Annotated in this window: 45 protein-coding genes (1 of these 45 running past the window's edge); 21 read left to right on the top strand and 24 right to left on the bottom strand. The window is 72.4% G+C overall.

The window, feature by feature from the left end:
• A protein-coding gene (locus tag ACFYM2_RS27555; RefSeq protein WP_350232222.1) for a cobalamin B12-binding domain-containing protein crosses the window boundary here: on the bottom strand, nt 1–16 show its beginning. It extends 389 nt beyond the left edge of the window; the window shows 16 of its 405 coding nt (coding positions 1–16); it begins with the start codon at nt 14–16; its stop codon lies beyond the left edge, outside the window.
• 346 nt (nt 17–362) lie between these two features.
• Between ACFYM2_RS27555 and ACFYM2_RS27550 the strand changes: the two genes are divergently transcribed.
• Nucleotides 363–1,241, top strand: coding sequence for an esterase/lipase family protein (locus ACFYM2_RS27550; protein ID WP_388839931.1), 879 nt, complete (start codon nt 363–365; stop codon nt 1,239–1,241).
• A 295-nt stretch (nt 1,242–1,536) separates the two neighbouring features.
• Nucleotides 1,537–3,123 carry a M23 family metallopeptidase gene (locus tag ACFYM2_RS27545; protein WP_388839928.1) on the top strand — a complete coding sequence of 529 codons (1,587 nt, stop codon included), beginning with the start codon at nt 1,537–1,539 and terminating at the stop codon, nt 3,121–3,123.
• A gap of 13 nt (nt 3,124–3,136) precedes the next feature.
• Here the strand turns inward: ACFYM2_RS27545 and pcrA are convergent, their stop codons facing one another.
• Entirely contained in the window at nt 3,137–5,608 is a 2,472-nt protein-coding gene (pcrA, locus tag ACFYM2_RS27540; protein WP_359002277.1) for a DNA helicase PcrA, read from the bottom strand.
• Between the two features lie 201 nt (nt 5,609–5,809).
• Between pcrA and ACFYM2_RS27535 the strand changes: the two genes are divergently transcribed.
• On the top strand, nt 5,810–6,631 hold the full coding sequence (locus tag ACFYM2_RS27535) for a C40 family peptidase (RefSeq protein WP_388839925.1): 822 nt from the start codon (nt 5,810–5,812) through the stop codon (nt 6,629–6,631).
• A gap of 96 nt (nt 6,632–6,727) precedes the next feature.
• Here the strand turns inward: ACFYM2_RS27535 and ACFYM2_RS27530 are convergent, their stop codons facing one another.
• Nucleotides 6,728–7,081 carry a hypothetical protein gene (locus ACFYM2_RS27530; protein WP_388839922.1) on the bottom strand — a complete coding sequence of 118 codons (354 nt, stop codon included), beginning with the start codon at nt 7,079–7,081 and terminating at the stop codon, nt 6,728–6,730.
• 368 nt (nt 7,082–7,449) lie between these two features.
• Here ACFYM2_RS27530 and ACFYM2_RS27525 point away from each other — a divergent pair, with 368 nt between their 5' ends.
• A complete protein-coding gene (locus tag ACFYM2_RS27525; protein ID WP_359002281.1) occupies nt 7,450–8,505 on the top strand; it encodes an NlpC/P60 family protein in 1,056 nt (351 codons plus the stop codon).
• A gap of 30 nt (nt 8,506–8,535) precedes the next feature.
• On the opposite strand, the gene ACFYM2_RS27520 is transcribed toward ACFYM2_RS27525, so the two are convergent.
• The 4 genes from ACFYM2_RS27520 to ACFYM2_RS27505 form a co-directional block, all read right to left on the bottom strand.
• Nucleotides 8,536–9,672, bottom strand: a complete 1,137-nt coding sequence (locus ACFYM2_RS27520) for an alpha/beta hydrolase-fold protein (protein WP_359002283.1) — start codon at nt 9,670–9,672, stop codon at nt 8,536–8,538.
• Nucleotides 9,673–9,753: 81 nt separating this feature from the next.
• Nucleotides 9,754–10,965 carry an alpha/beta hydrolase gene (locus ACFYM2_RS27515; protein ID WP_388840075.1) on the bottom strand — a complete coding sequence of 404 codons (1,212 nt, stop codon included), beginning with the start codon at nt 10,963–10,965 and terminating at the stop codon, nt 9,754–9,756.
• Between the two features lie 80 nt (nt 10,966–11,045).
• Nucleotides 11,046–11,726, bottom strand: coding sequence for a response regulator transcription factor (locus ACFYM2_RS27510; protein WP_350232213.1), 681 nt, complete (start codon nt 11,724–11,726; stop codon nt 11,046–11,048).
• Entirely contained in the window at nt 11,723–13,000 is a 1,278-nt protein-coding gene (locus ACFYM2_RS27505) for a PspC domain-containing protein (protein ID WP_359002287.1), read from the bottom strand. Before ACFYM2_RS27505 ends, ACFYM2_RS27510 begins: the two co-directional genes overlap by 4 nt.
• Before the next feature lie 134 nt (nt 13,001–13,134).
• Between ACFYM2_RS27505 and ACFYM2_RS27500 the strand changes: the two genes are divergently transcribed.
• A complete protein-coding gene (locus tag ACFYM2_RS27500; protein ID WP_388839919.1) occupies nt 13,135–14,424 on the top strand; it encodes a PspC domain-containing protein in 1,290 nt (429 codons plus the stop codon).
• On the top strand, nt 14,411–14,677 hold the full coding sequence (locus ACFYM2_RS27495; protein ID WP_359002291.1) for a hypothetical protein: 267 nt from the start codon (nt 14,411–14,413) through the stop codon (nt 14,675–14,677). Before ACFYM2_RS27500 ends, ACFYM2_RS27495 begins: the two co-directional genes overlap by 14 nt.
• Here ACFYM2_RS27495 and ACFYM2_RS27490 read toward each other — a convergent pair.
• On the bottom strand, nt 14,581–15,099 hold the full coding sequence (locus tag ACFYM2_RS27490) for a DoxX family protein (protein ID WP_388840072.1): 519 nt from the start codon (nt 15,097–15,099) through the stop codon (nt 14,581–14,583). The two genes, ACFYM2_RS27495 and ACFYM2_RS27490, sit on opposite strands and share 97 nt — an antisense overlap.
• A 255-nt stretch (nt 15,100–15,354) precedes the next feature.
• Here ACFYM2_RS27490 and ACFYM2_RS27485 point away from each other — a divergent pair, with 255 nt between their 5' ends.
• Nucleotides 15,355–15,963: a TerD family protein gene (locus tag ACFYM2_RS27485; RefSeq protein ID WP_359002293.1), complete on the top strand. Its 609-nt coding sequence runs from the start codon at nt 15,355–15,357 to the stop codon at nt 15,961–15,963.
• Between the two features lie 132 nt (nt 15,964–16,095).
• A complete protein-coding gene (locus ACFYM2_RS27480; RefSeq protein ID WP_388839916.1) occupies nt 16,096–16,443 on the top strand; it encodes a hypothetical protein in 348 nt (115 codons plus the stop codon).
• Nucleotides 16,444–16,533: 90 nt separating this feature from the next.
• Here ACFYM2_RS27480 and guaA read toward each other — a convergent pair whose 3' ends face one another.
• On the bottom strand, nt 16,534–18,123 hold the full coding sequence (guaA, locus tag ACFYM2_RS27475) for a glutamine-hydrolyzing GMP synthase (protein ID WP_359002297.1): 1,590 nt from the start codon (nt 18,121–18,123) through the stop codon (nt 16,534–16,536).
• A gap of 321 nt (nt 18,124–18,444) precedes the next feature.
• Here guaA and ACFYM2_RS27470 point away from each other — a divergent pair, with 321 nt between their 5' ends.
• Nucleotides 18,445–18,759 carry a chorismate mutase gene (locus tag ACFYM2_RS27470; RefSeq protein WP_359002299.1) on the top strand — a complete coding sequence of 105 codons (315 nt, stop codon included), beginning with the start codon at nt 18,445–18,447 and terminating at the stop codon, nt 18,757–18,759.
• 334 nt (nt 18,760–19,093) lie between these two features.
• Here ACFYM2_RS27470 and ACFYM2_RS27465 read toward each other — a convergent pair whose 3' ends face one another.
• The 8 genes from ACFYM2_RS27465 to ACFYM2_RS27430 form a co-directional block, all read right to left on the bottom strand.
• Complete coding sequence (locus ACFYM2_RS27465; protein ID WP_388839913.1) at nt 19,094–20,281, bottom strand: hypothetical protein; 1,188 nt, start codon at nt 20,279–20,281, stop codon at nt 19,094–19,096.
• A 280-nt stretch (nt 20,282–20,561) separates the two neighbouring features.
• Complete coding sequence (locus ACFYM2_RS27460; RefSeq protein ID WP_388839910.1) at nt 20,562–22,397, bottom strand: GMC oxidoreductase; 1,836 nt, start codon at nt 22,395–22,397, stop codon at nt 20,562–20,564.
• A gap of 90 nt (nt 22,398–22,487) precedes the next feature.
• Nucleotides 22,488–24,116, bottom strand: coding sequence for a succinic semialdehyde dehydrogenase (locus tag ACFYM2_RS27455; RefSeq protein ID WP_359002305.1), 1,629 nt, complete (start codon nt 24,114–24,116; stop codon nt 22,488–22,490).
• Nucleotides 24,117–24,263: 147 nt separating this feature from the next.
• The gene (locus tag ACFYM2_RS27450; RefSeq protein ID WP_388839907.1) at nt 24,264–25,919 is read right to left on the bottom strand and encodes a serine/threonine-protein kinase; all 1,656 of its coding nucleotides are present in this window, start codon (nt 25,917–25,919) and stop codon (nt 24,264–24,266) included.
• An 87-nt stretch (nt 25,920–26,006) separates the two neighbouring features.
• Nucleotides 26,007–27,842 (bottom strand): protein kinase, encoded by a 1,836-nt coding sequence (locus ACFYM2_RS27445; protein WP_388839904.1) that lies wholly within the window; start codon nt 27,840–27,842, stop codon nt 26,007–26,009.
• Nucleotides 27,843–27,939: 97 nt separating this feature from the next.
• On the bottom strand, nt 27,940–29,637 hold the full coding sequence (locus tag ACFYM2_RS27440; protein WP_388840069.1) for a serine/threonine-protein kinase: 1,698 nt from the start codon (nt 29,635–29,637) through the stop codon (nt 27,940–27,942).
• Between the two features lie 254 nt (nt 29,638–29,891).
• Entirely contained in the window at nt 29,892–32,705 is a 2,814-nt protein-coding gene (locus tag ACFYM2_RS27435; RefSeq protein WP_388839901.1) for a protein kinase, read from the bottom strand.
• 192 nt (nt 32,706–32,897) lie between these two features.
• Nucleotides 32,898–35,834 carry a protein kinase gene (locus ACFYM2_RS27430; protein WP_388839897.1) on the bottom strand — a complete coding sequence of 979 codons (2,937 nt, stop codon included), beginning with the start codon at nt 35,832–35,834 and terminating at the stop codon, nt 32,898–32,900.
• Nucleotides 35,835–36,100: 266 nt separating this feature from the next.
• Here ACFYM2_RS27430 and ACFYM2_RS27425 point away from each other — a divergent pair, with 266 nt between their 5' ends.
• Complete coding sequence (locus tag ACFYM2_RS27425) at nt 36,101–37,153, top strand: serine hydrolase domain-containing protein (protein WP_388839894.1); 1,053 nt, start codon at nt 36,101–36,103, stop codon at nt 37,151–37,153.
• 160 nt (nt 37,154–37,313) lie between these two features.
• Here the strand turns inward: ACFYM2_RS27425 and ACFYM2_RS27420 are convergent, their stop codons facing one another.
• Nucleotides 37,314–39,020, bottom strand: a complete 1,707-nt coding sequence (locus ACFYM2_RS27420; RefSeq protein WP_359002315.1) for a glycerol-3-phosphate dehydrogenase/oxidase — start codon at nt 39,018–39,020, stop codon at nt 37,314–37,316.
• A 235-nt stretch (nt 39,021–39,255) separates the two neighbouring features.
• Between ACFYM2_RS27420 and ACFYM2_RS27415 the strand changes: the two genes are divergently transcribed.
• Nucleotides 39,256–40,500: a nucleotide sugar dehydrogenase gene (locus tag ACFYM2_RS27415; RefSeq protein WP_359002317.1), complete on the top strand. Its 1,245-nt coding sequence runs from the start codon at nt 39,256–39,258 to the stop codon at nt 40,498–40,500.
• 114 nt (nt 40,501–40,614) lie between these two features.
• The gene (locus tag ACFYM2_RS27410) at nt 40,615–41,130 is read left to right on the top strand and encodes a hypothetical protein (RefSeq protein WP_388460032.1); all 516 of its coding nucleotides are present in this window, start codon (nt 40,615–40,617) and stop codon (nt 41,128–41,130) included.
• A 93-nt stretch (nt 41,131–41,223) separates the two neighbouring features.
• On the opposite strand, the gene ACFYM2_RS27405 is transcribed toward ACFYM2_RS27410, so the two are convergent.
• From ACFYM2_RS27405 to ACFYM2_RS27390, 4 genes are all read right to left on the bottom strand, one after another.
• The gene (locus ACFYM2_RS27405) at nt 41,224–42,348 is read right to left on the bottom strand and encodes a GuaB3 family IMP dehydrogenase-related protein (RefSeq protein WP_359002321.1); all 1,125 of its coding nucleotides are present in this window, start codon (nt 42,346–42,348) and stop codon (nt 41,224–41,226) included.
• A gap of 107 nt (nt 42,349–42,455) precedes the next feature.
• A complete protein-coding gene (gene guaB / locus ACFYM2_RS27400) occupies nt 42,456–43,961 on the bottom strand; it encodes an IMP dehydrogenase (protein WP_350232192.1) in 1,506 nt (501 codons plus the stop codon).
• A 186-nt stretch (nt 43,962–44,147) separates the two neighbouring features.
• Nucleotides 44,148–44,732 (bottom strand): sigma-70 family RNA polymerase sigma factor, encoded by a 585-nt coding sequence (locus tag ACFYM2_RS27395; RefSeq protein WP_359002323.1) that lies wholly within the window; start codon nt 44,730–44,732, stop codon nt 44,148–44,150.
• A 254-nt stretch (nt 44,733–44,986) separates the two neighbouring features.
• Nucleotides 44,987–45,598 carry a response regulator transcription factor gene (locus ACFYM2_RS27390; protein WP_003948568.1) on the bottom strand — a complete coding sequence of 204 codons (612 nt, stop codon included), beginning with the start codon at nt 45,596–45,598 and terminating at the stop codon, nt 44,987–44,989.
• Nucleotides 45,599–46,025: 427 nt separating this feature from the next.
• On the opposite strand from ACFYM2_RS27390, the gene ACFYM2_RS27385 reads away from it, so the two are divergent.
• Nucleotides 46,026–46,355 carry a WhiB family transcriptional regulator gene (locus tag ACFYM2_RS27385; protein ID WP_359002325.1) on the top strand — a complete coding sequence of 110 codons (330 nt, stop codon included), beginning with the start codon at nt 46,026–46,028 and terminating at the stop codon, nt 46,353–46,355.
• A gap of 122 nt (nt 46,356–46,477) precedes the next feature.
• Here the strand turns inward: ACFYM2_RS27385 and ACFYM2_RS27380 are convergent, their stop codons facing one another.
• On the bottom strand, nt 46,478–47,371 hold the full coding sequence (locus ACFYM2_RS27380; protein WP_350232189.1) for a LysR family transcriptional regulator: 894 nt from the start codon (nt 47,369–47,371) through the stop codon (nt 46,478–46,480).
• Between the two features lie 80 nt (nt 47,372–47,451).
• Here ACFYM2_RS27380 and ACFYM2_RS27375 point away from each other — a divergent pair, with 80 nt between their 5' ends.
• Together ACFYM2_RS27375 and ACFYM2_RS27370 are read left to right on the top strand one after the other, a co-directional pair.
• Nucleotides 47,452–48,120, top strand: coding sequence for an MOSC domain-containing protein (locus ACFYM2_RS27375; protein WP_388839891.1), 669 nt, complete (start codon nt 47,452–47,454; stop codon nt 48,118–48,120).
• A 175-nt stretch (nt 48,121–48,295) separates the two neighbouring features.
• On the top strand, nt 48,296–49,069 hold the full coding sequence (locus ACFYM2_RS27370; RefSeq protein ID WP_388839888.1) for an SDR family NAD(P)-dependent oxidoreductase: 774 nt from the start codon (nt 48,296–48,298) through the stop codon (nt 49,067–49,069).
• 207 nt (nt 49,070–49,276) lie between these two features.
• Here the strand turns inward: ACFYM2_RS27370 and ACFYM2_RS27365 are convergent, their stop codons facing one another.
• Complete coding sequence (locus ACFYM2_RS27365) at nt 49,277–51,133, bottom strand: DUF2264 domain-containing protein (RefSeq protein ID WP_388839886.1); 1,857 nt, start codon at nt 51,131–51,133, stop codon at nt 49,277–49,279.
• A gap of 218 nt (nt 51,134–51,351) precedes the next feature.
• On the opposite strand from ACFYM2_RS27365, the gene ACFYM2_RS27360 reads away from it, so the two are divergent.
• The 6 genes from ACFYM2_RS27360 to ACFYM2_RS27335 all read left to right on the top strand — a co-directional run.
• Complete coding sequence (locus ACFYM2_RS27360) at nt 51,352–52,548, top strand: substrate-binding domain-containing protein (protein WP_388839883.1); 1,197 nt, start codon at nt 51,352–51,354, stop codon at nt 52,546–52,548.
• 139 nt (nt 52,549–52,687) lie between these two features.
• Complete coding sequence (locus ACFYM2_RS27355) at nt 52,688–54,016, top strand: ABC transporter substrate-binding protein (RefSeq protein ID WP_388839879.1); 1,329 nt, start codon at nt 52,688–52,690, stop codon at nt 54,014–54,016.
• 4 nt (nt 54,017–54,020) lie between these two features.
• Nucleotides 54,021–54,944, top strand: a complete 924-nt coding sequence (locus ACFYM2_RS27350) for a carbohydrate ABC transporter permease (protein WP_388839876.1) — start codon at nt 54,021–54,023, stop codon at nt 54,942–54,944.
• Nucleotides 54,941–55,867: a carbohydrate ABC transporter permease gene (locus ACFYM2_RS27345; protein WP_388839873.1), complete on the top strand. Its 927-nt coding sequence runs from the start codon at nt 54,941–54,943 to the stop codon at nt 55,865–55,867. The genes ACFYM2_RS27350 and ACFYM2_RS27345 overlap by 4 nt, the downstream gene beginning before the upstream one ends.
• A gap of 58 nt (nt 55,868–55,925) precedes the next feature.
• Nucleotides 55,926–56,954: a hydroxyacid dehydrogenase gene (locus ACFYM2_RS27340; protein WP_388839870.1), complete on the top strand. Its 1,029-nt coding sequence runs from the start codon at nt 55,926–55,928 to the stop codon at nt 56,952–56,954.
• A gap of 231 nt (nt 56,955–57,185) precedes the next feature.
• Nucleotides 57,186–57,671 (top strand): helix-turn-helix domain-containing protein (locus ACFYM2_RS27335; RefSeq protein WP_388839867.1); only part of this gene is annotated, 486 nt, incomplete at its 3' end.

The raw sequence follows: 57,671 nt of genomic DNA, 5'->3' as shown, positions 1-57,671 counted from the left end.
GACCAGTTACACCCATCACTGCCTCCACCTGTCCCACCTGCGCACCCCGCGCCGAAACCCGGGGAAGTGAACGAACGTTATCCACAGCATCCCGCACCCCGCCGTTTCGCGGTGGGGAGGGAGGGGGAAATCACACGTGGGACACGTTCGTTTCGCACCGTACCCGCATCGGCACCCGCACCGCAGCCGCCCCGGCCTGCCCGTCGGCGCGGCAGGAGGCGGGTCGTTCCCGGGCGGGCACGGCGCAGGGGAGCCGCTGTGAAGGCGCCGCACCACCGTGCCGTCAGCCGCACGGCACGGTGGTCCGGCTCCGCGTACCGAGGGGCCGGCCCGGGCGGGCCGGCCCTTGCCGGCGGAGCCCCATGAGGGCACACGGGGGACGGAGCGGTCGTCCGCATGCCATTCGGGAGGTCGCCGCCGTGCCGCTCTTGTCCTTACTGCCCGGGTGCCTGCGCCGGGCGTGGCTCTCGGTGGCGCTGATCCGCGCCACCGCGCTCGACCTGGCGGTGCTGGCCGGGCACCTGCTCCTCTACCCCACCGGCCTGACCCCCGAGCGCCACCCGGCGACCGGCCCGGACGCCACCACGCTGCCCACAACGGGCCGTTCGCACCCGCCCGTGGTCCTGCTGCACGGCTTCATCGACAACCGGTCCGTCTTCGTCCTGCTGCGCCGCTCGCTTGCCCGCCACGGCTGGCGGCACCTCGAATCCCTCAACTACTCGCCGCTGACCGCCGACATCAGGGCCGCCGCCGCCCTGCTCGGCCGTCATGTCGAGGACATCTGCGCCCGCACCGGCCACCCCGAGGTGGACATCGTGGGGCACAGCCTGGGCGGCCTGATAGCCCGCTACTACGTGCAGTGCCTGGGCGGCGAGCGCCGGGTCCGTACGCTGGTCACGCTCGGCACCCCGCATGGGGGGACGCGCTCGGCGCAGCTCGCGCACGCCCACCCGATCGGCCGGCAGATGTGCCCGGGCTCCGCGCTCATCGAGGAGCTGCGCGCTCCCGCGCCCGGCGTGCGCACCCGGTTCGTGGGGTTCTGGAGCGACCTCGACACGCTGATGATCCCGGTCGGCACGGCCCGCGTGGAGCACCCGGATCTGATCGCGCGGAACATCAGGGTCACGGGCATCGGGCATCTGGCCCTGCCGGTCCACCCGGCCGTCGCGGCCGGTGTGCGGCAGGCGCTGACCGCCGATGAGCCGGAGGCCGCCGGCCAGGACGCGTTCTCGGTGGCCTGAACGGCGGTGGCCTGAACGGCAGTGGCCTGAACACGCCCCCGCGCGGCGCGAGTCGGGGCCGCGCGGAACGTACGCACGTCCGCTCCGCGTCGAACGCGGGCCGAACACAGGGCCAAGGCTGTGCCCAGGGGCCGCCCAAAGGAAGCCGATTGCTCGTTTCCGCGGCCCGCGCGAGCCTCGAAGATTGTCGCCGTCGCGTACCGCCGGGTACAGTCACGCCACTGCTGCCCCCGGGACCCCCACCCCAGTGGGGACCCCGGCCGCAGGTTCTGTTGCCGAGGCGAGAGAGAAGTTGGTGACTGACCAGCACGCCCACGCCGGGTACGTCGGACATGACGGATACCTCAACGGCGGCAGTGGCCCGGGCGGCGACGGCCCCCACGCGCACAGCACGGGCAGTTTCGACGTCGACCCGCTCTTCGGCACCATGCGGGGCGGCCCCGGCGCTCCCTCCGCGCCGAGCGGCCACGCCCCGGACGGGACCGGCCAGTTCGACACCGGCGCCTTCGCCTCCCCGTACGACACCACCGGCACCTGGACGGTCCCGGCCCAGGCGACGGCGTACGGACACGGCGGCGCCCCGCACCACGACCCGCTGGGGACCGGCACGTTCCCGGCCGCCGCGTTCGACACCGCCGCGTTCGACACCGGCACCTTCACCACCGGCACCTTCGCCGCCCCCACCGGCACGTGCGACACGGGCCAGTTCGACACCGGCCAGTACGACACCGGCCGCTTCGACACGACCGGCCAGTGGGACGCCCACGCCTGGGCCCAGGCACAGGACACCGGCCAGTACGCCACCACCGCCCTCGCCTCCGCGTACGACACCACCGGGCAGTGGACCGTGCCCGGCACCCACGCCGACACCGGCACGTACGACGCGACCGCCTGGAACGCCACGACCGGCGCGACCGCGTGGAACGCGACGGCCGGCACGACGACCACGACGACCCTGGCGGACGCGGGGGCCCAACTCCCGCACGAGACAGCCCAGTTCCCCCAGGTGGAGCTCGCCGAGGTGTCCGGCCCCGGGCCCTGCGAGGCGCCGGGCGAGAGCGACGCGGCGGGTGAGAGCGACGCCGGCGCATCGCCGTCCGGCGCGGCGGTCCCGGCCTCGCGGGCCGAGGCGCGGCGCGCCGGCAACCGGCGGCGGCGTACCCCCGCCAAGCGTTCGGCGCTGCTGACCGTCGCGGTGCCGTCCGTGTGCGTGATGGGCGTCGCCGGTGTCGCGGTGGCCTCGGTGGACGGGCTGGGCGGCGGCAAGGACGGGGGCGGCGCCGTGCTGGCCGCGTCCGATCCCGCCTCGGTCAAGCCGGTCGCGGCCAACAAGAACCTGGACACCCAGCTCGCCCATCTCAGCGCCGGCGCGAACAGTTTCGCCGACCGGGCGAGCCGGACGCAGGAACGTATCGACCTCAAGGCCCGCCAGGACGCGGAGAAGAAGAAAAAGGAGGAGGCGGCCGCCGCCAAGGAGGCCGCCCGTCCCAAGTTCGTCCTGCCGGTGACGCAGAAGGGCCTCAGCGCCTACTACGGGCAGGCCGGCGTCAACTGGATGTCGGTGCACACCGGCATCGACTTCCCGGTCTCCTTCGGCACTCCCGTGATGTCGGCGATCGACGGCACGGTGCGCACCCAGTGGAACAGCGCCTACGGCAACATGGCCATAGTGACCGGCGCCGACGGCACCGAGACCTGGTACTGCCATCTGTCCAGCACCAAGATCCGCTCGGGTCCGGTGAAGGCCGGTGACGTCATCGCGTACTCGGGAAGCTCCGGCAACTCCACCGGACCGCACCTCCACTTCGAGGTGCGGCCGGACGGCGGTTCCTCGATCGACCCCCTGCCGTGGCTGCGCGGCCACGGCCTGGACCCGACGTGACGCCCAAGAGCGCTTAGAGCTTTTCGACCGGCGCGTACCGCAGCAGCAGCTTCTTGGGGCGCTCGTCGCCGAAGTCGATCGTGGCCTGGGCGTCCGAGCCGGAGCCCGTCACCGTCATCACGGTGCCCAGGCCGAACTGGTCGTGGGTGACGCGGTCGCCGACCGACAGGGAGATCACCGGCTTGTCGCTGCCGCGCCGGGTCGCGAAGCCCGACGGGCCCGCCTTGGAGCGCGAGGACGACAGTGAGTTGCCGATGCCGCCGCCGAGCGACTTCCCGGACACCGGGCCCGCCGGCGCGGACATCGGCCCGGTCCGCTTCCACTCCAGGTGCTGCACCGGGATCTCTTCCAGGAAGCGCGACGCCGGGTTGTACGAGGGCTGGCCCCACGCGCTGCGCATCGAGGAGCGCGTGAGATACAGCCGCTCGCGGGCGCGCGTGATGCCGACGTAGGCCAGGCGGCGCTCCTCCTCAAGCTCCTTGGCCTGGCCGAGCGCGCGCATGTGCGGGAAGACGCCGTCCTCCATGCCGGTCAGGAACACGACGGGGAATTCGAGGCCCTTGGCGGTGTGCAGGGTCATCAGGGTGATGACGCCGGAGCCGTCCTCGCTCTCGTCGGGGATCTGGTCGGAGTCGGCGACCAGGGCGACCTTCTCCAGGAACTCCGCGAGCGTGCCCGTGCCCGCGCCTTCCCCGCCGTCGGCCTCACCGCGTTCCTGCTCGAACTCCAGGGCCACGGCGGCCAGTTCCTGGAGGTTTTCGATGCGGGTCTCGTCCTGCGGGTCGGTGGATGCCTGCAACTCCGCGAGGTAGCCGGTCCGTTCGAGGACGGCTTCGAGCACGACGGCCGGGCCCGCGCCGGAGTCGACGATCGTCCGCAGCTCCTCCATCAGCGTGTTGAAGCGCTTGACGGCGTTGGCCGAGCGGGCCGCCATGCCGTACGCCTCGTCGACGCGGCGCAGCGCCTGCGGGAAGGTGATCTTCTCGCGCAGCGACAGGGCGTCGATCATGGCTTCGGCGCGCTCGCCGATGCCGCGCTTGGGGACGTTGAGGATGCGGCGCAGCGGGACGGTGTCCTCGGCGTTGGACAGGACGCGCAGATAGGCCAGGACGTCCCTGACCTCCTTGCGCTCGTAGAAGCGGACGCCGCCGACCACCTTGTAGGGCAGGCCGACCCGGATGAAGATCTCCTCGAAGACACGGGACTGCGCGTTGGTGCGGTAGAAGACCGCGACGTCGCCCGCCTTGGCTTCGCCCTTGTCGGTGAGCCGGTCGATCTCGTCGGCGACGAACTGCGCCTCGTCGTGCTCGGTGTCCGCGACATAGCCCGCGATCCGGGCGCCGGGCCCCGCGTCCGTCCACAGGTTCTTGGGGCGGCGGCTCTCGTTGCGCTCGATCACCGCGTTGGCCGCGGACAGGATCGTCTGGGTGGAGCGGTAGTTCTGTTCCAGGAGGATCGTCGTCGCGTCCGCGTAGTCCTCCTCGAACTGGAGGATGTTGCGGATCGTCGCGCCGCGGAAGGCGTAGATCGACTGGTCGGCGTCGCCCACCACGCACAGCTCGGCGGGGGCCTGCGCCTCGCCGGAGGGGCCCACCAGTTCCCGTACGAGGGTGTACTGGGCGTGGTTGGTGTCCTGGTACTCGTCCACCAGGACGTGCCGGAAGCGCAGCCGGTAGTGCTCGGCCACGTCCGGGAACGCCTGGAGGAGGTGGACCGTGGTCATGATGATGTCGTCGAAGTCGAGCGCGTTGGCCTCGCGCAGCCTCGCCTGGTACAGCGTGTAGGCCTGGGCGAGCGTCTTCTCAAAACCGTCCGCCGCCTGCCCGGCGAAGGTCTCCTCGTCGATCAGCTCGTTCTTCAGGTTGGACACCTTGGCGCTGAACGCCTTCGGCGGGAACTTCTTCGGGTCCAGTTCCAGATCGCGGCAGACCAGGGCCATCAGGCGCTTGGAGTCGGCCGCGTCGTAGATCGAGAACGACGAGGTGAAGCCGAGCTTCTTCGACTCGCGGCGCAGGATCCGCACGCACGCGCTGTGGAAGGTCATGACCCACATCGCGTTGGCGCGCGGGCCGACCAGCTGCTCGACGCGCTCCTTCATCTCGCCCGCGGCCTTGTTGGTGAAGGTGATCGCGAGGATCTGGCCGGGGTGCACGCCCCGGGTGGCCAGGAGGTGGGCGATACGGTGCGTGAGCACCCGGGTCTTGCCGGAGCCCGCGCCCGCGACGATGAGCAGCGGCGAACCCGCGTGCACGACGGCGGCGCGCTGCTGTTCGTTCAGCCCCTCCAGGAGGGCCGCCGCGTCGATCACCGGGCGCGGGGCGCCGCCCCGGTAGTGCGCGTCGCGGTCCACGGGCGCGTCGAACCGCCCGCCGAACAGGTCGTCCGGCACCGCTTCGGGCGCGTGCGACTCCTCAGGCGGGGGCGGGTGCTCCTCCTCGGAGGGCTGGAGGTCCGCCAGGAAGCTGTCGTCAAAGAGGCTGCTCATCGTCTCTTGAGTCTAGGCCGCCCCACTGACAGTCCGCCGCCCCCTTCGGAGAGAGCGCCCACGACTACGCACCGTGAAGGACATCGGCATGTATCGGGCCTGTCCGACATCAACCTTCCCAGGGGGCACGGGAGTTGGCTAGCGTTCCGCAGCAGCCGGGGGTGCCTCCGGCTTGGAACGACGCGGAAGGAGGGTTGTGGCTTGCCCTCCCACCGTAAGGCCCGCACCCGGCGGCGCGAGCGTCCGCGCCACGGCGACGGCGGCGCCGCGCTGCTCACCGCGCACGCGCCCGTCCTGGGTGTGACGACGGCCGCGCTCGCCTCGCTGAGCCTGCTCGCGCAGAGCGCGGGCCTCGGGTCCGCCGGGCAGGGGCCGAGCGCCGATGAGGTGCGCAGGAAGGTCGTCGACCTCTACCGTCAGGCGGATCCGGCCACCGCCACGGCCGTCACCGGATCCGTCGCCACCGCGGCCGCCACCGTGGCCACCTCCGTCGGGGCGGACGACGCGACCGCCGCCGCTCACCGGCGGGCCGAGGCGAACCGGGCGGCGGCCGCGCTGAGCGCCACGCGGCGGTCGCTGCGGGCCGCCAAGCGGGAGGCCCAGCACAAGCTGACGGCGGCCCGCGCGCTGCTCGCCGTCCCGGTGCCCGCGCCCGACTCCGCGCCCACCCACGGGCTCAAGGCCGCCGGGGCCCTGGCCTTCGCCCGCGCCCAGGTGGGCAAGCCGTATGTGCGGGGCGCGGCCGGTCCCGCCTCCTACGACTGCGCGGGCCTGACCCGTGCGGCGTGGATGGCGGCCGGAGTGGAGCTGCCGCGCGCCGCCCGTGACCAGACGACGGCGGGCGCCGAGGTCGCGCCCGGCGAGCTGCGCCCGGGCGACCTGCTCTTCTTCTACGACGACCGCAGTCACGTCGGCCTCTACAGCGGCCGCGGCATGATGATCCACGCGCCGCACTCGGGGGCGTACGTCCGCGAGGAGCCGGTCGGCTGTCTGCCGGTGCGGGGCGCGGTCAGACCCGGCTAGGGGGTGTCTGGTGGATCAGGGTCGCCCCCGGCCATGGTCCACCAGACACCCCCTAGCGCGCGGGGTCCGCGCCGCCCCGCGCGGAGCGCGCCCGGCTCAGTGCCAGAGCAGCGCGATGAAGATGTTCACGACGGTCAGCGCGCCGACGGCGCCGAACACGCCCTTCTCGATCCGCTCCTCGTCCCGCTTCACGTAGACGAGCCCGAGGATGACGATCAGGACCGCGAGCTTCACGCCGATCTTGAGCGTGTTCACGCTCTCGGCGTTGGCCTGGGTGAGGCCGACCAGGGCGACGCCGGTGACCAGCATGGTCAGGGCGCCGTGCAGCATGCCGGGGACGAAGCGTGCGGTGCCCGCGCTCATCGCCTTCATCTGCGTGAGGAATCCGCCGAGCAGCGCGGCGATGCCGATGATGTGCAGGCCGACGACGACATTGATGAGTACGTCCATGGGGCGGAGCCTAATTCCCGCGTAGCAGGGCCGGTGCGGCGGGTGGGGCAGGACCGGCACTTCGGTCACAGCCGGCCCACAGGGCGGGGCGGCGATGTCCCCGGCCCGGTCGGATCCGATCAGTACATCGCCGGAAAGCGGCACTTCCCGTCATGACCTCGCTGGGCCGTGTCGCCCAGGTTTAGCGTCCTTGCCCAGGTGACCGACTCCCCACCGCCGCCGCACCACCGGGCGGCTGTCGGACACCCGCGCCGAAAGGTCCGGCGGCGGGCCGCTCCCCCTGTGCGGTCCGTCGTCGGAACGGCTCCCCTCGCGGGGCGCCGCAGCAGCGCGCAAGCACTGCCGTACGGAAGGACGTGAAGGCCCTCGTGGCTGCGCACCGCAAGCCCAGGCGGCATCCGCTCACCGGTCCCGCCGCCCGCACCGCCGCGACGCTCGCCCTGGCGTCGGCGGCCACCGCCACACTTTTCGAGGGCTCCGGGCACGCGGACCCCCAGCTCACACCGGCGCAGGTGAAGGCCAAGGTCGACCAGCTGTACCACGACGCGGAGGTCGCCACGGAGGCGTACGACGGGACGAAGGAGAAGGCGGACGCGACCGAGCGGGCGCTGAACGCGCTGCGGGACGAGGCCGCGCGCAGGACCGCCGAGCTCAACTCGGCGCGCGCCGCGCTCGGATCGATCGCGGCCGCCCAGTACCGCAGCGGGACCATCGCCCCCGAACTCCAGCTCTTCCTCTCCGCCGACCCGGCGCGGTACCTGGACGACGCCGCGCTCGCCCAGCACACCGGGGAGCGCACCGCGAGCGCCGTCGCCGGGGTGCGGGGGCAGCTCGCGGGCCTCGACCGGCTGCGCGCGACCGCCGGCACCAAGCTCGCCGAGCTGCGCGGTCAGCAGTCCACGCTGAGCCGGCAGAAGAGCGCCATCCAGACGAAGATCGCCTCGGCCGAGGCGCTGCTGGCCCGGCTCAGCCGGCCCGAGCGGGCGGCCTACGAGCAGAACGGCGCGGCGCCCGACGCCGCGCGCGCCAGCCGCTCGTCCGACACCCCGCGCGAGCTTCTGGCGGCCGCGCCGAGCTCCCGCGCGGCGGCCGCCGTCGCCTTCGCCTACAGCGCGCTCGGCAAGCCGTACGTCTGGGGCGCGACCGGCCCCTCCTCCTTCGACTGCTCGGGCCTGACCCAGGCCGCCTGGCGCGCGGCCGGGGTGCAGCTGCCGAGGACCACGTACACCCAGATCAACGCGGGGAGCGCGGTCTCCCGTTCCCAGCTGGCGCCGGGCGATCTGGTGTTCTTCTACTCCGGGATCAGCCACGTCGGGCTCTACATCGGCGACGGCAAGATGATCCACGCGCCGCATCCGGGGGCGCCGGTGCGGGTCGCGCCGGTGGACGAGATGCCGTTCGCCGGGGCGGTGCGGCCCGCGTGAGGCACGCGCCCCGTCATAATTGACGCTCCGTCAGACCCCGCGCCCGGCGGCCGGCTTGGCGCCCGCGCCCATCTCCTTGGTCAGCCAGCGGAAGACGTCGGGCACCTGGCCCTTCCACACCGAGCTCGCGTGGCCGCCGCCGTTGAGCTTGACCGCGGTCACCGAGGTGGGCGCCTTGGCCGCCTTCTTCAGGGCCAGGCCGTCGTTGTAGCCGTCGTTCTGCTCACCGGAGACGAACAGCGAGACGCGCGGCGGGGTCGCGGCGTGCTTGAGGATCCACAGCGGGTTGGACTCCTCGCGCAGCTTGGGGTCCTTCGCGGTGATCGAGTCCTTCTCGGCGGCCGGATCGTTGTAGCCGGACAGGTCCACGCCGGCGCGGTAGCGGTCGGGGTGCTCGACGGCGAGCTTGGCGGCGCAGTGGGCGCCCGCCGAGTACCCGGCGACGGCCCAGCCGTCGGCGCCGGTGTCGGCGCGGAAGTTGTCGGTGACCATCTTGCGGACGTCCACGCTCAGCCAGGTGTCCGCGTTGACGACGCCCGGCACATTGGCGCAGCCGGTGTCCTTGCCGCTCAGGAGCGTGGTGCGCGGCGAGACGAGGATGAACGGCGCGACCTCGCCCCGCTCCATCAGCGGCGTGAGCTGTTCCTGCGACTTCAGCGTGCCGAACCAGGCCCCTATCGACCCCGGGTAGCCGGGCAGCAGCTCGACGACGGGGAAGGTCTTGTCCTTGTACGCCGGGTCGTCGTACTGCGGCGGCAGCCACACCGCCACATCGCCCTCGACCCCGGAGACCTGCCCCTTGAGCATGGTCTTCATGACGTCCTTGCCGACCTTGTTCGTGTACGGCTCGAACTTCTGCTTCACCTTGGGCTCACTGGCGGCGTTTCGGCCACCGGTGCCGTCGGGGCCGAGGTCGGGGGCCGCGTTGACGTGGTTGGCGCCGCCGAGCAGGTCGTCCCAGGTGTCATAGAGGCCGTTGGCGTCGTTGACGAGCAGGAAGACCACCAGGATCGCGGTGACCTGGGCGAAGCCCAGCATGAGGAGCCGGGAGATCCAGCGCACGATCGCCGGACCGCCGATCCTGGTCCACAGGACGAGGGGCAGCAGCAGGGCGGCCGCGGCCGCGAGGATCGCGGTCACGAAGAAGGGGGTTCCGGTCAGGCTCATCACGCACCCGAAGAGGGGCGCCCATGGACGCCAGTTGCCCTCTTTGCCAGTGTTTTACCAAAGGGTGACGCCTTGCGCCGTTTACTTCTCCCCCCGTACGCCGCCACCGGCCGCGGCCCGCACGACCGCCGCGTGAGCGCCCATCCGGCCGGTGAGCGGCGCGGGCCTGGGGTGCTGGGCGCTCTTGACGCCGCTCACCTGGCCGGACAGCCAGCGGAACAGGTCCGGCACCAGCGGCCGCCACACCGAGTTCAGATGCCCCCCGGCGGTTTCGCGCACCCAGATCCTGGTGGGCGGCTTGGCGGCGGCGCGCAGCGCGAGCCCGTCCTCGTAGCCGTCGCCGGACTGGCCGGTGAGGAAGAGCGAGGTGCGCGGCGGGCGCTTGGCGTGGGTCAGCATCCACAGCGGGTCGGTCCGGCGCCGCAGCGCCGGGTCGCCGGCCGTGACCGAGCCCGGCTCGGCGGCGGGGTCGTTGTAGCCGGACAGGGCGATGCCCGCGCGGTAGCGGTCGGGGTGTTCGATGGCGAGCTTGGCCGAACAGTGCGCCCCGGCCGATATCCCGGCGACGGCCCAGCCGTCGGCTTCGGTGTCGGCGCGGAAGTTGTCGGTGACCATCTTGCGGACGTCCACGCTCAGCCAGGTGTCCGCGTTGACGACGCCCGGCACATTGGCGCAGCCCGTGTCGCGCCCCGGAAGCAGCGAGGTGCGCGGCGCCACCAGGATGAACGGCTTGACCTCGCCCTTGTTCATCAGCGGTGCGAGCTGCCTCGCGACGTCGAGGTTGGTGAACCAGTCCCGGGCCGAGCCGGGATAGCCCGGCAGCAGTTCGGCCACGGGGAAGTCCTTGTCGCGGAAGGCCGGGTCGTCGTACTGCGGCGGCAGCCACACGTACACCTCGCCCTCCGCCCCGGAGACCCGGCCGGTCAGCTGGGTGACCCGGACGCCCGCGCCGAGGTCCGACTCGTCCGCCGCCGTGAAGCTCTGCCGCACCCGGGGCCGGCCGGCGACGCCGTGCCCGCCGGTGCCGTCGGCGCCGAGGTCGGGCGCGGCGACGACATGGCTGTCGGTGCCGAGCAGGTCACCCCAGGTGTCGTAGAGACCGTTGGCGTCGTTGACGGCGACGAACACCACGAGGACCGCCGACGCCTGGGCGGTGACCACCATGAGGAGCCGCACGGCGCCGCGCACCAGGGCCGACCCCTTGACCCGGTGCCACCCTAGGAGCGGCACCAGGACGGCGAGCGCGGCGACCATGATCGCGGTCGCGAAGAAGGGCGTTCCGGTCAGGCTCATCACGACCGCCAAGAGTGACATGCGCGGGCCCGGGTTGCCGGTTTTTCCATGGTTTTACGCGGGTGAACCGCGGCCGCCGGTCAGACCAGCCGCCGCGCGGTCGCCCACCGGGTGAGTTCGTGCCGGTTGGAGAGCTGGAGCTTGCGCAGGACCGCCGATACATGGGATTCGACCGTCTTGACGGAGATGAACAGCTGTTTGGCGATCTCCTTGTAGGCGTAGCCCCGGGCGATGAGCCGCAGCACCTCGCGCTCGCGCTGGGTGAGACGGTCCATGTCCTCGTCGGCCGGCGGCGCGTCCGTCGAGGCGAACGCGTCCAGGACGAAGCCCGCCAGGCGCGGCGAGAACACCGCGTCGCCGTCCTGCACCCGGAAGATCGAGTCGATCAGGTCGGCGCCGGTGATGGTCTTGGTGACGTAACCGCGCGCGCCGCCCCGGATCACACCGATCACGTCCTCGGCGGCGTCCGAGACCGACAGCGCGAGGAAGCGCACCGGGTTCTCCGCGTCCGCCATCATCGCCGCCGAGCGGCGCAGCACCTCCACGCCGCCGCCCCCGGGCAGGTGGACGTCGAGCAGCACGACCTCCGGGCGGGTCGCGGTGATGACCGTGACCGCCTGGTCCACGTCGGCGGCCTCCCCCACCACCTCGACGCCGGTGGTCGCGGTCTGGCCGATCTCCGCCTGGACCCCGGTGCGGAACATCCGGTGGTCGTCGACGAGGACCACCCTGACGTGGCGGCCTGTCGTTTCCTCGGTCATTCCTGTGCCCTCTCCATCTCCAGCTCGACCTCGGTGCCCCCGCCGGGCACCGAACGCAGCCTGGCGCTGCCGCCGTTGCGCCGCATCCGGCCGATGATTGATTCTCGTACGCCCATGCGGTCGCCGGGCACCGCGTCCAGGTCGAATCCGGGCCCCCGGTCGCGTACCGAGACGAAGACCGTGCGGCCCTCGACCTCCGCGTACACCTGGACGGCGCCGCCCTCGCCACCGTACTTGGCCGCGTTCACCATGGCCTCGCGCGCGGCCTGCATCTGCGCGGACAGGCCGTCGTCCAGCGGGCAGTCGCCGACGACGACCACCTCCAGGGGAACGCCGTGCTTGTCCTCGACCTCGGCGGCCGCCTTCTTTACCGCATCGGCGAGCGTCTGGGGTTCCTCCTCCTTGTCCTTGCCTGTGCCCTCAGGCTTGTACAGCCAGGCCCGCAACTCCCGCTCCTGGGCCCGGGCCAGGCGCCGCACCTCGCCCGCGCTGTCCGCGTTGCGCTGGATCAAGGTCAGGGTGTGCAGCACCGAATCGTGGACGTGGGCGGCGACTTCGGCCCGCTCCTGGGCGCGGATGCGCATCAGGCGCTCCTCGGACAGGTCCTGCGTCATGCGCACCAGGTAGGGCCCGGCGAGCAGGGCGATGCCGGCGAGCACCGCGATCGCGGCGGTCATCACGCTGCCGAGCTGCGCCGCCGAGCCGTTGACCACCACGAAGCCGGTCAGCCCCGTGCCGACCAGGGCGACCCCGGCGAGCCCCCGGGCCAGCGGGAGCCAGCGGCTGCGCCGGGCGCCCTCGGTCCAGCGGGCCCGGCGGGTGTTGTCGGCCTGGCGCCACACCAGGACGACGCCGACGCCGATGAGCAGGGTGGGGAAGACATACGGATTGGCCCAGCCGCCCACGTCCACCTTGGAGGCGAAGATCGCGGCGCCGAGCACCAGCGCGATCAGCGCGACGACCTGGCCCTTGTCCGGTTTGCGCAACCGGCGCCTGCCGTCCGCACTGGCCTCGAAGGCGGAGTACCGCTCGGCCGTGCCGCCGAGCCCGAGCGGCACCACGAACCAGAACGCCGCGTACAGCAGCGCCCCCAGGCCGTTGACCGACAGGAGGCCGAGGAAGACGATCCGCACCCACACCACCGGAAGCCCGAGGTGCCCGGCGAGGCCGCGCGCGACGCCGCCGAGCATCCGCCCCTCGGCGGAGCGGTACAGCTTGCGGACCGGCACGTCGTCGGCCTCGGGCGGCGACAGGCGGGGGGTGGCGACTGGCATGCCACGATCGTCACACGGCCCCGGCCCGCCGGGCATCAGGGTTGCCCCCCAGGCTTCCCCGAGGAGGCGAAATCAGGGTGAGGCCAGGGTCGGGACGGGTGCCGTGGGCCGCGTGGGCCCGTCACCATGGACGTATGAGCACGCCGACCGAGACCCCCCTCGCGCCGCCCGACCCGGACCCCGCGCCACCCCAGGTGCGCCGCAGCGGCCGCAACAAGGTCATCGGCGGTGTCTGCGGCGGCCTCGGCCGGTGCTGCGACGTGGATCCGGTGATCTTCCGGATCGCGCTCGGCGTGCTCGCGGCCACCGGCGGCCTCGGCCTGGTCCTGTACGGCTTCGCCTGGCTGCTGCTGCCGCTCGAGGGGGAGGACGAGAACGAGGCCCGCCGCCTGCTCACCGGCCGCGTCGAGGGCGCGGCGCTCGTCGCCGTCCTGATGGCCCTGGCCGGCTGCGGCATCTTCCTGACGATGCTGCGCAACGGCCCGGTGATGACGTTCGCCGTGCTGCTCGTCCTGCTGACGGCGGGGGCCGGCGTCTGGTCGCAGCGCCGCGCCGTCACCCCGGCGGACACCCCGCTCGACCCGGTCGCCGCGCAGGCCGCAGCGGACGCGCCGCCGGAGACCAAGGCGCCGCCCGCGCCGTCCCCGCCGTCCTGGTGGCGCGACCCGATCATCAAGGACGGCACGACGGGACCGGTGGCCACGGGCTATCTGTGGGGCCCCGCCGACGCGTCCGGGACCCCGCTCGCCAAGACCGGGAAGGCAGCGAAGGCGACGGCGCGCGAAGGCCGGGGCTCGCGCTCCATCGGCGGTCTCGTCCTCCTGGCGGCGCTGCTCGCCTTCGGCGCGGGGCTCGGCCACGGCTGGGGCCGTCAACCGCTCGGCACCGGCCTGGAGTTCGGCTTCGCGGCCGCGCTCGCGGTGTTCGGGCTCGGGCTCGTGTTCAGCTCGTTCCTCGGCCGTACGGGCTGGGGCACGCTGTTCCTCGCGGTGCTCACGGCGGCCCTGCTCGCCGGGTCCGCCGCCCTGCCCAAGTCGATCGACGCGCGGTGGGCGCGGACCGACTGGGCACCGGCGGTGGCAGGCGAGGTGCGGCCCGGGTACCGGCTCGGCACGGGCGACGCCACCCTCGATCTGAGCCGGATCACCGTGCCGGCCGGAGGGACCCTGACCACCGGCGCCGAGCTCGGCGCCGGCCGCGCCAGGGTCGTCGTACCGAAGGACGTGACCGTGAAGATGAGCTTGGACCTGGGCGTCGCCGGTGTCCGGCTTCCCGGCGAGAGGCCGGACGACATGCGGGTCGCGACGCACCAGAAGCGGACCCTCACGCTGGACCCGCCCGCCGGCGCGAAACCCGCGGGCACCTTGGAGCTGCGGCTCAAGGTCGCCGTCGGCGAGGTGGAGGTGGACCGTGCCGCGTCATGAGTTCCGCCCCGGCCGGGTCGTCGCCGGGCTCGCCCTGATCGCCACCGCCGTGCTGTTCGCGGGGGACGCGGCGGGACGGTGGGACGCCCCCTCCCCCACGGTGATCCCGCTGGTGTGCGGGGGCCTTGGCATCGCCTCGCTGGTGGGCTGGATCGACTACGGGGTGCGCCGGCGCCGCCGCCCGGCGAGCAGGGCGTCGAGCGACAGCAATGGCGTCCCGGCCAGCACGAGCGGCAGCCAGGCCATCAAGTAGGCCAGGTCGTTGCCGTAGTAGTACGGGCTGGTCCGCCAGCTCACCGTGAGCCACAGCGAGAGCGAGATGAGGGCGCCGCCCAGCGCGGCGAGCCGCCCGAACAGGCCGAGCAGCGTGCCGACGCCGACGGCGAGCTCTCCGAGCGCGATGGCGTACCCGAAGCCGGCCGGGCTCTTGAGGGCGAGGTCCACGAGCGCGGGGACGGCGGCGCTGTCCCGCACGCCGTGCATCAGCTCGCCGATCGAGCCGGCCCCGCCGGCATGCGGGAACGCGCTGTCGGTCAGCTTGTCCAGGCCGGCGTAGACGAACGTCACGCCGAGAAAGATCCGCAGCGGCACCAGCGCGTACGTGCGGGCGGTGGCCCGCCACCCCCGGGGCCGGTCCGTCCCGGCCCGCCCCCCGGTCGCGTATCCATGCACCATGGCTGATTCCGCCTCCATCCGTTTTCACCTGTCACCAGACGATACGGACGGGGGGAACGCGTGTCTCAATCCCCCGCGCGACACCGCTCGGCCACGCCGACTGGTCGTACGACGTCAGGAACGAGGCAGGGGTGGGGCTGGTGTTGTTCCGCGCGGGTGTGGTTCCGTCCCTAACTCGGTAGCCCGTCCGAGTGATTGAATGGCCCACAACGGGCCGCACCTTGACAAATCCTGACACCGGAAAGGTTCCACATCATGACTACGCCTTCCACACCCAACGTCCTCACCCTGACCAAGGAGCACGGCGCAGCCGACCTCGACGGTGTGACGAAGATGGGCATCGGCGCGTCCTGGGACACCACGGCCGGCGGGGGCAACGCCCTGCTGGGCGCCCTGCGCAAGGCGCGCGGCACCGACCTCGACGTCTTCGCCATCCTCATGAACGGCAAGGACCCGGTCCGTTACGCCGGCCTTGACGTGACCGACCCGCTCCAGAACGGCGGCGTGACCTCCACCGGTGACAACCAGACCGGGCGCGGTGACGGCGACGACGAGCTGATCGAGGTCACCTTCGACCGGGTCCCGCCGCAGGTGACCAGCATTGTGTTCGTCTGCGCCGCCTACAAGAAGGGCAGCGACTTCAAGAAGGCCGCGAACGTGTCCTTCAAGGTCTACGACAGCACGGGCGGCACCACGCAGCAGGTCGCCGACATATGGCCCTCGCTCCTCGGCAGCGGCAACGCCATCGCGGTCGCCAAGGCGTACCGCGTCGGCGCGTCGTGGAAGCTCGAGGTCATCAACTCGCGCGGCACGGTCAAGCAGGGCGACCAGGAGAGCCTGCTGCGCTTCGCGGTCAACAAGTAACCCCCTTCGCCGGCCCGGGCGTTGAGGGCTTCCTCCCTCTTGCCTCTTCCCCCTTCTCGTCCGGGGCGGCTCGTGCCATCGTGATTTGACTGACAGTCAGGTGACGGACCGGGCGAGTGGGAGGGCACCTACGTGGCGCAGGACTGGACGGCGGTCTATCTGGCGCACCGGGAGACGTACGCCGCGTTCTTGACCGCGACGGACATGGAGGCCCGCGTGTCGTGGCGGCGCTGGCGCGGGGAGTACGAGGACCGCCAGCAGGCGCTGGCCGCGACGGACGCGGCTTTCTCCACGACGCAGTCCGCCTTCAACATGATCGACCTGGAGGCGGTCGGCGCGGCGCCGGAGGCGTCGGCGCTGGTCGCGGCGATCCGGGCGATGCATGAGGCGGAGGCGGAGCCGGCGGGGGTGTGGGAGGAGTTCACCCGCCTCCGCGGGGAGTTCGTCGCGGCGGCGCGGGAGCATTTGAAGGCGCACTGAGGTTTTGAAGGCGCACTGCGGTGAGGTGTGCGCATATGGCGACGGCGCCGGCCCGGAAGGGGGCGGCGCCGTCGGCTGTGCGGGGTGGGGTCACTCCCACTCGATGGTGCCCGGGGGCTTGCTGGTCACGTCCAGGACCACCCGGTTGACCTCGGCCACCTCGTTGGTGATGCGGGTGGAGATCTTCGCCAGGACGTCGTACGGCATCCGCGTCCAGTCCGCCGTCATCGCGTCCTCGGAGGAGACCGGGCGCAGCACGATGGGGTGGCCGTAGGTGCGGCCGTCGCCCTGGACGCCGACCGAGCGCACATCGGCGAGCAGCACGACCGGGCACTGCCAGATCTCGCGGTCGAGGCCGGCCGCCGACAGCTCCTCGCGGGCGATCGCGTCGGCCTCGCGCAGCAGGTCCAGGCGGTCCTTGGTGACCTCGCCGACGATGCGGATACCCAGGCCGGGGCCCGGGAACGGCTGGCGCTGGACGATCTCGTCCGGCAGGCCGAGCTCCTGGCCCACCATGCGGACCTCGTCCTTGAAGAGCTTGCGCAGCGGCTCGACGAGCTCGAACTCGATGTCGTCGGGCAGGCCGCCCACGTTGTGGTGCGACTTGATGTTCGCGGTGCCGGTGCCGCCGCCGGACTCCACGACGTCCGGGTAGAGCGTGCCCTGCACCAGGAAGGCGACCTCGGGGCCGTCCTCCTGGAGGATTTCGAGCTGCGCCTGCTCGAAGACGCGGATGAACTCGCGGCCGATGATCTTGCGCTTCTCCTCGGGGTCGGAGACTCCGGCGAGCGCGTTCAAGAACCGCTCCTGCGCGTCGACGACCTTGAGGTTGGCGCCGGTGGCGGCCACGAAGTCCTTCTCGACCTGCTCGGTCTCGCCCTTGCGCATCAGACCGTGGTCCACGTACACACAGGTCAGCTGCGAGCCGATGGCCTTCTGCACGAGGGCCGCGGCGACCGCGGAGTCCACGCCGCCGGACAGGCCGCAGATCGCGCGCTTGTCGCCGACCTGCTCGCGGATAAGGGCGACCTGCTCCTCGACGACGTTGTGCGTCGTCCAGGTCGGCTCGATGCCCGCGCCGCGGTAGAGGAAGTGCTCCAGGATCTGCTGGCCGTGCGTGGAGTGCAGCACCTCGGGGTGGTACTGGACCGCGTACAGCTTCTTCTCGTCGTTCTCGAAGGCCGCGACCGGCACGACGTCGGTGGAGGCCGTCACGGTGAAGCCCTCGGGCGCCGCCGAGCAGGCGTCGCCGTGCGACATCCACACCGACTGCTGGTCCGGGGTGCCCTCGAAGAGGGTGGAGGAGGGCTTGGTGACGGTCAGCGCGGTGCGGCCGTACTCGCGGGCGCCGTTGTCGTCGACCGTGCCGCCGAGCGTCGTCGCCATCAGCTGGAAGCCGTAGCACATGCCGAACACCGGCACCCCGGCCTCGAAGAGCGAGCGGTCCAGACGCGGGGCGCCCTCGGCGTACACGGAGGACGGACCGCCGGAGAGGATGATCGCCTTCGGGTTCTTGGCCAGCATCTCGGCCACGGGCATGGAGCTCGGGACGATCTCGCTGTAGACCCGGGCCTCGCGGACGCGGCGGGCGATGAGCTGGGCGTACTGCGCGCCGAAGTCGACAACCAGGACGACGTCCGGGTTGCTGTCGGGCGCGGCTGCGGAGGGTGCTGCTGGCACGGGTGGCGGCCTTCCGGCAATGGGGAGGGGGTCGGTATTTGTCAATTCTACCGGGGCCGGCGACGGCCGGTTCGTCTCACCATCCGAACCCTGGTTGGCCCGCGCTCGTGGCGTCGGTCCATACTGGGCCCCATGCGCGAGCACCAGACCTTCGTCTTTACCTATGGCACCCGGCCCGCCGGGCGCCATGGGTTCGTCGGTCTCGCCGCATGAGCGACTGACACACACTTCCCAGAGCGCCCCGGGCCGACAAGGCCCGGGGCGCTCTGCGGTGTCCGGTCCTTGCCGGTCCCGGGGCCCCGCACCCTTCGAGGAGCCCCCATGACCACGACCACCGCCCCTGCGGCAGTCCCCGCCACCGCCACGGAGAAGACCGGCGCCCGCACCGACGAGGCCGCCGCGCTGATCACCGGCGCGCGCGAGCGCATCGACGCCCTCGACGACCGCATCATCGGTCTCATCCAGGAACGCATGGCGGTCTCGGCCGTCATCCAGGAGTCCCGTATCGCCTCCGGCGGGCGCCGGGTCAGCCTCAACCGCGAGATGGAGGTCCTGGCCCACTTCCGCGACGCCCTGGGCCGGCCCGGCACCGCGCTCGCGATGACGATGCTGGAACTGTGCCGGGGCCGTATCTGAGTTCGGGCACTCCTCACCCGTACGGCGCCGTGACCGTCCGCCGCCCGGCTTCGTTGGTGGGGTGTCCGTGCCAGCCAGGGGCGGGCCCGAAGAAATCCACGCGTGGCTCCGCTGGGGCGTGTGACGTATCTGCAAGTACGTCGTGGGACCTCGCCCCAGTGTGCGTGACCGGACGGCAGGGGACAGCAGCCCGGTCACACCCAACAGCGGTCGGTTCCCGGGGACGCCCGGGGCCGGCCGCATCCGGTCGAAGCGGGCGCCGGACGCGGCCCCTCCCCCTCCCCTCACTGTGTGAGCACGGCAACCGGGCCGCGCCCTTCGGGTGCGGCCCGCCTCAGAGACGGCTGAGGACGCGGCACGCCCCCGTCCCCTCGGGGAGCGGCCGGTTGAGGTCGTACGGGTCGACGGTGGCCCCACTCGGTTCGGCGCCCTCCCTGGGCGTGCCGTCGAAGTGCGGGTGCGCGTAGCCGTCGCGCACCCCGCAGGCGGTGTTGGCGATGTCCACCCGGCGGGTGCCGAGCCAGAGCCTGCCCTCGGTGGACTCCGTCACGGCCGGGTCCAGGACCTCGACGTCGAGAGTGCGGCGCACGATCGTGCGGGCCACCTCCGTCGAGCCCGGCGCCGCCTTCACCAGCGGGTAGACGAAGGTGTAGTCGGTGTGCACGACGGCGCCGCCGCCGGGCCGCGCGTCGAGCGACATCCGGCCGCGCGTCTTCACCACGTTCCCCACGAGCGCGACCTCCTTCGGATCGAACCGCGTGACGAAGGTGAGCGGATCGTGGTCCTTGTCCGGCCGGTCCAGACCGGCGCTCAGGTCGTCGATCGTCTCCTTCTCCAGCGGGTCGATGCGGCCGAGCGCGGCCACGGGGCGCTCGCCGCGCAGCGTCGCCGGATTCAGGTTGGCGTCGATGAGCAGGGCGCGGGTGTCGGCGAGTGCCGCCGAGATCCGCTCCTTGGACAGACCGCCGACAGCGGTGGCCTCGGGCGGCTCGATCCCGGCGGCGCCGTCCGCGTACTGGGCCGCCGGGGAGCCGCGGAACGGCTCCTTCAGGGTCGGCCGGTCCGGGTCGAAGGAGGGTGGGGCGCCGGTGGGGGCCCCGGTCTCTGCCGCGAGCGGGGTCGCGGCCGTGCCGCCGGCGCTGTCCTTCCCGGTCAGCAGGGACAGGGCCCGGCCGGGGTTGAGCGCCACCAGCAGGAGGCCCAGGGCCAAAAGGACGCCGACCAGACCCCGGACGCGGCGTCTGCGCGCCGCCCGCCCGTTCGTCTCGTGCCAGGCAGGACCGGTGCGCCAGCCCGCCGGCTCGGCCGGGCGCCGCTTGTTCCGGCGGCCGCCGCCCCGGGCCTTGGCCGCCGCCCGCTCCTCACGCTGCCGGCCGGCCACCATGCGGGCGCGCGCCGAGGGCTCCTGGGGCGCGGCGGACGCCTTGATGTCCAGCTCGCTGTCGCGAAGGAACCGCTCCCACACCTCATCCGGCACCTCGTCCCCCGAGGCCCCTCGCGACGGCGGCTGCTTCTCGCTCACTGTGTCCCTCTTCGGCATGTCCTGGGCGGCGCGAACGGCCGCGGCAGCCGTTCGACGGGCGGAGCAGGGCGATGGTTGCCCCCGGGGCGAAGTGGCGTGGATCACATAAGGATTCCGTGAAGAGTGGACAACCATTCACGTCTGTCACGGGTCATGCAGTCGGAACCAACAGCCTCGCCCGTGTTCTGTTCACGTCTGCGGGGCTCCACCAGGTCTCCGCGTACGCGAGAGGCGCTGCACTCGGAGGGGGGTGCAGCGCCTCTTGTCGTGTCCGGTCCCGCTACGGCGTCGGCTCCTGCGTACGCCCCGCGTTCTTCGGCGGGACGGCGGGCATCCCGAGGAACGGCAGCTTCAACGCGCCGAACGCCTCCTTCGGGACCGCCGGGGACCTCGGCTCCACGGGGGCGAGGCGGACGTAGGCGGCGCCCTGGGCGGGGCGGGGGTCCGCGTCGCCCTTGTTGGGCCACAGCGACATGGCGCGCTCGGCCTGCGCCGTGATCGTCAGGGACGGATTCACACCGAGGTTGGCCGAGACGGCCGCGCCGTCGACGACCGAGATGCCGGGGTGCCCGTACAGCCGGTGGTAGGGATCGATCACGCCGGTCTCGGCCGAGTCGCCGATCGGGCAGCCGCCCAGGAAGTGCGCGGTGAGCGGGGTGCCCATGAGCTCACCGATGTTCGACCCGGCGAAACCGTTGATTTCGGCGGCGATCGCCGCGGCTCCCTGCGCGGCCGCCCTGATCTGCTGGGGGTTGGGCGCGCCGTGGCCCTGCTCCGCGGTCAGCAGGCCCTTGCCGACGCCGTCCCGCTTGAGGTGGGTGGTGAGCGAATTGTCGAGTGACTGCATGACCAGGCCGATGATCGTTCGCTCGGACCAGTGGTGGTTGCTGAGCGAACGAGCGAGAAGCAGGGGGTGTTTGGCCGCGTTGCCCAGCCAGTTGCGTACCCGGTTGACGCCGTAGGGCACCTGGAGGATCGACATGCTGCCCATCGCGTTCGAGCCCTTGCCGTAGCGCACGGGCTCGATGTGGGTGTTCTCGTCCGGGTGGATCGAGGAGGTGATGGCGACACCCCGGGTGAAGTCGACCCTGGGCACGCCGTGGCGTTTGCGGTAGCGCCGGCTCGTGGTCTGCGCGCCGACAAGCGCCTCGGAGTTGGTCCGGGTCAGCTCGCCCAACCGCTTGGATATGTACGGGAGTTGCCCGCCCGCCTTCATGCGGTGCAGCAGGGTCTGGGTGCCGTAGGTGCCGGCCGCGATGACGACGTGGCGGGCGGTGAAGAGGCGGCCCGGGGCGTCCTTGCGGTCGGTGGGCAGGGTCGCGACGGCGTGGCCGCCGCGCGAGTCGCCGGTCACCGAGACGACGGTCGTCATGGGGTGGACGGCCGCGCCGGCCTTCTCGGCGAGGTAGAGGTAGTTCTCGTTGAGGGTGTTCTTCGCGCCGTGCCGGCAGCCGGTCATGCACTCGCCGCACTCGACGCACGCCTTGCGCGCCGGACCGGCGCCGCCGAAGTAGGGGTCGTCGACCGCCGTGCCGGGAGCGGCCTTCGCCGTGCCGTCACCGTCCTGGCCGTCGCCGAAGAAGACCCCCACGGGCGCCATGTGGAAGGTGTCGCCGACCCCCATGCGCTGGGCGGCGGCCTTGAGGTGGACGTCGGAGGGGGTCATCGTCGGGTTGAGCCGCACCCCCAGCATCCGCCGCGCCTGGTCGTAGAAGGGCGCGAGCTCGTCCTGCCAGTCGGTGATGTCCTTCCACTGGGGATCGTCGAAGAACTGCCGAGGCGGCACATAGAGGGTGTTGGCGTAGTTGAGGGAGCCGCCGCCGACACCCGCGCCGCCGAGCACCATCACGTGGCCCAGCAGGTGGATGCGCTGGATGCCGTACAGGCCGAGCCTCGGGGCCCACAGGTAGTTCTTGACGTCCCAGGAGTTCTTGGGCAGCGTCGCCGCGGTGAAGCGGCGGCCCGCCTCCAGGACCCCGACGCGGTAGCCCTTCTCGGTGAGCCGCAGCGCCGTCACCGACCCGCCGAATCCCGAGCCGACCACGAGGACGTCGTAGTCGTACCCGCCGTCCTCGCCGGCCTCGTCCGGGTTCTGCGCTGGGGGTACCTGGGACATGGCTCTCCTCGTACACGGGCGGATCGGTCGGTGAGGGGCGGACGCCTTCGGCAAGGGGGCTCGCCCGGGTGTTGCGCCGGGCGGCCCCGGCTAGCGCAGGCGCAGGGCCTTCATCGCCCTGAGGCTGCGGGTCATGAACGCGGCGTACTTCTCGTCGTCCATGCCGAAGGCGGGGGCGAGCGGGATGACGCGCTGCTGGGCGACGGTCTGGGCCTCGGTGTACTTGAGGATGCCCTCGGAGCCGTGGCGGCGGCCGAGACCGGAGTCCTTCATGCCGCCCATCGGGGACTGCACGCTGCCGTACGCCGGGGCGTACCCCTCGTTGATGTTGACGGTGCCGGTGCTGAGCTTCGCGGCGATCTCGTGGCCACGGCGTGAATCCCTGGTCCACACCGAGGAGTTGAGGCCGTACGGTGTGCCGTTGGCCCGGTCGATGACGTCGTCCTCGTCCTGGAAGCGGTAGACGGAGACGACCGGGCCGAAGGTCTCCTCGGTGCACACCGCCATCGGGGCCTCGACGCCGTCCAGGATGGTGGGTTCGTAGAAGAGCGGGCCGATGTCGGGCCGTGCGACGCCGCCCGCGATGAGCCTGGCGCCCTTGGCGACGGCCTCCTCGACGTGCCGGGTGACGGTCTCCAGCTGGCGCTCGCCGACCAGGGAGCCCATGTCCGCCCCGTACGCGAGGGAGCGACCGAGCCGCATCGCCTTCGTCCGTGCGGCGAAACGATCGATGAAGGCGTCGGCGATCGATTCGTGAACGTACAGTCGCTCGATCGAAATGCAGAGCTGGCCCGCGGAGGAGAAGCAGGCCCGGACCGCGCCCGCGGCCGCCTTCTCCACGTCGGCGTCGCGCAGCACCAGCATCGCGTTCTTGCCGCCGAGCTCCAGGGAGACGCCCACCAGACGGGCGGCGGCGCCCTGGGCGACCTCGCGTCCGGTGCGGGTCGAGCCGGTGAAGGAGACGTAGTCGGCGTGCTTGACCACCTCGGGTCCGACGACCGGGCCGTCGCCGATGACGACCTGGAACACCTCGGGCGGAAGTCCCGCCTCGATGAGCAGGTCGCGCGCCCACAGCGCGGTCAGCGCCGTCTCGGTGTCGGGCTTCATCACGACGGCGTTGCCGGAGACGAACGCGGGCAGCGCGTCGCCCACCGAGAGTTCCAGGGGGTAGTTCCAGGGGGCTATCTGCCCGATGACCCCGCGCGGCTGGCGCAACTCGGTCACCTTGGTCAAGGTGGGCACCACGCCCGTGTGCCGCCGGGGCTTGAGGTAGGCCGGCGCCTTGCGCCCGTAGTGGCGGGCGGCCACGGCGACCGCCTGCACCTCCTCGTGCGCGTGCAGGCGCGCCTTGCCCGTCTCCAGCTGGATCAGGTCGAGCACTTCGCCCTGGCGGGCCAGGACCAGATCGTGGAAGCGCAGCAGCACGGCGGCGCGGACGCGGACCGGCACCGCGGCCCAGGCGCGCTGCGCGGCGCGGGCGCGCGCGAACGCCTCGGCGACGTCGTCCGGGGTGGACTCGGGCAGGTCGGCCAGCTTCTCGCCGCTGAACGGGGTGTGGTTGGCGGTCCGCCCCGAGCCGACCACGCCTCGGGTGAGCTGGGCGACCAGCCTACTCGTGACCACGTCGGCCGCGGTGCGGGCGCCCGCTGGGGCCGGGGCGGCCGGGTTGGTGCCGACGCGTGTGCGGGTGGTCGTGGGCGAAGCCTGCGAGTCCGTCATGGGCCGAGCGTATGCCGGGGCGGGGACTTTCGGTACCCGTCGGTAACGGCTTTTCCGGCCCCGCCAACCACGCCAGCGAACACTGGCCGCATAAGTGCTGATCAGCGTGTTACGACCGGATCGGGGGCGCTCGGACTCCGCTCTGACTCAGAGATCGTGGATCTTGAAACCGTCCGAGACCTCGGTGAACAGCTTCTCGCCGTCAACCGCCGCCCTGCCCGCCGCTGGCATCGCGACCCGCAGCCGCCAGTAAGCGGTGCCCTTTCCCGGCACCAGGAGTTCGTGGTAGCGGTAGCGGGTCGGATGGGGGGAGGAGGACGCGGTGAGCGGGGTGTAGTCGGTGACCAGGTCGTACGCCTCCTTGCCCTGGTGCGTGACGGTCGTGGTGGTCACCTTGCCGTCCCGGAACTCCGTGCCGTCCTTGCCGCCCTTCTCGTAGTACGCCTTCCACGCGGCGGGATCGGCGGGCAGCGTGGGGTGGTTGGCACCTGCGGTGTCCTTGGCCGGATCGAGCCGGTCGGCGGAGATCTTGAACACGGCGCTCGGGTCGTCGTAGGTGACGCTGTCGTTCATGCTGCCCTGGGTGCGCGCGTAGTCGTCGGGAACGGTCAGGTCCGCCCCCAGCACCTCGTTCTCGGGCCTGACCTGCCAGCCCGCAGGCAGCCCGCCGCCGCCGAACGGGTCGCTGACGAGCAGCACGAGCACGGCGGCCAGCGCCACGAGCACACCGCCCAGGCCGTACTGGGCCCTGCGGTTGCCCACGAGGACCGGTGGCACCCAGCGGTTCGCACCCGCCGGCGCGCCCGCGCCCGCGTCGGCCTGCGGGTGGGCCCGGGTGGCCGGTGCCGGTTCGGGGGCGGACACCGCCTCAAGGGCGGCCCGGATCTCCTCGGCTCCCGGCCGCGCGCCCGGGTCCTTGCGCAGCAGCCGCATGACCAGGGCGGCGAACGCGCCGGAGCCGCGCGTGGGCGTCGGCGGTTCGGCGGAGAGCACGGCCTGGAGGGTGGCCGGGGTGTTGCTGCGCCGGTAGGGCGACACGCCCTCGACCGCCGCGTACAGGACGACACCAAGCGACCAGAGGTCGGACGCGGGACCGGGGCGCTGGCCCAACACCCGCTCCGGGGCGATGAATTCGGGCGAGCCGACGAAGCCGCCGGTCTCGGTCAGACCCTGCTCGCCCTCCACTTGGGCGATGCCGAAGTCGGTGAGCACGACACGGTCGCCGCGCCCGAGCAGCACGTTGTCCGGCTTGACGTCCCGGTGCAGCACGCCCGCCGCGTGCGCCGCCACGAGCGCGTCGAGCACCGCGAGCCCGATCCTGGCCGCCTCGCGCACGTCGAGGGTGCCTTCCTGGAGCCGGTCGGCGAGCGAGTGGCCGTGCACCAGCTCCATCACGATCCAGGGTCTGCCGTCCTCAAGGACGACATCGTGCACGGTGACCACCGAGGGGTGGCCGATGCGGGCGGCGGCACGGGCCTCGCGTTGCATGCGCAGATGGACCGTGGTGCGCTCGCGCTCCCCCAAGTGGTCGGGAACGCGGGGCTCCTTGACGGCCACCTCGCGGTCCACGACTTCGTCGCGGGCCCGCCAGACCGTGCCCATGCCACCGTGCCCGAGCCGGCCGAGGAGCCGGTAGCGGCCGCCGAGCAGCCGCCCGGCGCCGTCCTCCACCGTGTGCTGCCGCGTCGGCTCGTAGGCCGCGGGGGCGGCGGGGGCCGGCTCCTGTCGCGGGATCGCGGGGGGCGACGGGGGTCGCAGGCCGTAGCTGGTGGGCTCGTTCGCCCAGCCTCCATCGTTCGTCATGAGCACATCCTGACGAACGCCGGAACCCGGTGCCACGCCGGGCCGTGTGCGGATGCACACCCGTGACACAAGCGGCGGGGCGCGGACTCAGAGGCGCGGCACGAAGGAGTCGAGCGCGGTGTCGAAGTCCCGCTTGGCCTCGTCGAGCCGGCCCACGGGCGCCGAGACCCACACGTCGCGCAACTGCCCCTGCGCTTCCCAGCACAGGTCGTAGGTGTGCCGGGCGCCCTCGGCCTTGGTGAAGCCGTTCCAGGTGAACTCCCACAGCGCCGCGTCATGACCCCGGTGCGTGGTCGCGGTGACCTTGCCGTCGCGGTAACCGGGGTTGCTGGCCGACCCGTTGGCGGCTTCCTGCCGCATCACCCCGAGCGGGCCGCCGGCCACCGCGTTCTGCGTCCTGATGCCGACGCGGACGGCGCCGTCCGGCGAGCTGTAGAAGACGCGCTGCGCGTCGGTGGTGCGTACGTAGCCGTCGGGCACGGCGATGCCGAAGCCGTTGGGGTCGCGTACGAACTGGAAACCGTCGGGCACCGGGGGCAGCGCGGCGATGCGCGGGAGCGGTGGGGGCGGCCGGCGGGGCGCGGCCGCGCCGGGCTCGGGGAAGCCGACTTCGGCGTCGGCACTCGATGCGGACCGCGCGCCGACGCGGCCGGGGCCGAGGCCGTCGAGCGCGAACACCGCGACGGCCGCGCCCGCTCCGGCCAGCACGACCACGACCGCGCCGGCCGCGAGCAGGCTTCGCGTCCGCCACGGCCGGGCGGCGCTGGCCGTCCGCGCGACGGAGGTCACGGGGGTATCGGAGGCCGCCAGGGTCGCGGGCGCGTCCGGGGCTCCGCCCGGGACCCCGGGCGCGCTGGGAGGTCGCTCGTCCTCGGGCGCGGGGTGGGCTCGGTCCGGGACGTCGGCAGGGGCGCCATCGGCCCCTGGCCCGCGCTCGCCCTGGGGCGGCGGGACACGGTCCGCCGGTGTCGGGCGGGGCCGGGGCATCATGCCCGTCGCGGTGAAGGCGCGCAGCAGCGACTCCGCCTCGGCCGCGCCCAGACGGTGCCCCGGGTCCCGCTCCAGGAGGCCGCGCACGACGGGAAGCAGCGGCCCCGCGGCCTCGGGCGGCTTGATCTCGTCCAGGACGACGGCATGCAGGACCCCGCCCAGGGAGTCGCGGTGGAAGGGGGACTCGCCGGACAGAGCCGCGCACAGCAGCGCGCCGAGCGACCACAGGTCCGACTCGGGCCCCGCGCCCGCGCCCTGCATCCGCTCCGGCGCGGTGTATTCGGGCGAGCCGACGAACGCGCCCTCCTCGCTGATCGTGGAGGCGCCCGGCACCTGCGCGATGCCGAAGTCGGTGAGCACGACACGACCGCTGTCCTGCTCGATGAGGACGTTGGCGGGCTTGAGGTCGCGATGGAGCACACCCCGGGCGTGCGCCGTGGCCAGCGCGCCCATGAGCGCGATCCCGATGCGGGCGGCCTCGTCCACGTCCACGGGCCCCTTGGCGGCGAGCCGGTCGGCGAGCGAGCCGCCCTCGACGAGCTCCATCACGATGTACGAACGGGGCTCCTCGCCCCGGCCGCGCCACCGGTCGTCCCAGCCCCCGGCCCCGCGACCGCCCACACCATCGCTCACGCCCCCGAACCCGCGATCGTCCGCGCCGCCGTCCTCGACCACGTCGTGCACGACGATCACGTGGGGGTGCTTGATCTGGGCGACCGCGCGGGCCTCGCGCAGCGCGGCCCTGGCCGGGGCGCCGCCCTCGGGGTGCAGTTCCTTGACGGCGACCTGACGGCCGAGCAGTTCGTCGTGGGCCTGCCAGACCGTGCCCATCCCGCCCCGGCCGAGCCGACCGCCCAGACGGTAACGGCCCGCGATCAGGCGGGAGTCCAGGCGGTGTAGGGGCTGCTGCGGATCCTGCTCTGCTGTGGGCACCGGGTTCCCCCTCGATCTCCCCGCACGCGTGCAGAGCCCATCATGCCGCACCCCGCCGGACGGCGACGGCGTTCGCCACGAGTGACGGCGGGCCCGGTCAGCCGCCCGTGGCCGAGCCGGGCTGCCAGCCCTGGAGCACCGTGTCGAACTGCTGGCGCGTGGTCGCCCAGTCCTCGTCGGGGCCCGACATGTAGAGGGCGTACTCGGGCTTGCCGCCGTCCCCGTAATACATCTGGTCGATGGCGTGCCGCTTGCCGGGGAAGTCCTGCTTCTCGGTGTAGGTGAACTCCCACAGGGACGACTTCACCTGGTCGCGGTAGTTGTTGCTGTGCAGCGTGACCCGCTTGTACTGGGGCAGCCGGTCCTTGAGCGACTTCTCCATGTTGAGCATGTGCATGTACGGGTTCTCGAAGTCCGGCACCTTGTCGACGCTGATCCGGATGCGGTGCTTGCCGTTGTCCGGGGTGTAGTCGATCTCGGCGCCGTCCATCTGGCGCTTCCAGCCCTTGGGCACGAGCAGGCTGAAGCCGGCCTTGTCCTGGACGCGCTGCCAGCCCACCGGGACCGACCCGTCGCCGGAGCCGCCGGAGGGCTGCCCCGCGTCGGGGGAGGCGGACGGCGCGGGGGAACCGGAGGCGCCCGTGCCGGTCCCGGCGCCCGAACCGCCCTGGTGCTCCTGGTACTTCAGATACCCGAACCCGGTGCCCACGCCGACCACCGCGGCCAGCGCGACCACGAGAGCGACGGTGCGCCAGCGCTGCCGTCGCGGCGCGGGCCGCGGAGCGGGCGCGGCTGCGGGCCATGGAGCGGGCGCGGGACGCTCCGCCACCGGGCGCTCGGGGGCCGGTGGTTCGGGGGCCGGCCGGCTGGGGGCGGGCCTCAAGACCGGGTTCGCCACGGTGGACCCGGTCCCCACGCTCGCGGCCGAGCGCAGTTCGGCCGCCGAGAACCGGTCGGTGGGCACATGGGCCTGGGCGGCAAGGGAGGCGCGTCCCTCCATCGCGTCGAGGAACATCCGCTCGGCCTCCTCGACCGAGGGCCGTTCCTCCGGCGCCTTGCGCAGCAGCGCGACGATGACGGGACCCAGCGCCCCCGCGCGGTCCGGCGCCGGGGGCTCCTCCTCCACCACGGCCTGCATGGTGGAGATCGGCGAGTCCCGGCGGAACGGCGAGGCGCCCTGCACCGCCGCGTACAGGGTGGCGCCCAGCGACCACAGGTCGGAGGCGGGACCCGGGTGCGCGCCCTGGACCCGCTCGGGCGCCAGATAGTCGATGGAGCCGACGAGTTCACCGGTCTTGGTGATGGTGACGTCGCCTTCGATGGCGGCGATCCCGAAGTCGGTGAGCAGCACCCGGCCGTCCCTGGCGAGCAGGACGTTGCCCGGCTTCACGTCCCGGTGCAGGACGCCCGCCGAGTGCGCGGCGCGCAGGGCGCCCAGCACGTGCAGTCCGATGCGGGCGGCTTCGCGTGCCTCGATGCGGCTGCCGTCGGCGGCCTTGACCGCGTCGGCTAGCGAGGGCCCGTCGACGTACTGCATGACGATCCAGGGCCGGTTGTCGTGGTCGAGCACGTCGTGGACGGTGACCACGCCGGGGTGCGTGATGCGGGCGGCGGCGCGCGCCTCCTTCTGCGTGCGGGCGTGCAGGACCGCGCGGTCCGCCTCGGCGACGTACAGGGCGGCGGTCAGTTCCTTGACGGCCACGGTGCGGTTCAGGACCTCGTCGTGGGCGCGCCAGACCTTGCCCATGCCGCCGCGGCCTATCGCGTCCCCGAGCCGATAGCGCCCGGCCAGCAACAGCCCCGCCCCCGAGCCGCTCGTGCTGTGAGTGTTTTCCACGTCCCCCGCCCGCCCAGACCTTTCCTACGGAGCCAGGTTACGGAGCGGAATCCGGCCAGGGAACCTCGGGGCACCCAACCGTACGTCCCGGGACCGGCCACACCACGGTGACCAGGGCTTTCACCGGTTCACCCCATAACGCGCACAGCGGGAATCCCGTACCGACGGGGCGATTTCGGGGAGCGCGGAGCGTGACCGGGCGTCAGCGGGCCTCAGCGGGTGGCCCGGTAGGCGCGGGTGGCCTGTCCGTAGATCTCGGTCACCTTGTCGCGCTGCGACTCGGGACCGATGACCTGGACCACGTGATACCGGCCATTGATGATCATCGCGAGGTTGCGCACGTACACCTGCCGGCCGGTGCTGTCCTGCCAGGTGAACTGCCCCTCCGCCATGGACTGCTGCCCCACGTCGATGCGCCGCAGTCCGGTGGAGGTGGACCAGCTGGAGTCCCTGAAGGGCTGGAGTTCGCGCTCCTTGTCCGCCTGGTAGGCCAGCGGATCCGCACCGCCGTCCCGCACGGAGTCCCGGCCGGGAACGACGACAAGGGTGAAGTCACCCCCGACATAACGGACTTGACCCGCGTCGTTCATCGGCTGCCGCTGCCAGCTCGCGTCGACGCCGATCCGAAAGCCCTCGGGGTCGTCGCGCACCACGTAACCGGCGGCCGGGGAGGGCGTCGGCCCGCCGGATCCCGTGGTCTGCGTCTGCTGGGACGGCGGCGTGCTCCCGGCGGACGGCGTCCGGGGCCCGTCCGTCGCCGGATCGGGACTCCGCTGCCCGCTGGTGCGCGGCGGGTTGGTGCCCGCGGTGTCCCGCGTGGAGTCCGACCGGGGCATGAAGAGCATCGCGTACGCGATCGCGGCGGCCAACAGCAGCAGCACGAGCACCAGGAGCAGCCGGCCGAGCGAGCGCGGTTTCCTGGTGGGCGGCGCGGCCTGGCGGTGCCGGTGCCGGCCGTGTTCGACCACCGGCGCGGCGCGTTTCCCTCTGCGGCGCACCAGTTCGCCCCGGCGACGCAGCACGGGGAGCTTCTTGGCGTCCGGGACGATCAGCGGGGGGATGCGGGCGCCCGCGTCCGGCTCGGGCGCGGACCGCACGAGCGAACGCAGCCAGCCGCGCAGCTCCTCGAACTCGGGCCGCTCGGTGGGGTCCTGACGCAGCAGCGACTCCACGACCGGACGCAGCGGACCGCACTCCTCCGCGAACGCGGGCGGCTCCCCGCACACCATCTGGACGAGTTCGGCCGCGCTGTCCTCCGGGTAGGGGGCGTGGCCCTGCACCGCGCGGAACAGCAGGGCGCCCAGGGCCCAGAGGTCGGTGGCGGGGCCGATCGGCGGTGCGAGCCGCCAGTTCTCGTGTATGGGTCCGGCCTGCTCGGGCGCCCACCGCTCGGTGACGGCCCCCACGACGGCCATCCGGGTCCCCCGGGCCCGCTCGGCGTCGAGCCGGTTGGCGGGGCCACGGTAGGGCCCGGACGCCGGGTCCTGGGGCGCGGAAGGGGCGGTGCGCGCCGCGTCCGGGCGGCGCTCGGCGTCCTCGGGGCGGGCCGCCGGGGGGCGCCCGGGGTCATCGGCGGAGGCGCGGCGGCGCGTCGCGGAGGCGCGCTCCTGGGCGGGGGCCGGGGCACCGGGGTGCGGCGTGCGCTGGGAGTCGGCGCGGAAGGCGTCGGCCCGGAACCCCGGGGGCAGCGCGGGCGTCCTGGGCGCGGGCGCGACGGCGGCCCGCGACGTCTCGGGTCCGTCGGAACCGGTGTGGCGGCGGGGGGCGTCCGGTCCCGCGGCACCTCCGGGGTGCGACGGCCGGGGGCCCTCGGCCTGGCGCCCGGCGGGGCGCGCCACCCAGCGGCCCGTCACGGGGTCGTACTGGCGCCGGGTACGGCCGGAGTCCGGGCCCTGGTCATCGGCGTACGGACTCGCGCCGCCGCCGGACACCCGCACCCCCCGCACGGGGTCGTACATGCTCGGCCCGGCCCCGGCCCCGCTGCCTTCGGACCCGCCCTGGGCATCCTGACCTTGGGTGGCCTGGTCGGGGGCCGGGTGCGGCCCGGGGTTCTGGGGCGGGGACGGGGGCCGCTCGGGCCCCGGGTTCTGGCGCGGGGCCGGGAGGGCGGGGTCCGCGCCGGTGTGCGCGGTGGCGCCCGCGCCCGCGCGGTACGCCGCGATCGCCCCGGGGCGCGGGGTGGCGCCGGGCGGGACAGGGCCCGGCGGGACGGAGCCCGGCGGGACGGAGCCAGGAGTGGGGGCGGGGCCGAGCTCGGGGGCCGAAGTGGCTTGCTGGGAGCGCTCGTTGGGCCCGTCCGGGGCGGGGGGCGGCGGTGTGCCGCCGAACCCGTCGCCGTCCGGCGGCAGCGGCACGGGGGCGTATCCGCACAGCGCCTCCTGCGCGGCGCCCACCGCGAGCCCGGTCAGCACGACCCGGCCGTCGTCGCATATCAGGACCGTACGCGCCGTGATGTTGCGATGCGTCCAGCCGTGCGCGTGCAGCACCCGCAGCGCGGTCAGCACGTCCGAGGCGACCTCGGCCGCGCGAAAGGGGTTCAGCGGGCGGTCGGCGAGCAGCGCGGACAGGGGGCGGGCGGCGATCAGTTCACTGACGATCCACAGCGAACCGTCCTGCGCGAACACGTCGAAGACCTGGTCGAGGCGCGGGTGGTCAGGGATCTGCGCGGCCGCCTGCGCCGCTTCGATGGCCCGGCGCACGGCGGGCTCGGGCGGCCGCCGGGTGGTGCGCCCATAGCCGGGTGCCTCGCCGTAACCGCCGCCGTAACCGCCGCTGTGTGCGGTGCCGTGTCCGTGTCCGTGTCCGTCGGCGCCGTACGCATTCCCGTATCCGTATCCGTACCCGTACTCGTCGTCGCCGTCCAGCACTTCCGCGTCGACGACCTCGGGCAGGGGGATCTGCCGGACCAGGACCTGCTGGCCGCTGTAGGTGTCAAAGGCGCGTGTCTCGACCAGATCGAAGCCGTCGTCGGCGGGCGAGGGCAGGCGGTAGCGGTCGGCCAGTACCCGGCCCGCGTACTCGTCCACGACGCCTCCCCACAGCGCGCTGTTCCCCCGGGCCACGGCTCTCAATCGCGCCGCAACCGTCAATTACGGTCGATTACCGGCCTGTTGCGGCTGCGTACCGTCCGCGAGCTCTCACGATACGTGGCCCCGCCGCGTCACGTCCGGGGGATACCCGTTTCCCCGGGAGCCACTGGTACCCGGGGATCGCCGGGGTCAGGCGGGCTGGAACGTGGCGAAGAGCGCGGCCAGGGTCTGCTGGGTCTCCGGCTTCGACCAGGCGTCGTCCTTGGCCGAGAACATGATGCCGTAGCCCTGCTTCGCGCTCACGACGAAGCCGCGGTCCACCGAGTGGTACTTGGTGCCGCTGTCGTCATAGGTGAACTCCCAGTCGGCGGCGGGCCAGCCCCGGTAGTCCACCGCGGCTATCTTCACCCGCTTGTAGCCCGGCCTCGTCATGGACGACTCCTGGTTCATCCAGTCCGCCACCGGGTTGGACTTGGGGGTGTCGGTCCAGCCGATCAGCAGGCGCTGCCCGTCGGGCCCGGTGAACCGGGCGCCCGCGTCGTCGGTCGACTTGTACGCCCACCCCGCGGGCAGCCCTATGGAGAAGCCCTGGTCCGACTTGTACGGCGTGGTGGCCACGCCGCCCGCGCCGCCCGCGCCGCTCCCTTTGCTGTCGTCACCCGTGCCGGCACTGGCGTTGGTTCCGGTGCCCGTGCCGTCACCGGTGCTGTCGTCGCCCTTGCCGTCGCCCTGGCCGCCCGATGCGACCTGGCCGTTCGTGGAACCCTTGGCCGACGGGGTGCTCCCGCCCGACGACTTCTGGCCGCCCGAGCCCTTGTTGCTGCTTGCCGGTGACGCGCCGGCCACCGGTCCGCTGGAGGACGCCTTGTCGCCCTTGGGCTTGCCGGAGGTGTCGTCTCCCCCGCTGAGGGATATGGCCAGCACCGTGCCGAGCACGGCCAGGGCCGCGACCACCGCGATGATCACCAGGGTGCGGCGCGGCACGACGTCGGTGAGCGAGGCACGGGGCGGCGGGACCGGACCCGAAGGCGACCCGGACCTCGGCCGCCCGGCGGGCACCGCCTTGGACCGGACGTCACGCGCCCGGGCGCCCTGCGCCTTCTCCTTGGCCGACGTCTTGGCCTCGGCGGCCGCGTTCCGTACGGACTTGAGCGCGCCGCGCACCCGCTCGGCGGCCACGTCACTCTTGGGCGCGGACGGCAGCGGCGGCAACGGGACCACCCGGGTCGCTTCCGGCGACACCGGCTCGGGCCCGGGCTCGGGGCCGTCCGGCGCGTTGAGCACCGCGGTGAGCAGCTTGCGCGCGGCCGCGTTGTCGAGGCGCTGGGCCGGGTCCTTGGCGAGCAGACCGTAGATGACCTGCTCCAGGAGCGGCCCCGCGTTCTTGGGCGGATCGACCGGCTCGGTCATGACCGCCGTCAGGGTCGCGATCGCCGAGCCCTTGTCGTACGGGGGTACGCCTTCGACGCTCGCGTACAGCAGCCCGCCGAGCGACCAGAGGTCGGCGGCCGGGCCGGGCTTGTGGCCACGGGCCCGCTCGGGCGAGATGTACGAGGGGGCGCCGACCAGCATGCCGGTGGAGGTGATGGAGGGGTCGCCCTCCACCTGGGCGATGCCGAAGTCGGTCAGGACGACCCGGCCGTCCTCGGCGATCAGCACGTTGGAGGGCTTCACGTCGCGGTGCAGGATGCCTTCGCGGTGGGCCGAGCGCAGGACGTCGAGGATCGCGAGCCCCACCTCGGCGGCCCGGCGGGGCGTCAGCGTGCCGTCCTCGCGGACCGCTTCGGCGAGCGACTTGCCCTCGACGAGCTCCATGACGATCCAGGGGCGGTCGTCCTCGTCCACCACGTCGTAGACCGTCACGGCGGCGGTGTTGCGGATCCGGGCGATCGCCTTGGCCTCGCGCAGCGTACGCGTGATGAGCCGGCGCTTCTCGTCCTCGTCGATGCTGGAGGGGAAGCGCAGTTCCTTGACGGCGACGGTCCGCCCCAGCGTCTCGTCCACCGCCCGCCAGACGGTACCCATCCCGCCGCGTCCGAGCACACCGCCGAGCCGGTACCGCCCGGCGAGCAGCCGCCCTTCCCCACCGACCGCGTCCTCCCCGGCACCGGCTGCCCCACCCTTACCGGCGCCCGCCCGGGAGGTAACGCCGGAACCAGCGGCACCGGCACCGGCACCGGCGACACCGGACTTACCGTCAGCGGAGCCCGGCTTGGCGCCGGCGGAACCCGGCTTCGCGCCGGAGCCGACCGGGTTGGGCTTCGCGCCAGAGGCGACAGGGTTGGGCTTCGCGCCGGAAGCGACAGGGTTGTGCTTGGCAGCGGAGTCGGCAGCACTCGGCGTGGCGCCGGAGGCGGCAGCGCTCGTCCTGGCGGCACCCGGCTCGGCGCCACGGTCGACGCCGTCTGCGTCGGGGCCGGACTTGGCCGCCGCCTTGGCAGCGGCCGGCCCGGGCTCGGCGTCGGCGGACCGGGAGTCACGGTTGGCCTCCGCGTCGGCGGAGCCCGACCCGGCCACGGACTTGGCGCCGGCGGAACGCGACGTGGCATCGGCCGGCTCGGCGGCGCGGTTGGCATCCGCGACCGCGGAACCCGGCGTGCCCGCCGACTTGGCGCCGGCGGAACGCGGCCCCGCGTCGGATACGGCGGCGTTCGGCACGGCGTCCCGGTTGTCGGTGGGCAGTTGGGAGCCGGCCCCGGCCCCCCGCGTGCCCGGCTCGGCGGCCGTGGCCGGGGACGCCACGCCCTTGGCCGGCTTCCCGCCCGGCTCGGTTTCCGCCGGGCCGGACACACCGGCGCGCTCGGTGTCTCCGGAAGCGGAGGCCGACTTGGCCTTCGCGCCGCCGGCACCCCGCACGGCGCCCGCCGCGTCGCCGCCGGACGGCGTGGCCGAAGCGCGGCCCTTCGGGTCCGCCGCGTCCCGCCCGGCATTGGACGCCTCACCCGCACCGGAGTTCGCCACGGCGTCCGTCGTATCCGGCTTCGCCACCGCGTCCCCCGCACCGGCCGGGCGCCGCCCGGACTTCGTGCCCGCCTCGCCCGAGGCGGATTCTGCGGGCGCCGACGACGCCCCCGGTTCCTGTCGCTCGTCCCGTTGGGGTTCCCGCGACTGCTCCGCCTCCGACATGCGTCCCCTCTGCGATTTCTGATCTTCGCCCGCGCCGGCTTCGGCCAACGGCCCGCCGCTACCTGCCCTCGTGGAGGCGGCCCGGCACACCGCTCCGACCTGTTTGTCCTGCCGGGTGCCCGGCCGTCCGGAGCCGTTGTCCGGCCCGCGTCCGCGCGAGCCCGTAACCCGCCCTGGCAGAGCCCCCATTGTCCCTCACGCCAGGACCGATGATGGTCCCGGGTCCGCCGTCCGCCAAGATGGCCGCGAACGAAGGGAAGCCCATCATGCCAAGGCTCCGGGCCCTGTCCGTCGCAGCGATGACCACAACACTGTGCGTCATCGTCACGGCGTCGTCGCCCGGCCGGGCAGGCCCTCGCGTCCCACGCGCCGCGCCGGCCCGACTGGTCACCGAGGGCGGCGCCCCGGCAGCCTCCCTGCTCACCGAAGACCCCTCCGGCACCCGGTACCTGGCCGTTGGCGCCCCTCTTCGCCGCGCGGACCATTTCCGCGCGGGCAGCGTCACCAAGACGTTCGTGACCACCGTAGTCCTGCGACTGGCCGCCGAGGACAGGCTCCGCCTCGGTGACCTCGTGGACCGGTATCTGCCCGGACTCGTCCGCGGGCACGGCAACGACGGCCGCCGCCGCACCCTCCGCTCCCTGCCCTCCCACACCAGCGGTCTCTTCAACTACACGGCCGACACCACGGTTCCGGTCGCGCTCGGTCCCGGCGAAGCCATCCGTACCGCGCTCGCCCACTCCCTCGGACGCCTCGGCACGTACGCCTACTCCAACACCAACTACGTACTCCTCGGCCAGATCATCCAGGCCGTCACCGGACGCGCCTGTGCGGTTGACGCGCCTATGCGGTTGACGCGCCTATGCGGTCGAGACCACCCGTCGCCTCATCAACCCCCTCCATTCACCGGCACCTCGCTGCCCGGCGCCCGTACCACCCTGCCCGAACCCCACAGTCGCGCCTGCACCTCGAACGGCCGCGACATCACCGAACTCGACTCCCGCGAAGCGGGCGCATCCGGCGAACTCATCTCCACCCTCGCCGACCTGAGCCGCTTCTACGCGGCCCTGCGCGGCGGAGCCCTGCTACCAAGCGGCCCAGCGCCACGAACTGCTTGGCACCGCCGCCACCCGGGGCGCGTACGCCCTCGGCATCCATCCCCGGCGCCTGGCCTGCGGCCTGACGGTGTGGGGGCCACGGCGGCCACACCGCCGGCAGCCATGTGCCCGCCGCCACCACCTCCGACGGCCCCCGCACCGCCGTGCTCCGTGCCAATGCCGGTGCCCTCAGCGATCCCTCCCTCGAACTCGCTGTCCTGAACGCCGTGTTCTGTCCGCAACCGTCCGGCGCACCGCCGGCCGCCCCAGCCCCGGGTCGGAGACCCGCGCCCGCCCCCGCCCCCGCCCCCGCGACCGGGCCCGGGCCCGGGTCCCCGGCCGCCTGACCGTCCGCGTCACCATCCGCCTCGCCGTCCCTCCCCTAGACCGGCGCGATGTCCGGTGCTCCGAGCCGGGCCGCGTCCGCCGTCAGGTCGTCGGGCTGACGCTGCGACTCCCGCTCGGCCTCCACCCGCTTCTCGTAGTGCTCCACCTCCTTCTCGATCTGCTTGGTGTCCCAGCCGAGGACCGGCGCCATCAGCTCCGCGCACTCCCGCGCCGACCGCGTGCCCCGGTCGAAGGTCTCGATCGAGATCCGGGTGCGCCGGGTCAGTACGTCGTCGAGGTGGCGCGCGCCCTCGTGCGACGCGGCGTAGACGATCTCGGCCCGCAGATAGTCGTCGGCCGCGGCGAGCGGTTCGCCGAGCGAGGGGTCGGCGAGGACCAGTTCCAGCAGATCCTCGGCCATCGAGCCGTACCGGTTCAACAGGTGCTCCACGCGCACCACATGCAGCCCGGTCCTGGCCGCGATCCTGGCCCGGGCGTTCCACAGGGCCTTGTACCCCTCGGCCCCCAGCAGCGGGACGTCCTCGGTGACGCAGGCCGCCACCCGCTGGTCCAGCGCGTGCACCGCCTCGTCGACGGCGTCCTTCGCCATCACCCGGTACGTCGTGTACTTGCCGCCCGCCACCACCACGAGCCCGGGCACCGGATGCGCCACGGTGTGTTCGCGCGAGAGCTTGCTCGTCGCGTCCGACTCCCCCGCCAGCAGCGGCCGCAGGCCGGCGTACACACCCTGGACGTCGTCCCGGGTCAGCGGGACCGCGAGCACCGCGTTGACGTGTTCGAGCAGGTAGTCGATGTCGGCGCTGGACGCGGCGGGATGCGCCTTGTCGAGATCCCAGTCGGTGTCGGTGGTCCCGACGATCCAGTGCCGGCCCCAGGGGATGACGAAGAGCACGGACTTCTCGGTCCGCAGGATCAGGCCCGTATTCGAGTGGATCCGGTCCTTGGGCACCACCAGGTGGATGCCCTTCGAGGCCCGTACATGGAACTGCCCCCTCTCCCCGATCAGCGCCTGGGTGTCGTCCGTCCACACCCCCGTCGCGTTCACGACCTGCTTGGCGCGGATCTCGTACTCCCCGCCCGCCTCTCCGTCCTGCACCCGGGCGCCGACCACCCGTTCGCCCTCGCGCAGGAAGCCCACCACCCGGGCCCGGTTGGCGACCTGCGCCCCGTAGGAGGAGGCGGTGCGCACCAGGGTGGTCACAAAGCGGGCGTCGTCCATCTGCGCGTCGTAGTACTGCAACGCTCCGACCAGCGCGTCCTTCTTCAACGCGGGCGCGACGCGCAGCGCGTGGCGGCGGCTCAGGTGACGGTGCGTCGGCAGTCCCCTGCCGTGTCCCGACGACACGGACATCGCGTCGTACAGCGCGACACCCGATCCCGCGTACAACCGCTCCCAGCCCTTGTGCTGCAACGGATAGAGGAACGGGACGGGTTTCACCAGGTGCGGGGCGAGCCGTTCGAGCAGCAGGCCCCGCTCCTTGAGCGCTTCGCGCACCAGGGCGAAGTCGAGCATTTCCAGATAGCGCAGGCCGCCGTGGATGAGCTTGCTCGACCGGCTCGATGTGCCCGATGCCCAGTCGCGCGCCTCGACGAGGCCGGTGGAGAGGCCCCGGGTCGCCGCGTCGAGCGCCGTGCCGGCTCCGACCACCCCCGCGCCCACGACCAGCACGTCGAGCTCACCTTCGGCCATGGCGGCGAGCGCCTGTGCGCGCTGCTCGGGTCCCAGTGTCGCTGTCCTCACGGCGTTGCCTCCCGTTGATCGGGGTGGTTCCGCAGACCGGGTGGTCTGGCTCACATCCTCGATTCTGGACGGGACCACCGACATCGGCCACCGCCTGTGGACAACACTCGGGCCCACTCGCCCCCGCAATGCGGCATATCAGTCATATTTCCTCTTAGTCTGACATTCCGGGCGCCCATTCTGTCCACAGGGCTTGCGCCCCATGTCCCCTCCGGTTAAGGGAAAGGACGGTCCCATGCCCGCAGACCTCGCCGTCATCGGACTCGGCCACTTGGGCCTGCCCCTCGCCCAAGCCGCCGTCGCCGCCGGCATCCAGACCGTCGGACACGACACCGATCCACGTGCCGTCGCGGAACTCAACGCGGGCCGCACCCCGCTCGACGGCTCGCTCACCCCGGCCGATCTGCGCCGCATGGTCGCGGGCGGCTTCCACACCACGAGCGATCCCGCCGAACTCGGCCGGGTCCGCACCGCCGTCATCTGCGCTCCCACCACCCTGGCCGCCGACCGCACCCTCGACCTCGGCGCGGTCGCCGACGCGGCCCGGGCGCTGGCCGGGCGGCTGCGCCCGCACACCACCGTCATCCTGGAGTCGGCCGGACACCCGGGCACCACCGGGGAGTTTCTGCGCCCGCTCCTCGAAGAGGGCTCGGGCCTTCGCGCCGGGCGCGACTTCCACCTCGCCTGCTCGCCGAGCCGCGTCGACCCCGGCAACCGCACCCACGGCTACGCCACCACGCCCAAGGTCATCGGCGGCCTCACCCCCGCGTGCACGGAATCGGCGGCCGCCTTCTACGGCCGCCTGACCGACAAGGTGGTCCGCGCCCGGGGCCTGCGCGAGGCGGAGATGTCCAAAGTGCTCGAAACCAACTTCCGCCACGTGAACATCGCCCTGGTCAACGAAATGGCCGTGCTCTGCCACGACATGGGTGTCGACCTCTGGGACGTCATCCGCTGCTCGGAGACCAAACCGTTCGGCTTCCAGGCGTTCCGCCCCGGCCCCGGCGTAGGCGGCCACGGCATCCCGCTCGACCCGGCCCCGCTGCCCTACGCGGGCCTGCGCATGGTCGGTCTGGCCCGCGAGATCAACGCGCACATGCCCGGATACGTCATCCAGCGCTCCACCACGCTCCTCAACGAGCACGGCAAGTCGGCGCGCGGCGCCCGCGTCCTGCTCCTGGGCGTGACCTACAAGCCGGACTTCGCCGACCAGGAGGGCTCCCCGGCCCAGGAGATCGCGGGGCGCCTGATGGACCTGGGCGCGCAGATCACGTACCACGACCCCCATGTGCCCGCCTGGCGCGTCCGTGACCAGCCGGTGCCGCGCGCGGACTCGCTGTACGAGGCCGCCGCCCACGCCGATCTGACCGTCCTGCTCCAGCACCACCGCACGTACGACCTCCAGGGCCTGGCGGTCAAGGCGCAGCTTCTCCTGGACACGCGCGGGGCCACCCCGGCGGGCGCCGCACACCGGCTGTGAGGCCGCCCTTACCAATTCCTTATGACCAACCGGCTACGGACTGCTACCCTTCGGGGCCGCTCAATCGCACAACCGTGCGCTTGTCCATGTGTGTTTTCCAGGGGGAACGCGAAGATGAGTCAGTCCTTTCCGCCACCGCAGCAGCAGCCCCAGCCGGGCCCGTTCGACCAGGCCCAGGCGCCGCAGGGCGGCTTCGGCTACCCGACGGCGCCGCCGGCCGCTCCGGTGCGGGACAACTTCGCGCTCGGCCTGATCACTGCGATCGTCGCGGCCGTCGTGACAGCCGGCGTCTACGGCGCGATCATCGGTGCCACCAAGCACGAGATCGGTTACGCGGCCGTGGCGGTCGGCTTCATCGTCGGCTTCGCCGCCGGCAAGGTGGGCGGCCGCAACCCCGCGCTGCCCGTCCTCGGCGCCGTACTGTCGCTGGTCGCCGTCTACGCCGGCCAGCTGCTCGGCGAGGCGATCATCGCCAGCAAGCAGCTCCCAGTGACGGTCTCCGAGATGTTCTTCGACCACTTCAGCCTCCTGAACGAGGCCTGGAAGACCGACGCCGACGCGATCACCTTCCTGTTCTTCGCGCTCGCCGCCGTGGCCTCCTTCTCGGGTGCCAAGAAGGCGTCCACCTGATCAGACGCACGGCATACGAAAGGACCCGGATCGATTGATCGATCCGGGTCCTTTCGTATGCGTCGCGGGCGGCCGACGCGCCGGTGTCCGGTGTCAGCGCTTGTGCTGCGCGTCCGCCACCGTGACCTCGACCCGCTGGAACTCCTTGAGCTCGCTGTAGCCGGTGGTCGCCATCGAGCGGCGCAGGGCGCCGAACAGGTTCATCGAACCGTCCGGGGTGTGCGAGGGACCGGTCAGGATCTCCTCGGTGGTGCCCACGATGCCCAGGTCCACGAGCTTGCCGCGCGGCACGTCCTCATGGACGGCCTCCATGCCCCAGTGGTGGCCATGGCCCGGCGCGTCAGTGGCGCGGGCCAGCGGGGAGCCCATCATCACGGCGTCGGCGCCGCAGGCGACTGCCTTGGGGATGTCGCCCGACCAGCCCACGCCGCCGTCCGCGATGACGTGGACGTAGCGGCCGCCGGACTCGTCCATGTAGTCGCGGCGGGCCGCGGCGACATCGGCGACGGCGGTGGCCATCGGGACCTGGATGCCCAGGACGTTGCGCGTGGTGTGCGCGGCGCCGCCGCCGAAGCCCACCAGGACACCGGCCGCGCCGGTGCGCATCAGGTGCAGCGCCGCCGTGTACGTGGCGCAGCCGCCGACGATGACCGGCACGTCCAGCTCGTAGATGAACTGCTTCAGGTTCAGCGGCTCGGCGGCGCCCGAGACGTGCTCGGCCGAGACGGTGGTGCCGCGGATGACGAAGATGTCCACCCCCGCGTCCACGACCGCCTTGGAGAACTGCGCGGTGCGCTGCGGGGAGAGCGCGGCGGCGGTGACGACACCGGAGTCGCGCACCTCCTTGATGCGCTGCCCGATCAGCTCTTCCTTGATGGGCGCCGCGTAGATCTCCTGGAGGCGCCGGCTCGCGGTCGCCTCGTCGAGACCCGCGATCTCGTCGAGCAGCGGCTGCGGGTCCTCGTACCGGGTCCACAGACCCTCGAGGTTCAGCACGCCGAGGCCGCCGAGCTCGCCGATGCGGATCGCCGTCCGCGGCGAGACCACGGAGTCCATGGGGGCGGCCAGGAAGGGCAGCTCGAACCTGTAGGCGTCGATCTGCCAGGCGATCGAGACCTCCTTCGGGTCCCGGGTGCGCCGGCTCGGGACGATGGCGATGTCGTCGAACGCGTACGCCCTGCGGCCGCGCTTGCCGCGCCCGATCTCGATCTCAGTCACGTTGTGTGGGCCTTTCCCTCTACGTCTGCATGCTCCAGTATCCCCGACACACGGGCGAGGGGCGGCCCCGGGAACTCCGGAACCGCCCCTGGGACGCTTTGCGGGCGTCAGCGCTTGTTGTAGTTCGGCGCCTCGACCGTCATCTGGATGTCGTGCGGGTGGCTCTCCTTGAGGCCCGCCGAGGTGATCCGGACGAACTTGCCGTTCGCCTGGAGCTCGGGAACGGTGCGGCCGCCGACGTAGAACATCGACTGGCGCAGACCGCCCACGAGCTGGTGGACGACGGCGGAGAGCGGGCCGCGGTAGGGCACCTGGCCCTCGATGCCCTCGGGGATCAGCTTGTCGTCGGTGGAGACGGTCTCCTGGAAGTACCGGTCCTTGGAGAACGAGCGCTGGTCGCCGCGGGACTGCATGGCCCCGAGCGAGCCCATGCCGCGGTAGGACTTGAACTGCTTGCCGTTGATGAAGAGCAGTTCGCCCGGCGACTCCTCGCAGCCCGCGAGCAGCGAGCCCAGCATCACCGTGTCGGCGCCCGCGACCAGGGCCTTGGCGATGTCGCCCGAGTACTGAAGGCCGCCGTCGCCGATGACCGGGACGCCTGCGGCCTTGGCGGCGAGCGAGGCTTCGTAGATCGCGGTGACCTGCGGGACGCCGATGCCGGCGACGACGCGGGTGGTGCAGATGGAGCCGGGGCCGACGCCGACCTTGATGCCGTCCACGCCCGAGTCGATGAGCGCCTGGGCGCCGTCGCGGGTGGCGATGTTGCCGCCGATGAGGTCGACGCCCGAGGAGTTCGACTTGATCTTGGCGACCATGTCGCCGACCAGGCGGGAGTGGCCGTGCGCGGTGTCCACGACGATGAAGTCGACGCCGGCGGCGATCAGGGCCTGAGCGCGCTCGTAGGCGTCGCCCGCGACACCGACGGCCGCGCCTACGAGCAGCCGGCCGTCCTTGTCCTTGGCGGCGTGGGGGTACTTCTCGGCCTTGACGAAGTCCTTGACCGTGATGAGGCCCTTGAGGATGCCGGCGTCGTCGACGAGCGGCAGCTTCTCGATCTTGTGGCGGCGCAGCAGCTCCATGGCGTCCACACCGGAGATGCCGACCTTGCCGGTGACCAGCGGCATCGGCGTCATGACCTCGCGCACCTGGCGGCCGCGGTCGGACTCGAAGGCCATGTCGCGGTTGGTGACGATGCCGAGCAGCTTGCCCGCCGAGTCGGTCACCGGGACGCCGCTGATGCGGAACTTGGCGCACAGCTCGTCGGCCTCGCGCAGCGTCGCGTCCGGGTGCACCGTGATCGGGTCGGTGACCATGCCGGACTCGGAGCGCTTGACCAGGTCGACCTGGTTGGCCTGGTCCTCGATGGAGAGGTTGCGGTGCAGCACGCCGGCGCCGCCCTGGCGGGCCATGGCGATGGCCATGCGCGCCTCGGTGACCTTGTCCATCGCGGCCGAGAGCAGCGGGACGTTCACCTTGACGTTCTTCGAGAGGTACGAAGAGGTGTCGATCTGGTCGGGCGCCATGTCGGACGCGCCCGGCAGCAGCAGCACGTCGTCGTATGTCAGCCCGAGCGTCGCGAATTTCTCGGGCACTCCGTCGACGTTTGCAGTCATGACACCTTCCCCAATGGCCTTGATCGGTGCGGATGTCCATGCTAACGGGCTGTGCGGGTGTCTCATTCCACGAGCAAGATCATCAGGATTCTTTGTACGTTCACACGTGAGCGCGAGGGGTTGGCATCCCTGTCGCCCGCCTATCGGTGCGCGTTCCTCGGCAACGGGCCGCTCAGGGCGTGCGGCCTACTGCTCGGCGAGCGCGCGCAATCTGCTCAGGGCGCGGTGCTGGGCGACCCGGACCGCGCCCGGCGACATGCCCAGCATCTGACCGGTCTCCTCGGCGGTCAGGCCGACGGCGACCCGCAGCACCAATAGTTCGCGCTGGTTCTCCGGCAGGTTGGCGAGGAGCTTCTTGGCCCAGGCGGCGTCGCTGCTGAGCAGCGCGCGCTCCTCGGGCCCGAGCGAGTCGTCGGGCCGCTCCGGCATCTCGTCGGAGGGCACGGCCGTCGACCCGGGGTGGCGCATCGCCGCCCGCTGGAGGTCGGCGACCTTGTGCGAGGCGATGGCGAAGACGAAGGCCTCGAAGGGGCGTCCGGTGTCGCGGTAGCGCGGCAGCGCCATCAGGACGGCGACGCAGACCTCCTGGGCCAGGTCCTCGACGAAGTGGCGAGCGTCACCCGGCAGCCGGCTCAGCCGGGAGCGGCAGTAGCGCAGCGCGAGCGGATGCACATGCGCGAGCAGATCGTGCGTGGCCTGCTCGTCGCCGTCGACAGCGCGGTGCACCAGGGCACCGACGGCCCCTTGCGCCGTAACCTCGTCGTCGCGCATCGGTCCATGGTGCCCCGGCGTCTTCCCGCCCGCGGCACCGCGTCCGTAGTTGTGCACCGAAGCGTTATGAGCGGGTGCGCCGGAACTCATCCCCTGCACCCCCCTCCCGCTCGACCGACCTGTCCCCGAGGAACTCCACACGTACAAGGATGCGGCATCGCGGCGGAAGCAACACCTACTGCTGCCGTTCGCGGGAGGGCCGGGCCCGCCCACCCGGTGGTGGACGGGGCTCCGACCAGCTGTCATACCTGTCGTCAGCGCACCAGACCCCAGCGGAAACCGAGCGCGACGGCGTGCGCGCGGTCCGAGGCGCCGAGCTTCTTGAACAACCGCCGGGCGTGCGTCTTGACCGTGTCCTCGGAGAGGAACAGCTCACGGCCGATCTCGGCGTTGGAGCGGCCGTGGCTCATGCCTTCGAGCACCTGGATCTCGCGCGCGGTGAGCGTGGGCGCCGCGCCCATCTCGGCCGAGCGCAGCCTGCGCGGGGCGAGCCGCCAGGTCGGGTCGGCGAGCGCTTGAGTGACGGTCGCCCGCAGCTCGGCGCGCGAGGCGTCCTTGTGCAGATATCCGCGGGCCCCGGCGGCGACCGCGAGCGCGACCCCGTCCAGGTCCTCGGCGACCGTGAGCATGATGATCCGGGCGCCCGGATCCGCGGACAGCAGCCGACGGACGGTCTCCACGCCGCCCAGTCCGGGCATGCGTACGTCCATCAGAATCAGGTCCGAGCGGTCGGCACCCCAGCGGCGGAGGACTTCCTCGCCGTTGGCCGCCGTCGTCACACGCTCGACGCCGGGCACGGTCGCAACCGCGCGGCGGAGCGCCTCGCGGGCAAGCGGGGAGTCGTCGCAGACGAGGACTGATGTCATGGCCGCCCTCCGCAGCTGATGCGCGTCACCTTGAGCCTCCAGGCTGGGTACATGTGTCACCTGAGCGATTGACGCTCTCGGACACTTGCCCGAGCGCTTGTTCTTTCAATCGCCTCCGCACTCTCAACGACGGTCACTCGAAAGAGTTACGGGTCCGGCGGGCACGTTCGGCACTCTACGTGAGGAAGCGTGCACACAGGAGAGTGTGGCACGCCATCCGCCCAGCTTTTGACCCTATGCCCCATTTAGCGGCTTTTCTTCCCTTTTGCTGGTGTCTGTGGCTAGATTCCCAATGAGTCATATTTACATCTACTTACACAGGAGATGTACCTTCGTCGGTACGTACGTTTCGGATGAGCCCCCGCGCGCACCCGTCCCGTACCGGCCCGCCCATCCGCCTCAGCACGGTTTCAAGGGGACAAGAGCAATGGCAGATTTCTCCCGCCTTCCCGGACCCAACGCCGATCTGTGGGACTGGCAGCTCCTCGCGGCCTGCCGTGGAGTCGACAGCTCGCTCTTCTTCCACCCCGAGGGCGAGCGCGGCGCGGCGCGGAGCGCGCGCGAGAGTTCGGCGAAAGAGGTGTGCATGCGCTGCCCGGTGCGCGCCCAGTGCGCGGCCCACGCCCTTGCGGTGCGCGAGCCCTACGGGGTCTGGGGCGGGCTCACCGAGGACGAGCGCGAAGAGCTCATGGGCAGGGCGCGCAACCGCCTGGTGTCGGCGGCGGCGCCCATCGGCGGCGGCATGGAGGCCCCCTGACGGCCCCCGCGGCCGATCCGATCAGAAGAAACGTTCCTGCGCCGTTTGGCGCAGCCGCGTCGGCAAAGCGGCGCCCCCAGGGCGACGCCATAAGGGCGCGCCCGGCACAGCTGTCGTGGCGCCTAGCCGCGCGCGGCGGCTCCGGTCAGCTCGTCGAGGGTGGCCGCGACGGCCGGGACCTGGGCGAGGTCCGGCAGGGTCAGCGCGACGATCTCCCGCTCGACGGCGGGCTCCACGCTGACGGTGCGCGCGCCCCTGGGGCGTACCGACGCGATGGCGAGCTCGGGCATCACCGCGACGCCCAGCCCGGCGCCCACGAGTCCGATGACCGCCGGGTAGTCGTCGGTCGCGAAGTCGATCCTCGGGGTGAACCCGGACTCCTCGCAGACCTCCACCAGCTGGCGGCGGCAGCGCGGGCAGCCCGCGATCCAGGACTCCTCCGCCAGGTCCCTGATGGCCACGGATCCGGCGCCGGCCAACGGATGCCCCTCGGGGATCAGTCCGACCAAACGGTCGACGAGCAGCGGGCGCACCACCAGATCGTCCCACTCCGTGGCATTGGAGCCGTAGCGGAAGGCGAGCGCGATGTCGCAGTCGCCGTCGCGCAGCATCTCCACCGAACGCGGCGGCTCGGCCTCCACCAGGGAGACCCGGGTGCCCGGGTGGGCGGCGCGCAGGGCCGCGAGCGCGGTCGGCACGAGCGTGGAGGAGCCACTGGGGAAGGAGACCAGGCGCACCCGGCCGGCCCGCAGGCCCGCGATGGCGGCGACCTCCTCCTCGGCGGCGGTCAGGCCGGCCAGGATGCCCGAGGCGTGCCGGACCAGGACCTCGCCGGCCTCGGTCAGGCGCATCTCGCGGCCGGTCCGGATGAGCAGCGGGGTGCAGGCGGACGCTTCGAGTGCCTTCATCTGCTGACTGACGGCGGGCTGGGTGCAGCCGAGTTCCCTGGCGGCCGCCGAGAAGGAACCGGTGGTGGCGACAGCGCGCAGAACGCGGAGATGACGAGCCTCGATCATGGTTCAAGCATAAGCGAATCTTGGGGCGGGCAGAGAAATCAGGGAAGCGTCTTTGAGATCGTTTCGGTTAGCGTTCGCTCATGGAGCTTCTTTCTGTGAATGTCGGCCGCGCCAAGGTCGTCCCCTATACCGATGCCAAGGGTGGGCTTACCGGCGTGGACAAGCGCCCCGTGTCCACGCCCGTCCGGGTGTTCGCGCCGGGCCCCAGGGGGGTGGGCGCCAGCGGTGTCGAGGGGGACGACGTCTGCGACCTGCGCCACCACGGCGGCGACCACCAGGCCGTCTACGCCTACGCCCGTGAGGACCTGGACGCCTGGGAGAAGGAGCTCGGCCGCGCCCTGCCCAACGGCTCGTTCGGCGAGAACCTCACCACGTACGGGACCGACGTGAACGACGCCCGGATCGGCGAGCGCTGGCGGATAGGCCGGGACGTGGTCCTGGAGGTCGCGTGCGGACGCATCCCCTGCCGTACGTTCGCCGGCTGGCTCGAACAGACGGGCTGGGTCCGGCGCTTCACGCAGGCGGCGGTCCCGGGAGCGTTCTTCCGGGTGATCGAACCGGGGACGATCCGGGCGGGTGATCCGGTCGAGGTGATCGAACGACCGGATCACGAAGTTTCGGTCGCCCTCTGGTTCCGGGCGTTCACGACCGAGCGGACGTTGCTGCCCCGCGTCCTGGCGGCGGGCGACGCCCTGGATCCCGAGGCGTACGACACCGCGGGGAAGTACCTGGCGCAACACGGTTCGTAGGGCCCGGGGCGCGATGGTCGCGAGGGCCGGCGGCGCTGCCGGCCGCCGGCGGCCAGGGTGGCCCGGGGGCGCCGGTGAACCGCCGCTATTGGGGCGGTTCATGGCGGTCACCGCCGGTTCGGCGGCCCGGCGGGGGCGGTCAACGGGCACCGGGCCGGGGCACTAACGTGCGCCTATGACGACTGCACTGATTACGGGAGCGACGGCGGGCATCGGCGCCGCGTTCGCGCGCCGCCTCGCGGCCGACGGGCACGATCTGGTGCTGGTGGCCCGGGACGGCAAGCGATTGAGCGAGCAGGCCACCGAGCTGCACGACCGGCACGGTGTCGAGGCCGAGGTACTGACCGCCGACCTGTCCACGGAGGGCGGGATCACCGCGGTCGAGTCCCGCCTCTCCCAGCCCAAACGGCCGGTCGATCTCCTGGTCAACAACGCCGGGTTCGGCAACAAGGGCAGCTATCTCGACGTGTCCGTCGCGGACGAGCTGACCATGGTGAAGGTGCACATCGAGGCGGTCCTGCGGCTGACGTCGGCCGCGGCCGCCGCCATGCGCGAGCGGGGGCGCGGCGGAGTCGTCAACGTGGCCTCCGTCGCCGCTTTCGTGCCGCGCGGCACCTATGGCGCGTCCAAGGCGTGGGTGGTGCAGTTCACGCAGGGCGCGGCCCGCGATCTCGCCGGGTCCGGGGTGCGGCTGATGGCCCTGTGCCCCGGGTTCGTGCGCACCGAGTTCCACCAGCGGGCCGGCATGGGCACCGACAACATCCCGGGCTGGATGTGGCTGGACGCCGACAAGCTGGTGGCCACCGCCCTGACCGACCTCGCGCGCGGCAAGTCCCTCTCGATCCCCGACCCGCGCTACAAGGCGCTGATGGGCGCGGTGAAGCTGGCGCCGCGCGGTCTGCTCGGCGGGCTCACCTCCAGGACGGGCCGCAAGTACGGTCCCCAGTAAGCCCCTTGGGCCCGCTTCCGGGCGGCCGCGCGAGCGAGCGCCGTCCGGAAGTCGGTCGTCCGGAAGCCGGTCGTCCGGAAGCCGGTCGTCCGGGTGGCCGTCGCCCGCCCGGACGGCATCCAGGCGCGTCGCGTCCGAGCCATGGACGCGTGGCGCCCGAACCGTGGACGTACGCCGCCCGCACCCTGGTCACGTCGTGACGCCCCTTTACTCGTCCTCCGCGCGGACCGTCGCCGCAGCGGGGTCGAACACGAGCCGGCGGACCGTGGCGTCCCGCCAGGTCACGCGGACGGTGAGGCCGGTGATCTCGACGTCGGCGAGGGCGTGGACGGGGAGCGGGTCCGGCTCCGCCGTCAAGGAGGCCAGTGCGACGAAGAGGGACGGCCCGGCTCCGGTCGTCCCGTGCAGCGCCCCGACGTCCGATCCGGCGCCGAACAGGGTTGATCCGCCCGCCAGTTGGCAGGCCTCGCCCGCGTAGCCGTGCACGGGGTGCAGTTGCGCGGTGCGGCCCGGGGTGACGGCCCAGCCGGTCTGGCGCACGGGGGTGCCGGGCATGGCGCCGACCACCAGGTGGGCGCGGACTTCGGCGCGGCCGTGCGCCAGGGTGGCCGAGACGATCCGCACGCCCGGCGGCCCGGGCTCCGGCGTGGCCAGTGACGCCGCCCAGCCGGGGCCGCCTCCGAGCGGTACGGCGGGTCCCCGGGTCGTGGACGCGCCCCGCGCCAGGAGTCCGAAGTGGTTGTCGGGCACACCGTCCGATGTGGGCCCCGTGCCGGTCGAGTAGGCGAACCGCGCGTACCAGGGGTCGTCGGCGCCGCCCTCCAGCTGGTTGTTGCTGCCGTGGTTGTGCAGGCGGACCAGGCCGTCCGCGGCGGTCGACTGGATCAGCAGCCCCGGCGGCCCGAGGGTGAGGGTGGCGTCGCCGGTCTCGGCGGGCAGCGGCTCCTCGACCGCCGTCCAGGCCGGGTGTTCGGGCGGCAGGAGGAGCCCGAGGTAGCCCTTGGCCGCCCAGTACGGGGACGCGGGGCCCGAGTAGTTCTGGATCGCCGGGGGGTGGGGGCCGTGCCAGCCCAGGGTGAGCAACCCGGCGGCGTCGGTGGCGCCGGTGCCATCGGGCCGGTCGAGGAAGTACTTAAGGGTGCCCGACGCCAGGCGGCGGGTGGCTCCCGGCGTGAGCGGGGTGTGGCCGGTGAGCGTGCCGAGCCAGGGCGCGGCCGCCGCGGCGAAGCGGTAGGTCAGGGAGCGCCCGTACGGCATCGGAGCGCCGTCCGCGCCGAACAGGCCGCTGTGGGCCTCCAGTTGGGCGCGCAGCCGGGGTCCGTAGCGGGCCAGGAGTTCCTGGTCGTCACCCAAATGAGCGTGCAGGACGGGATAGAAGTGCAGGGCCCAGGCGTTGTAGTGGTCGAAGGAGCGGTTGGGTCCGTCGCTGTACCAGCCGTCGCCGAGGTACCACTGGTCGACGCGTTCCAGGGCGCGTTCGATGGTGGCCGCGGCGCGGTCGGTCTCGATGCCGGCGTCCAGGAGGAATCCGGCGACGGTCAGGCCGAACAGCCACCAGTTGTTGTCGACCGGGGAGGGGCCGAGGGCGGGCAGCAGCCAGTCGACGGCGCGCTGGCGGGTGCGGTCGTCGAGCACGTCCCACAGCCAGGGGCGGGTGAGGCGCAGGCCGAGCGCGATGGAGGCGGACTCGACGAGGGCTTGGCGGACTTCGGCGAGCGACGGCCAAGCGTCGGGAGACGCGGGCACCAACTCACCGCTGGGAAGCGGAGGTTGGGTGCCGTTTACTAGGCCGTCGGCATAGCGTTCCAGGTGGCCGTGCGGATCCTCGCCCCGGGCGCCGGCCACCCGGAGCGCGGCCAGCAGCCAGGTGCGGGCATAGCCTTCGAGGCCGTCCGAGTGCGGCCCGGACCAACTGGGGCGCGCTCCGGGCAGCTGGATGAGCCCGTGCCCGGGCGTGGCGTAGGGCCGTACGGCCAGCAGGAGCCGGTCCGCCGACCGCTCCCAGTGCTCGCGGGTCCAGCCGGTGTACGGGCTGAGCTCACGGTTCTCGGACGCGACGGGCATGGTGCGATGCTCCCTCGGGGCGGGGCGGGGCGGGGCAGGGCGGGCCTGAGCGAATGGCGGCGTCGGTGTCGGCGGGGCCGCGCGAAATATCCGGGAACGTAAGACCCGGTTTGATCGAACGTCAATGGATCAGACCGAATGATCGAAATTGACGTCGTTCGATCACGATGTCACGTCGGGGCCCGCCGGGCCGCCAACACCGCGAAGGGGATGCCGCCGTGCGGGAAAGCGCCGCTGAACGTCATGACCGACTGCTCGACCTGGTGCGCGGGCGCGGCTCGGCCCGGGTGTCGGAGCTGGCCGCCCAGTTGGGGGTCTCACCGGTGACGGTGCGCCGGGACGTGGAATCCCTGGCCACCGAGGGGCGCCTGGACCGGGTGCACGGTTCGGTCTCGTGGCCGGGCGGCGGGACCACCGCGCCGGGGCCCGCCGGGGCTCTGGCCGCGCCGCGTCCCGGGGTGAAACCCGGGACGCACCCCGGGCCGGGGCCCACCGGGGACACTGCCGCCGACGGCCGCGAGCTCGTCATCGGCATGCTGGCGCCGCACGCCACGTACTACTTCGCCGAGGTCATCCGGGGTGCGCACGAGGCGGCCGCGGCGGCCGGGGCGCGCCTGATCCTGCGGATCTCGGACTACCGGCCGCAGGAGGACGCGGGCCTGGCGGCGGGGCTGCTCACGGCCGGGGCCGACGGCCTGCTGATCGCGCCGGGCTGGAAGGAGCCGGACGACCCGGTCGAGCACGGCGCCTGGATCGCCGGGTTGCCCGTGCCCACCGTGCTCCTGGAGCGGCGCGGGGTGCCGGGCCGCGAGCTGGACGACCTGGACCGGGTCTGCTCCGACCACGGCCACGGCGTCCTCCTCGCGGTGCGTCACCTGCTGGGACTCGGGCACAGAACACCCGTGCTGGTGGCGCGGTCCGACAGCCCGACGGCGATCGCGGTGCGCGCCGGTTACCGGCACGCGCTGGACGCGCTGGGCCTCAAGTCGCCGCTGCCGGTGATCGATTCGATCCCGGTGGAGGCGGACGCCGACGGGTTCGAGGGGGCCGTGCGGGCGCTGCGTGACGCGGTCGTGGAGGGGCGGGCCACGGCGGCGCTCGTGCACAACGACGTGGACGCCATCCGGATCGTGCAGCGCCTGGCCGAGCTGGGCGTGCGGGTGCCGGACGACCTGGCGCTCGTGGCGTACGACGACGAGGTGGCGGCGCTCGCGGACACGCCGCTGACCGCCGTCGCCCCGCCCAAGCACGAGGTCGGGCGGTACGCGGCGGACCTGCTGGTCGAGCGTCTGCGTGCGGCGGCGAACGGTCACGGCGACGGCGAACAGACACCACGGCGCCATGTCGATCTGCTGCCGAGGCTGCGGGTGCGGGCGTCGTGCGGGGCGCCCGCCGAGACCACGCGGCAGCCATGAGCGTTCGCTCCTCACACGCGAGCGTTCACTCGTTCTCTGATCTTTTTTCGATCAATCGAACTTTCGCTCTTGACTTCGGTCGGTGCTGGGCCAAGGATCGCGGCCATCGCCTCGTCCCCTCACGTTCAGGAGCCGTCCCGTGAGCCGCAGTTGGACCAGATCGACCTTTGCCCTCGTCGGCACCGCAACCGTTCTGGCCGTGCTCACGGCCTGCGGCGGCGAGGACGGCAGCACGAGCGACGCGGGCAAGGGCACCGCCGGCAAACCCGTCACCGTCACCTTCTGGGCCTGGCAGAAGGGGTCCAAGGACGTGGTGGACGCCTTCAACGCCTCCCACAAGAACATCCAGGTGAAGTTCGAGGAGATCCCCTCCGGCAACGCCGGCGGCTACGCCAAGATCTCCAACGCGGTGAAGGCCGGCAACGCGCCCGACCTCGTGACCGTCGAGTATCCGATGCTGCCCGAGTTCGTCAGCCAGGGCTCGTTCCAGGACATCAGCCAGTACGTGAGCGCCGACGTGAAGAAGCAGTTCCTGCCGCAGGCGATCCAGCAGACCACGCTCGGCGGCAAGAACTGGGCGATCCCCTTCGACGCGGCGCCCCAGGCGTACTTCTACCGCAAGGACTTCTTCGAGCAGCACCACATCCAAGTCCCGCAGACCTGGGCCGAGTTCAAGGCGGCCGCCCAGAAGGCCAAGGAGGCCGACCCGAAGGCGCGTATCGGTACGTTCTTCCCCGACGACCCGACCACCTTCGAGGCGATGGTCTGGCAGGCGGGCGCCCAGTGGTTCAAGGCCGACGGCGACACCTGGAAGCTCAACACCGCCGACGCCGCCACCCAGCGGGTCGCCGACTACTGGCAGGGCCTGCTCGACGACAAGCTCGTGCAGAACGCGGTCTCCTTCAGTCCCGAGTGGACCGCCTCGCTCAAGGACGGCTCCACCGTCGGCTACCTCGGCGCGTCGTGGGGCGCGGGCGTGCTCAGCGGCACGGTGCCGGACCAGAGCGGCAAGTGGGCGGTGGCCCCCGTGCCCACCTGGGACGGCAAGCCCGCCAGTGGCATGCTCGGCGGCTCCACCTGGGCGGTGACCAAGGGCAGCACCAAGACCCGGGCAGCGCTCGAATTCGCCACGTGGATGTCGACCACGGATGCGGGCGTCGACGCCCGCATCAAGTCCGGTACGTCGAGCGCCTTCCCGGCCGACATCGCGCTGCGCCCGGCCGCGCAGAAGGCGTTCGACGCGACGTTCTACCACGGGCAGGACGTCTACCGGCTCTTCGACGCGGCGGGCGGCTCGATCAACGCCAACTGGGGCTGGGGCCCGAGCATGGGCACCACCAACACCACGCTCAAGGACCAGCTGGGCAAGGTCGCCGGCGGCTCGGTGAAGATCACGGACGCGATCAGGGCCGCCCACGACGCCACGGTGACGGAACTCAAGAAGCGCGGCCTGAAGGTGGAGGGCTGACGGCGTGCGGCAGACCGGCGCACCCGGGCGGACCGGCGCACGCGGGCGGACCGGGCGGGCCGCAGGGGTGCTGCTCACCCCGTTCTTCGTCCTGTTCACCGCCGTGACCGTCGTGCCGGTCGGGTACGCGCTCTGGCTGAGCCTGTTCACCGAGAAGCAGTCGGGGCTGGGATTCGGCGGCGCCACCTCCGTGTTCAGCGGCCTCGACAACTACGCGGCCGCCCTGGGCGACCGGGCCTTCCGCGAGGGCTTCCTGGTGCTGGCCGGTTACTGCGTGGTCTACATCCCGCTGATGGTCGCCGCCGCCCTCGCGCTCGCGCTGCTGCTCGACTCGGCGCTCGCCCGTGCCCGCCGCTTCTTCCAGCTGGCCCTGTTCCTGCCGCACGCTGTGCCCGGCATCATCGCCGCGCTGATCTGGGTCTACCTCTACACCCCCGGCCTGAGTCCCGTCGTGCGGGCCATGCGCTCCGGTGGCGCGGGCTTCGACTTCTTCTCCTCCAGCGGCACGCTCCCCTCCGTCGTCAACATCGCGCTGTGGGAATGGCTCGGCTACAACATGGTGATCTTCTACGCCGCCCTCCAGGCCATCGACCGCTCCGTCCTGGAGGCAGCCACCATGGACGGCGCGGGCGAGTGGCGCACCGCGCTCGGCATCAAACTCCCGCTGATCCGGGCTTCGTTGACGATGGTCGCGCTCTTCACCGTCATCGGTTCGCTCCAGCTCTTCACCGAGCCGCTGATCCTCAACCAGGGCGGCAGCTCCACGGTCACCTCCACCTGGACGCCCACCCTGTACGCCTACACCGCCGCGTTCAGCCGCAACGACTACGGCCTCGCCGCCGCGTCCGCCGTCCTGCTCGCCCTCGCCTCCGCCCTGCTCTCCTTCGTCGTCACCCGCCTCACCCACCGCAAGGGGGCCACGGCATGACCTCCCCGACCGCCACCGCGCCCCAGTCCGCCACGCGTCCCGACGCCGCCGCACCACCACCACGTACCGGGACGCCGGGCAGGCCGTCGAACCGCTGGCTGTCCAGGGCCGCGGTCAACGGCGCGCTCGGTCTTTCCGTCCTCTACACACTCTTCCCGCTGGTGTGGCTGGTCACGGCCGCCACCAAGAACACCGGCGGCCTGCTCTCCGGCGAGACCTTCTCCTTCAGGGGCTTCGACCTCGGCCACAACCTCTCGCAGCTCGCCTCGTACAACGACGGCGTCTACTTCCGCTGGTACCTCAACTCCCTTCTGTACGCGGGCGGTGGCGCGGCGATCTGCGCCCTCGTCTGTGTCGCCGCAGGGTACGCCTTCGACAAGTACGCCTTCCGCGGCAAGGAGAAGCTGTTCGGGGTCGTCCTGCTCGGGGTGCTCGTGCCGACCACCGCGCTCGCGCTGCCCATGTACCTCCTGGCCAGCGAGGTCGGCCTGGTCAACACGTACTGGTCGGTCCTGATACCCGTTCTGGTCAATCCCTTCGGGGTCTATCTGTCGCGCGTCTTCAGCGCGAGCTACATCCCCGATGAGGCTCTTGAGGCCGCCCGTATCGACGGCGCCGGCGAGCTGCGCACCTTCTGGTCGATCGGTCTGCGCATGGTGATGCCGGGCTTCGCGACCGTCTTCCTCTTCCAGTTCACCGCGATCTGGAACAACTTCTTCCTCCCCCTGGTCATGCTCAGCGACCAGAAGCTCTTCCCGCTGAGCCTCGGTCTGTACGCCTGGAACAGCGACACCCACGCCGAGCCGAGCTACTACCCTCTCGTCGTCACCGGCTCCCTCCTCGCCGTGATCCCCCTGATCGTCGCCTTCGTCTCCCTCCAGCGGCACTGGAAGGCCGGGCTCACCGCCGGCAGCCTCAAATGACCGGCCACGCCACCCCGTCCGCCCCGGCCAGCGCCTCGTGAGGAGCCCGAGTTCCACCATGCACCAGACCACTGACAACCGGCCCGCCCTGCTGCTCGCGATGGGCCCCGGCATCGCGGACCGTCTCCTCACCGAGCGCCACCGTGCCCGGCTCGCCGCCCTCACCCGTACCGACCCGTACCTGGTCGCCCACGACCTCACCCCGCCCACCGGACCCGTCGCCGAAGCCCTCGCCGAGGCCCAGGTCCTGCTCACCTGCTGGGGCGCTCCCCCGCTGACCGAGGACGTCCTGGCCGCCGCCCCCGAGCTGCGCGCGGTCGTCCACGCGGCGGGGTCGGTCAAGCACCATGTCACCGACGCCTGCTGGCAGCGCGGCATCGCGGTGACCTCGGCGGCGGCGGCCAACGCCCTGCCGGTCGCCGAGTACACGCTGGCCGCGATCCTCTTCGCGGGCAAGGAGGTGCTGCGCTCCGCCCAGCGCTACACGGAGCTGCGGACCACGCCCGCCTGGCTGAACGAGACGGAGCACACCGGCAACTACCGGCGCACGGTGGGCCTGATCGGCGCTTCGCGCATCGGACGGCGCGTGATCGAGCTTCTGCGCCCCTTCGATTTCGAGGTTCTTCTCCACGACCCGTACGTGAGCGGAACCGAAGCGGGTGCGCTGGGCGTTGAGCAGGTGTCACTCGACGACCTGTGCGCCCGCAGCAGCGTCGTGTCCGTCCACGCGCCCCAGCTCCCCGAGACCCACCGCATGATCGACGCCCGCCGGCTCGCCCTGATGCCGGCGGGTGCCACGCTGATCAACACCGCGCGCGGCTCCCTGGTGGACGAACAGGCCCTGCTCGCCGAGCTCCTGTCGGGCCGCCTGCATGCGACCTTGGACGTGACCGACCCCGAACTGCCGCCCCGCGAAAGCCCGTTGTACGACCTGCCGAACGTGCTGCTGACCCCGCACATCGCCGGCTCGCTGGGCAACGAGCTGTACCGCATGGCGGATCACGCCCTGGCCGAACTGGAGCGCTTCACCTCCGGCCTGCCCTTCGCGGACCCGGTGCACCCGATGACGCTCTGGCGCTCGGCGTAGCCGGGCCGGGCGCCCAGCCCGTGTGTCCACGTGCACGCGCCACGCGCCCCCGTGCCCACGTGCCCCCGATGCCAATGCCGAAGGCCCGGCACCCCCCGAAGGGGACTTGGGTTCTAACGGTCCTCGCAACACCCGCGATCTGTGGGAGTTGCGAGGACCGTGGCCGTTGGACGCGATGATCTTGCGGGGCTGAGGGAGCGTTTCCTTGCGCGGCTGGATGCCGTGGGGAACGTGACCGTGGTGGCGCGTGAGCTGGGGGTGAACCGGAACACCGCGTTCGGCTGGGCCCGGAAGGCCGGACGGACCTCGGTGCGCCTGCCGCGGCGGCACCCCGGGCGCGACGAGTACGAGCGATTGCGTGCGGCGGGCACCTCGCAGTCTGAGGCCGCTCGGCGCGTGGGGGTGAACGAGCGCACGGCCAGGGACTGGGACCAGGGCGTCAAGAAGACGCGCACCACCCGGAGCTATCCCGACGGGCGCCGTGTCGACTACGCGGCGGGAGCCGCCACGATGTGCAGTGTGAGCACGGCATCGGCGCCTTTGGCGACCCTGGACAAGCAACTGCATCCCCGGTTCTTGACTCTGGCCGAGCGCGAGAAGATCCGCGATCTGCGCGCGGCCTGCCACTCGCTTCGGGCGATCGGACGCGTCCTGGGCCGGCCGGCGAGCACGGTCAAGCGGGAGATCGACGCGAACTCCGGCGCCGAGGGCTACCGC

It is taken from the genome of Streptomyces sp. NPDC006711 (assembly GCF_042869775.1).
Classification (GTDB): Bacteria; Actinomycetota; Actinomycetes; order Streptomycetales; family Streptomycetaceae; genus Streptomyces.
This window is presented reverse-complemented; position numbering and strand designations above follow the sequence as displayed.

What these genes read in the sequence shown, in the direction of transcription:
- ACFYM2_RS27385 (WP_359002325.1), top strand. Translation starts at nt 46,026, where the DNA reads ATGGCAGATTTCTCCCGCCTTCCCGGACCCAACGCCGATCTGTGGGAC.
- ACFYM2_RS27450 (WP_388839907.1), bottom strand. Translation starts at nt 25,919, where the DNA reads ATGACGAACGATGGAGGCTGGGCGAACGAGCCCACCAGCTACGGCCTG.
- guaB (WP_350232192.1), bottom strand. Translation starts at nt 43,961, where the DNA reads ATGACTGCAAACGTCGACGGAGTGCCCGAGAAATTCGCGACGCTCGGG.
- ACFYM2_RS27515 (WP_388840075.1), bottom strand. Translation starts at nt 10,965, where the DNA reads ATGAGCCTGACCGGAACGCCCTTCTTCGCGACCGCGATCATGGTCGCC.
- ACFYM2_RS27345 (WP_388839873.1), top strand. Translation starts at nt 54,941, where the DNA reads ATGACCTCCCCGACCGCCACCGCGCCCCAGTCCGCCACGCGTCCCGAC.
- ACFYM2_RS27390 (WP_003948568.1), bottom strand. Translation starts at nt 45,598, where the DNA reads ATGACATCAGTCCTCGTCTGCGACGACTCCCCGCTTGCCCGCGAGGCG.
- ACFYM2_RS27485 (WP_359002293.1), top strand. Translation starts at nt 15,355, where the DNA reads ATGACTACGCCTTCCACACCCAACGTCCTCACCCTGACCAAGGAGCAC.
- ACFYM2_RS27470 (WP_359002299.1), top strand. Translation starts at nt 18,445, where the DNA reads ATGACCACGACCACCGCCCCTGCGGCAGTCCCCGCCACCGCCACGGAG.
- ACFYM2_RS27415 (WP_359002317.1), top strand. Translation starts at nt 39,256, where the DNA reads ATGCCCGCAGACCTCGCCGTCATCGGACTCGGCCACTTGGGCCTGCCC.
- ACFYM2_RS27510 (WP_350232213.1), bottom strand. Translation starts at nt 11,726, where the DNA reads ATGACCGAGGAAACGACAGGCCGCCACGTCAGGGTGGTCCTCGTCGAC.
- ACFYM2_RS27395 (WP_359002323.1), bottom strand. Translation starts at nt 44,732, where the DNA reads ATGCGCGACGACGAGGTTACGGCGCAAGGGGCCGTCGGTGCCCTGGTG.
- ACFYM2_RS27410 (WP_388460032.1), top strand. Translation starts at nt 40,615, where the DNA reads ATGAGTCAGTCCTTTCCGCCACCGCAGCAGCAGCCCCAGCCGGGCCCG.
- ACFYM2_RS27500 (WP_388839919.1), top strand. Translation starts at nt 13,135, where the DNA reads ATGAGCACGCCGACCGAGACCCCCCTCGCGCCGCCCGACCCGGACCCC.
- ACFYM2_RS27375 (WP_388839891.1), top strand. Translation starts at nt 47,452, where the DNA reads ATGGAGCTTCTTTCTGTGAATGTCGGCCGCGCCAAGGTCGTCCCCTAT.
- ACFYM2_RS27425 (WP_388839894.1), top strand. Translation starts at nt 36,101, where the DNA reads ATGCCAAGGCTCCGGGCCCTGTCCGTCGCAGCGATGACCACAACACTG.
- ACFYM2_RS27455 (WP_359002305.1), bottom strand. Translation starts at nt 24,116, where the DNA reads ATGACGGACTCGCAGGCTTCGCCCACGACCACCCGCACACGCGTCGGC.
- ACFYM2_RS27550 (WP_388839931.1), top strand. Translation starts at nt 363, where the DNA reads ATGAGGGCACACGGGGGACGGAGCGGTCGTCCGCATGCCATTCGGGAG.
- ACFYM2_RS27365 (WP_388839886.1), bottom strand. Translation starts at nt 51,133, where the DNA reads ATGCCCGTCGCGTCCGAGAACCGTGAGCTCAGCCCGTACACCGGCTGG.
- pcrA (WP_359002277.1), bottom strand. Translation starts at nt 5,608, where the DNA reads ATGAGCAGCCTCTTTGACGACAGCTTCCTGGCGGACCTCCAGCCCTCC.
- ACFYM2_RS27460 (WP_388839910.1), bottom strand. Translation starts at nt 22,397, where the DNA reads ATGTCCCAGGTACCCCCAGCGCAGAACCCGGACGAGGCCGGCGAGGAC.
- ACFYM2_RS27520 (WP_359002283.1), bottom strand. Translation starts at nt 9,672, where the DNA reads ATGAGCCTGACCGGAACCCCCTTCTTCGTGACCGCGATCCTCGCGGCC.
- ACFYM2_RS27340 (WP_388839870.1), top strand. Translation starts at nt 55,926, where the DNA reads ATGCACCAGACCACTGACAACCGGCCCGCCCTGCTGCTCGCGATGGGC.
- ACFYM2_RS27430 (WP_388839897.1), bottom strand. Translation starts at nt 35,834, where the DNA reads ATGTCGGAGGCGGAGCAGTCGCGGGAACCCCAACGGGACGAGCGACAG.
- ACFYM2_RS27505 (WP_359002287.1), bottom strand. Translation starts at nt 13,000, where the DNA reads ATGCCAGTCGCCACCCCCCGCCTGTCGCCGCCCGAGGCCGACGACGTG.
- ACFYM2_RS27380 (WP_350232189.1), bottom strand. Translation starts at nt 47,371, where the DNA reads ATGATCGAGGCTCGTCATCTCCGCGTTCTGCGCGCTGTCGCCACCACC.
- ACFYM2_RS27530 (WP_388839922.1), bottom strand. Translation starts at nt 7,081, where the DNA reads ATGGACGTACTCATCAATGTCGTCGTCGGCCTGCACATCATCGGCATC.
- ACFYM2_RS27370 (WP_388839888.1), top strand. Translation starts at nt 48,296, where the DNA reads ATGACGACTGCACTGATTACGGGAGCGACGGCGGGCATCGGCGCCGCG.
- ACFYM2_RS27490 (WP_388840072.1), bottom strand. Translation starts at nt 15,099, where the DNA reads ATGGTGCATGGATACGCGACCGGGGGGCGGGCCGGGACGGACCGGCCC.